This is a genomic window from Coleofasciculus sp. D1-CHI-01 (genome assembly GCF_040218875.1).
Lineage (GTDB): Bacteria > Cyanobacteriota > Cyanobacteriia > Cyanobacteriales > Coleofasciculaceae > Coleofasciculus.
The window spans coordinates 1-48955 of the sequence record NZ_JAVJQP010000096.1 but is presented as its reverse complement, the minus strand read 5'-3'; the positions used below and the strand labels follow the sequence as shown (position 1 = coordinate 48955).

Here is a 48955-nt window from a genome sequence, read left to right as displayed (position 1 = left end):
TGGAGACCAAACCCCTACAACTCCCTCCCATCTCCCTCATCTCCCTCATCTCCCTCATCTCCCTCATCTCCCTCATCTCCCTCATCTCCCTCCTCTCCCTCATCTCCCTCATCTCCCTCATCTCCCTCATCTCCCTCATCTCCCTCATCTCCCTCATCTCCCTCATCTCCCAATCTTCCCTTGTGCGTCAGGTCGGTTATTATGATAAATTTTTTAACATACGTTTTAAGATTTGCTGCATCAACTTAATGAAAGCCAGCGATGATCGAACCAGCTAACGAGCAAACCTTGGCCGAACTTGCGCCAAGTCGTTATGAATGCCGCTCTTGCGGCTACGTTTACGAGCCAAATAAGGGAGATAGTAACCGTAATATCGCCGCCGGGACGCCCTTTGAAGAGCTACCCAGCGACTGGCGTTGTCCAGTATGCAGTGCGAAAAAGCCCCAATTTCAGGATATTGGTGCCAGTGGTGCCCCCTCTGGGTTTCAAGAGAACCTCAGCTATGGCTTTGGGGTGAACCGTTTGACCCCAGGTCAAAAAAATGTCTTGATTTTTGGAGCCTTACTGCTAGGCGTTATCTTCTTTATAAGTTTATACGGACTGCGCTAAACCGAGGAGGCAATTCCTTAATACACCAATGTCTCAGTTACGCCAAACGACAGCATGTTGCCAATGAGCGATTTCATGAAAACCTTGAAACGAATCTTAATAGTCTTCGCGATCGCCTGCTTGTGTGTTAGTTGTAAGTATGCCGAACCCTTGGGCTATAACCCTTGGGAATTGGTTGCCTTACCCACCCAAGAAACGCTACGGGATATTGGGTTTACCGATAACCCAAGTCATGGATGGCTTGTTGGCAGCAATTCCACCCTCCTGGAAACCACCGATGGTGGCGAAACCTGGCAGGAGAAAGTCCTTGATGTTGGGGATGAGAATAAATATCGTTTCACATCCGTGAGTTTTGCAGATGACGAAGGCTGGATTGTGGGCGAGCCTTCAATTATGCTGCATACCACTGATGGGGGTGTTTCCTGGGTACGTATCCCCTTAAGTGAGAAGTTACCCGGAGATCCCAACACGATTTTGGCACTGGGTCCCCAATCAGCGGAGATGACAACCACAATTGGCGCAATTTACCATACCCAGGATGGAGGTAAAACCTGGAAAGCCCAGGTCGAAGAAGCCGTGGGTGTCCTTCGCAATATTTCCCGTTCCAACGATGGCAAATATGTCGCGGTTTCAGCTAGGGGGAACTTTTATTCAACCTGGGAACCCGGTCAAAGTGCCTGGGAACAGCATGAACGTAGTAGTTCTAAGCGTCTGCAAAATATGGGATTCACTGAAGACGGACGTCTCTGGGGATTAGCACGAGGAGGAATGCTGCAATTTAGTGGTAGCGAAGATTTAGAGGCTTGGGAAGAGCCAATTTATCCCGAATTTTCCACCAGTTGGGGATTACTGGATTTAGCCTACCGAACTCCCGATGAAGTGTGGCTTGCCGGAGGGAGTGGCAATTTGCTTTGTAGTTTTGACGGTGGCAAAACTTGGCTCAAAGATCGCGAAGTAGAAGATGTGCCATCCAACTTTTACAAAGTTGTCTTTATCACGCCAAAACAGGGATTTGTTATTGGTCAAGCAGGTGTTTTGCTCAAGTATGAACCCCCAGCAAAAACAACGGCTTGATCGCTCATAAATCTGTGGTTGCCATCTCGGCTTGATTATGGCGGTAAAGCCAGAAAGAACATGACCGCTGGTTCGTTAGGTTACGCCCTACGGTAAAAGATAAGCCAAGTTATGTTGTACGAGTAAAAAATAACTGCCTGTGGAAGACGGGCGGCTGCCTGTGGACGCTGAGTAAGACCATCACCAGATTGAGTTCTGGACTTTCTGCTCTCTTAGGAATTAGAAAGTGCCCAACGTGGCATCGGCGAATGAGACGGGAAATCCCAAAGACGAATAAGACCGTCCTTGTTTAGCTAAGTTGGAAATCCCAAATAAGAGCGAAGCAAGTTGGGGTACTTCACAATAGTAAGGTCGAGTGAATTATAACTGTTACTGGGAAGGAGGAATCATTTATGTCAGGAACTACTGGTGAGCGTCCATTCGGCGATATTGTTACCAGCATTCGTTATTGGGTCATTCACAGCATCACAATTCCGGCTCTGTTTATTGCGGGTTGGCTATTTGTCAGCACAGGTCTAGCGTATGATGTGTTTGGCACACCCCGTCCAAACGAGTATTTCACGCAACCGCAGCAGGAAGTTCCGATTGTGAGCGATCGCTACGAGGCGAAAAAGCAAATCGATCAATTTACCAAAAAGTAAAGTAAAATTTGGAGATTTCTGTAAAAGATCATGACTAATACTCCCAATCAACCCGTTTCCTATCCAATTTTTACCGTTAGATGGCTAGCGGTTCATACGCTAGCGGTTCCCACCGTCTTTTTCCTCGGCGCGATCGCCGCCATGCAATTTGTTCAACGATAGGAGATAAAATCCATGCCAGAACGTTCTCCCAATCCGAATAACCAGCCAGTTGAACTGAACCGGACCTCTCTGTTTCTCGGTCTATTGTTGGTTTTTGTTTTGGGCATTCTCTTTTCCAGTTATTTCTTTAATTAACTCAACTCAATCATTCGTTAGCTTGAACTAGGAGGTATTCGTCGTGTCTGGAAGTGGAAAAATTCCGTTGTGGGTTGTCGCCACAATTGCTGGAACAGGTGTTCTAGTCGTTGTTGGTCTTTTCTTCTATGGTGCCTACGCAGGCGTTGGTTCTGGGATGTAGGATAGATCGCTGTCCTCAGTTGAACTGAATATCTGAGAATTGACACCGCCAGTTTTGTGGAGACTGGCGGTATTTTATGCTGATTCGTCATTTGTCATTCGTCATTCGTCATTCGTCATTCGTCATTTGTCTTTGGTTCAAAACTCTCTTTCTCCCTCTGCTCCCCCTACTCCCCCAGCTCCCCCAGCTTCCTCTGCTCCCCCTACTCCCCCAGCTCCCCCAGCTTCCTCTGCTCCCCCTACTCCCCCAGCTCCCCCAGCTTCCTCTGCTCCCCCTACTCCCCCAGCTCCCCCAGCTCCCCCAGCTTCCTCTGCTCCCCCTACTCCCCCAGCTCCCCCAGCTCCCCCAGCTCCCCCAGCTCCCCCAGCTCCCTCATCGCCTCGGTACTGGAATTGGTGGGAAATCACCACTTTTATGTGATCATTTCTGGATAATTGACACTTTTGGCTCAAAAATGTAAAAATATATACAGAAATATTTTGATAAAGCTATCTGAATTCAGGGATCTATCCTAAGTCAGATGCGTTCTTAGTCCAATTAGAGCAAGGAGCTCATTTCCCCCAAGCAGAGATTCGCTGGTGGTGGAAATCAATCGGAGGCGTAAACCATGAAACTTCATTATCGAGGAGTCAACTACGATTCAGAGCCATCAATGGCAGACGTAACCGAAGGTGAGACGGGTGGCACATACCGGGGTCACACTTGGAAAATTCACAAGCCGAAGCTGCACCGGAGACATCCAGGGTCAGTTGGACGCCAAGGGTCAACGGAACTAACCTATCGGGGTGTCACGTATCGGCGCAGCTAAGATGCTTAGAGTCTAGACATCACTCAATTCAAATCACTTTTTTTAAAGACTTAAGGGAGACAAGACAGATGAAACGTTGTTATCGGGGTGTTCATTACAATGAAACACCATCCACATTAGACGTAAACGAAGGCGAGATTGGCGGCACCTATCGGGGTCAAAATTGGCGATTTCATTATCTCAGACATATTCCCGAACCCCCACCTACCCATGATTTGAAGTGGCGGGGTGCTGGATATCACCCAGGTGAACCCCGTGTTGTTAAGTCTACCCAGGTCGAGACACCGATGACGATGGTCGGAACTCGTTCTTGGTTTCTGAAGAATTCGCGCCAAAAAGCCTTCCAGCAAACCAGCATTACTCATCTGGAAAATATCTGTCAGTCCTTGGAACGTCGCTTAGATGTGGCGAGGGCAAAAGGAGATCAAACCTTAGTGCGTCAGCTTGAGAAAGAATCCGAGCAAATGACTTGTCCTTTGAGATAATAATTTCGTAGAGACGTTCCGGCGGAACGTCTCTATCACAGTTGGTTTGTCCTGTTGGCAATAAGGTTAGGACAGGTTTAATGACCCAAACAACAACCTACCAGTAATCAACCTTCTGCCCTAGAGCCTTTTGCTATATATCAAGCTCAGGGTTGACTCAGTGAATCGTCACTGTGGAGCTTAAATTTTATTTCATGGAGAGTTGAAGAATCAACAGAACCCGGTTGTGGAAAAATTAAAACAGACTGATCTCCGAGTTTGCCAGTCGCTAGCTTGAGTGTGATGTCAGCGTCTACCACTCTCAAATTTTTTATGCCACGGAAGGCTTGGAACGTTCGGTCAAGCAGAGCTGAACCTTCCTCTGGAGTCAGGGGTTGTAGTGGAGTTTCTTTTACCTGTGCAGACAAGCGTTGAACTTGAGATTGAAGCTGAGTATTAAGTTCTTTTAACTGAGCAACTTGAGGCTGTAGATCCTGTATTTGTTGCTGAGCTACCTTTATTTCTGTCTCGGCTTTTTGCTGAGCTTGAACCGCCTCTTGGGTTTTCTGTTTAAGTAGATTAATCTCTTTTTCAAGAGCTTCGATGGTTTCACTGGATAGCCGATTTTCTTTGATTAACCCCTCGATTTGCTGTTGAGCCTCCTTGATCGTTAGTGCTTCAACCATAATTTTGTACTACTCTCAATTTATGTTAATATAGTTTTCAATGGAAGAATGGGGGTACAAACTTTAAGTAGAAACAAAACACCAAAGCTTATAATTGTACCCCAATTCTGGAGATTTGTACATAGCTCAACTGAGCTAGTCAGGAACCCCATAGAAGACAGCTAGGGGCTTGATTCAAGCCCATACCTGACCAGCCTAAGTCCGTAAGAGGACTACATGACTATTCACTATCGGAAATCTGGATACTGCGAAGAGTTTGACCTCTGGGTTCCTTGACATCTACAATCCACCGTCGTGCTGCACCGACGTAGGTGGGTTCGACTTGCAGTTCGCCAAAGACGTCCTGCAAGCGAGTGATATCGGGACGAGAAAGAACCTGCTCGCGAATGTCTGACGGTTTCCGCACGGGTGGACGGATTTCCTCATTAGGGACTGCCACTAAGCGAGCGCGTAACCCAGATAGAACACCAGGATTAAGATCCGCTAGTCTTGCCTCTCCCGCACTCACAGGTCGAATATTAACTCCAGAACCGTCTTCGTCGAAGACCATTTTTAAGTCAATCTCCGTTTCGCTGATGGCGATACCTGTTTGCAACCCTTCAAGACCAACAGGATGCTCCAGTACCTCAGCATTGATCTGAGATTGAGCTTGGATCATCGACTTGCCGAACTCACTAAGAAAGGCATCAATACGCATCTTATCGTTCGCCATCAGACACCCCCTCCCTCGCGTTGATCTTCCACGGTGATTATCGGTTGTAAACGAGCGGGTACAGGTACTGGCACTAATTTAGCCGTCAATTTTGTGTGTACGCTAACGTCCCGATTCAAACGTCGTTCTGTTCTTAAGGATTGAGTCGCCGCAAACAGAGACTTGCGTTTGTTGGTATTGCCAGATTGAGTGACATTCTCCACCACTTTCAAATCCATGGCTACCTCTGCTGTTGCTTCAGAAAAGGCAAGGAACGTCGGCAATATCCCCAAATCGAGTAAGCTCACCCTGACAGGTTCAGCTTGTTGAAATTCTACCGTCCCATCTTCTCGGATAATCTGCCGAATACTGGGGACAATATCAACTTGAGTTTGTGCTAACTCCTGAACAACTTGGGCGGATGATAGATCAAGCCTCGCCTGTCCTTCGGCAATTGCTTCTGCAAGTTGAGTAAGGACTTCCGCTAATGACGCACCCGCCAGTTCCTGAATTGGCTCATTTGGATCTTTGGGTGTGAGATCGAATGCCATTATGCACCTCCATCAGGACGATTATCTACCACTGTCAATACAGGTGCAATCCGTTCGGGTGGGGGGACGGGGGCGAGGCGAGTAAACAAGCGACTTGTCCCCTGGACTTCCTTGCCAAATTTGCGGTTATGAGAGACATCAACCCTTACCGATGAACTCCATAAGGCAAAGCCAACTTTTGCCTTAGCGGATACGTTAACATTAGTCTGCCGACTGGTTGTCGTTTTAATGTCCATTGAAACCTCAATAGTGGCTTCAGAGAACTGGTAAAATGTCGGCAATAGACCAATTTGTAAAAGTGAGACATCAATAGGAGGTGATTGGGTAAAGCTGACTGTGCCATCCTCAGCAATAGTCTGAGTAACACCAAGCACAACCGGAACTTCTGTTTCTGCCAATAACTGTGCCGTGTTAACTGAATTCTCGTCTAAGGTAGCTTGGGCGGTGGCAATACCCATTGCTAGCTTGGCTACCATTTCGGGAAGTGGCACATCGAGAAGTTCTTGTCCAACGCTGGGCATGATTTATTCCTCTTCTAAAACTAGAACGTTAGTTTGACCTTAGTTAGAAGATGAACCCTGTGAGTTTTCTAAAGGCTGTGAAAAGGCGGTAAAACGCTGAGGATCTAAGGTGATACCTCCAACGAAAGCAATTTCACGAAGCTTGCGTAATTCCATAGCCTGATGGAACATAAGTTGGGCAATTACCCATACTCTGCCATCAATTAAAATTTGTCCTCCCTGGGAGGAGATGAGAGCTGGAAGATTGACTTGGGGATAAGCCGATTTTACCAAAAATGTTTGGTGTTGATTCGACTGGGGAAGCTGTAGGTTAATCTTAGCCCCAAAACTGTTGGCTACTTTGTCAATCATTTGTGTATCTTCACTCTCACTCTGCTGTTAGTCTGAAAAAATCACACTGGCAGTCAAACTCCCAAAGCTTTTCAACCTCAGGATAGGATGGGAGAGAATCGCCTTAGCTGCACCGATCATTTGCATCGAGTGATACTTTGCACAGGCATATATGGCTGATTTCAAGCAAGTTAATAACTTGAGTCAACTCAAGACTCTTAGATCATTAAAAAGCGCTTGGCTGATCATTATGCAGAATATAAATTTTGTAAGCTGAGTTAGCTGAGCTGTATTTATGCACTTTTACATCCCTTTGTCTTGATGGAATCAGCATAGTTCATTATTAAAAGGAATGTCAATCAAGTATTAATACCTATCTTTTTTCGAGCAGTATTAATACTTATCCTATCACCGAAAGAATAAAAAACCAAGTCAATGGAGCAGAACTGTTTGCAATCGTTCTAAGGTGCGCTGATTCTCCTCAGGAGAACCTACAGTAATCCGTAATCCGCCACCTGTATTTCGGATTACTGTACCTTGGACTTTCATTTGTTGAATAATCTGGCTTAAGCTATTTTGTTCCAGTTGGCGAGGGCGAATATAAATAAAATTGGCAGCACTCGACCAAACCTGTAAGCCGGGATGCTCTGATAATGTAGCTAATAATTTATCGCGTTCGGCAATAATTTGGGGAATCGCGGCTAAGAGTTGATCGCGGTGAGTCAGGGCGACAAGGGCGGCGGCTTGGGAAAAGCTGGGTAAATTATAAGGTAAGCGCATTTTTTCTAATGCGGCAATTAATTCTGGGTGGGCGATACAGTACCCTACCCGATGGGCGGCTAAGCGAAAGGCTTTGGAAAAGGTTCGCAGAATTGCCCAGTTGGGATGTTTGGATAATTCTTTAACAACTGAGGTGCGGCTAAATTCAAAGTATGCCTCATCAATCACCACCAATATATCATCGGGTAAACTCCGCAACCATTTGAGTTCAGCCGCCGTGAGTGCATTTCCAGTCGGAGAGTTGGGGTGAACCACGAAAACGACACGGATAGGGGGATGTTGAGATTGGGCGATCGCACGTTGGGCTTCGGCTAGATTAATCTCAAAGTTATCCGGACAACGCTCAACTGTTACCACCGGAATTCCTAGGGTTTGCGCCAGAATCCCGTACATGGAAAACGTGGGATTAGCGACGAGAATTGAACCTTCTCCCCGTAAACAGGTGGCAATTAATAGAGAACGAATCAGTTCATCTGAACCGTTACCGACTGAGATTTGGCTAGAGGTTACGGGTGTTTCTAGAGAAGCCGATTCAGTCACATAGTTCGCGATCGCGTCTTTGAGGGCTTGATGAGAACCATCGGGATAGCGGTTCGCCTCAATCTCCTGTTGATATGTCCATGTCAGCTTTTCTTTTAACTCAACGGGCAAATCATCAGGACTTTCATTTGCATCCACGCGATCGAGGGATGTGATTGGTTTACCCGAATCTCCCCCTGGATGAGGAGTGTAAGCCGTAAATTGAGCCAAATCTGACCGGATGAACCCCAACATATTAGTTACCTATTTCTAGTGATACTTGTTTGCCCATTCCCTGTTCCCTGTTTCCTGTTCCCTTTGCCCTCGCCAACGTAATAATGGTAACTTCTGGCGGACAAAATAGGCGTCCAGGTGCGTAAGTTCCTAAACCCCGATTCACATACATACGATTTGCACCAATCTGATGCATTCCTTGACCCCATTCCCAATGATCGACCACTCGATAACATTCTCTCAGGAAGGGAATCCATTTGTGCAGGGGTCGAGGGACATATCGCCGCAGAATCGGTAGCAATAAGGCGATCGGTCCAAATCCGGGAATTACCACTTGACCCCCATGGGTATGACCCGATAGTTGTAAATCAATGCGCCATTCCTGCAAGGGTTCAGCCGTGTCTGGGTTATGAGATAAGACGATACGGGGTATTTGAGGATCGATTTGGTTCATCACCGGGGCGGGATTGAACTCACGCGACCAAAAATCCGCTAATCCCACCAAGGCTAATTCTTTCCCTAAAGGATAGACAATTTCATTCCATAAAACACCCACGCCAATCCGGGTTAGCGCCTCAGTGACTGTGGTTTTGGCTTGGTGATGATAAATATCGTGGTTTCCCAGTACCGCATAGACTCCAGCACGACTTTCCAGATATTTTAATCGCCGTACCAGTTGATGAATCGGTTCTGGCTGATAGGTGATGTAGTCTCCGGTTAACAGCACTAAATCCGGTTCAGCCTGATTACTGACTTGAATTGCCTCAGCTAACATCGCTTCCGACAGCCGAAAACCATCATAATGTAAATCGGTAAGCTGTACCAATTTGGTTCCTTGTAACGACGGCGGCAAATCGGCGATCGCAACCGTTATCCGCTCAACCCTTAATCGTCCTGAAAATACCCACGCCATAGTATTGGTTGTAATGAATCTGGCACGACTGATCCCAGATTAGCTTAGCGCTAAACTGGATGGATTCCTTGTGATCCCCTATACTCAGGTTACTCCGTCGATTCCGAAAACTGATCGGCTATTAGGGCTGAATGACATTGCGCCAACGGTTTTCTAGCAATGTCGGATAATCCAACTTGCTGCAATACAGATTGCCAATTTGATGCTAGAGTAGAATCCTCAGGCTCAGAACAACGCAACTGGACTAGACTGTCAAGAGTTTCATACCAAATCCCATGATTGGCATATATAGCAGGCTTCGCCTCAGGTGTAGCTCTGTCTAATTCCTGATTAATTCGGGAATTTGGCGTAACTCTGTGTATCCACCCCGCGACATAAGTGCTGTCACTGCGGTCATACTGATCAAAAATGATACTGAAATACCAGAAATAGGGTCTGCCCACCTCTAAGGGGGGTAAATTTGGAGCATTGGCTAGATCAACAGCAACAATGCTATCACTCGCTTGTAGTGGTATTTCTTTTTCATAAATGATAGTTTTTAAGTTTTGATCGTAGAAACTAAACTCAGCCTTCACATTTTGTAAACTTACGTCCGGAATATAAAAATATAATGTTGGATATTCATCGAGAGTTTTGCCAAATGTAGATTGAGGGATTAACGCCATTAACGGAATCGGCGGGCGGTATCCTTGGCAACGAGTTGCGGCATAGTCTTCAATCCTATTTCCTGGTGTAATGTCTAATTGATTTAAGACTTCTTTGTCAGGAGTCTTCAGGGTAATTTGTTCCTTGGCATAGCCACACTTTACCAAATCTTTAATTTGAGTTTCATTATTAAAATTTGTGACAAGCAAAGACTCGGCTTGTGCTGGCTGTGAAATCGTTAATCCAATTAGAGTTATCCATGAGCTTAAACAAGCTAGCATCCAAATTTTATGACAAATCATAGTATTCGCGATCGCGTTCTGCATGACTATAAATTCAGTATAGCTTTCCCGGTGATTGGTCATTAGGACTAGACTTGGTCTAGATGTCCACAGGACGAATTAAAAAGAATGGAATTGACTGGTTATTCTATTGGTATTTTCTTAATGTTTACTTTATAAAGTAGTGATGAGGTGTGTCGGTCTCAGTTTTGGATCAGCAGCCACTTAGTAGGAAACTGATCTGTTTCTTGATACTATACAAGAATGTTGAGACTTGGTAGATTTATGCCCCGAATGCGTCGAACTGTTACGCTGATTGGACTGGCTGTGTTGACGATGCTGTTCGCGATCGCTTGTCAGAGGGGTGGGAGTGCAATTAAGGTCGGATCGAAAGATTTTACTGAGCAATTTATTTTAGGAGAAATGTATGCTTTGGTACTGGAAAACCAAGGTTTTGATGTCGAACGGAAGCTAAATTTAGGCGGAACACCCGTGGCGCAAGCGGGTTTGGAAAGTGGTCAAATTGATTTATATCCAGAGTATACGGGGACGGCTTTGTTGACTGTGTTAAATCGTCCTGTCAGTAGTGATTCGCAGCAGGTTTATCAAACAGTGGCGGATAGTTATCAGGAGAAATATAATTTGGTTTGGCTAGAACCTGCACCGATGAATAATACGCAAGCTTTGGTCATGACGCCAGAGGGGGCGAAAGACTATACTATTAAAACAATTTCCGATATGGTTGCTCAGGCAAGTCAATTAACTCTGATTGGTCCACCAGAATTTGAGGTGCGTGAGGATGGATTACCGGGGTTAAAACAAGTTTATGGGGACTTTCAGCTTGAAACATTTATTCCGGCTGATCCAGGATTAAGATATCAAGCCTTAAGCGAAGGTCAAGCCGATGTCGCTGTGGCATTTGGTACTGATGGTGAAATCAGCGCGTTTAATTTGGTTGTATTAGAGGATAATCAAAACTTTTTTCCGCCTTATCAAGTTGCACCAGTGGTGCGTCAAGAAACACTGGACAAGCATCCAGAAATCCGAGACGCGCTGAATCAGCTAGCGCCCAAGTTAACGAATGAAACGATGCGACGACTGAATTATGAAGTGAGTGGCAAAAAGCGCGAACCGGCTGAGGTGGCTAGAGAGTTTCTGATCCAAGAAGGCTTTTTAGAATGATTGAGGTTGTGCCATATAGTGGCACACCTAATTGGATGAATTTTGTAGGGGCGCAAGGCTTGCGCCCAGAAAACTGTCCTGGGAAGGAATTACCATGAGGACAAGTTTGACATTAAGGTTTAAATGCAGAACAGCTTATTCCTTACAGTGAACTGGAATCGAGACTCTGGGCTTCACCTTGAGTCTTTGGCAAATGTAAACCACATTCTTGCTTAATTCCCCGGAAGCGGGTGTCGCGTTCATGCTGATCTTCTGTAGTCACTGGGCGGCTTGAGTGCCAATCGCCTACAGTTGCATAGCCGAGTTCACGCAAGGGGTGATAGGGCAGATTGTGTTTCGTGATGTACTCATGGACATCTTGGCTACTCCAGTGCAGAATAGGTAATACCTTGTAAATCCCAGACTGAATATCTATTGGACGCAATGTCTGACGGTGATGTGTCTGTTGAGCCCGCAATCCCGCTAGCCATGCTGTTGCTTTTAAGTCTTTTAATGCCCGTTGCATGGGTTCGACTTTACGCATATAGTCGTATAAATTCAGCGCTTCGGGATCATCTTTTGTCCAGAGTCTGCCATAAAGGGCTTCCATACGGGCTGGACTAATGGGCGACTGATAGACGTGTAGATTCAGATTTAATTGTTCGGTTAACTTTTCAGCAAATCTGTAGGTTTTTGGGGGTAGATACCCTGTATCGACCCAAATTACGGAAATGTCAGGCACGATGCGAGTGACTAAGTGCAGCATCAGCGCTGATTGGATGCCGAAGCTCGTACTCATCACCAAACCATCGCCAAAGGTTTCGGCTGCCCATTTAACCATTGAGGTAGCATCGGCATCGACGAGTTGTCGATTGACCCCCTCTAGATCCAGTTGAGTTTTCTGTGCGATCGCACTTACCATTTCCCTAAACTCCCAGTCTTCCTACCCGTCTTGTGGTTGTTTCCAGTTCCGTGATTTATAGTATACCGATTTAATCTACGGTAACTTGGTCGGTTTACTGTACTTTTACACCACATTGAACTGTACCACGCCTAATTGTCTACGACAATGCAATTGGAGACAATTAAGTGACATAAAATTAAGTTTTGTATCATTTTAGGGAGAGCGATCGCTTTTATCTGAAGACTCTCTGAGTAAACGATAAAATCTTATCTCTTGTCAAGAGTGTATGGGCTTAGTCAGGTTGCGAATTCGAGAGTTTGCACAAGAAAAAGGATGGACGATCAAAGAAGTCTCTGATCGCTCTGGGTTAGTTTACAGCACAGTTAGACATTATGCCCGTTCACCAGGACTGGCTATGATAGACTATACGGCTATTCATAAGTTGGCTCGCACTTTTGATGTGATGGTTGAGGATTTGGTTGAGATTTTAGAGGAGTAGAATTAAGCAAATCGTAATCATTTCTGATATTACTGAATAGCTGACTGGAATCTTGCACTGAACCTTTAATCGTTCTCTACACCTGTATGTTTTCGGGTTTCAGTTGTGTTTTAGGTAGTGAGCAAGATAGGTAGTGAACAAGATAGGTAGCGAGCAAGATGCTCAATGTAGCGAGCAAGATGCTCAATGTAGCGAGCAAGATGCTCAATGTAGCGAGCAAGATGCTCGCACTACTACGGCAAGGATCTCGCAATTCTTGACATTATGGTTTAAATGCCGAACAGCTTAGCTTCCCTGACTAAGGGCGCACGTCGGTGCGCCCCTACAGTCTCCGATATACTGTGTCAAAATTAACCTAAGTTTTGAGAATGGCAAACCATGGTTTGGGCGACAGGGGATGCGCTTTATAACGGTAAGTACATCTTAGAGAGACAACTGGGACAAGGGCGTTTGGGGATTACCTATCTGGTAAAGGATGGAGATGATTGTCGCTGGGTGATCAAAACCTTGAATGATGCACTCCTCAATTCCCTCACCCCAAAAGAACAAAACCGACTGGAAAGTAAGTTTTGCCAGGAAGCGGTAAAACTCAGAGGGTGTAATCATCCTCATATTGTCAAAGTCCGAGATCTTTTTAAAGAGGGGAAACGGTAGTGCATTGTCATGGATTATGTGGATGGGATGAGTTTAGCCTACCGCGCCCAGAAAATGCTCCCCGAAGCCGAAGCCCTCAATTATATTCAGCAAATTGGTGAGGCGCTGATTGAGGTGCATGGGAATGGTTTGATTCATCGGGATGTGAAACCGGGTAATATTATTGTCCATGTTCGTGATGGAAAAGCGGAAGCGGTTTTAATTGATTTCGATTTAGCGCTGGAGTTTGACTGTGAGGTGACTTCAGTACGGACAAAAGAAGCCTCAGACGGGTTTGCGCCAATGGAACTCTATTCCCGACTGGCTGAGAAACCGGGAGAATATACGGATGTTTATTCGTTGGCGGCGACATTGTATGAACTGTTAACGGGACAAAAACCTGTGAGTGCGATTAAGCGCAAGCTAGATCGAGAGCGTTTAGTCCCACCAAAAGAGTATAACGATTAGATTAGCGATCGCACAAATCGGCTGATTCTCCAGGGTATGGGATTAGAACCGAAGCAGCGCCCCCAGTCGATGCGAGAATGGTTAGATTCCCTGGGGTTGATTAGTGAAGCCTCTCCCCCTGCACCTACGCCACCGCCTGCTAAGAGAGGATTAACCTTAGAGCAAAAACTTGCGATCGCGGGATTGATTGTAGCGGTGCTAAGTGTAATTGTGGCATTCTTGGGACCCTTGTCAGACTGGATGGATCGATTAAAACCTCAGTCATCCCCGTCTCCTACTCCATCATCGACGATTTCGCCATAGACAATTCTAGAATTATCTTAAAATAGCCATGGTTTGGGCAACAGGGCAACAATTACAAGGCGGTAAATATGTGATTCAAGGAGTTCTGGGACAAGGTGGTTTCGGGATCACTTATAAGGCGCGGCACGTATCCCTCAATCATGATGTTGTGATTAAAACGCCTAACGAGTATCTGCAATACGAGCCAGATTATCACAAGTATGTGGCTCGATTTATAGAAGAAGCACAGATATTAGCCCGACTATCCAGAGATCCGCATCCCTCTATTGTCGGAGTGCATGACTTGTTCCAAGAAGGAGCAATTTACTGCTTAGTGATGAATTTTGTGGAGGGGAAAAATTTGTTTGAGTTAGTTAGGCGCAGAGGAGCGATACCCGAAACTGAAGCGGTGAGATATATTCGCCAAATTGGGGAAGCTTTGGCTGTAGTGCATCAGGTGGGGTTGACTCATCGAGATGCTCATCCAGGAAATATTCTATTGCGGCAAAATCGCAGAGCGGTTTTAATTGATTTTGGTATTGCTAAGGAACTGATTCCCTCGACATACACGTCAACAGGAGCAGTTGGTAATAAGGGATTTGCGCCTTATGAGCAGTTACACCGGGGAAGTCGGGAGCCAAATGTCGATGTTTATTGTTTAGCGGCAACGCTGTATTATACACTGACAGGTCAATGTCCTACTAAGGGATTGGATCGCAAGCTTTATCAGGAACCCTTGATTCCACCTCGGCGAATTGTTCCAGGGATTAGTACGCAGGTGAATCAGGCAATTCTCAAAGGGATGGCGTTGGAGCCAAAAAAACGTCCACAGTCGATGCAGGCTTGGTTGAAGTTGCTGGAAGATCCAAGAGTAGTAACTCCGCCTCCAGCACCTTCAGTTCACAGGCAAGAGGTTGTTCGTCCTTCAACTATTTATACTTCTAGGCAACCTTTTAGAACAGCAAGCACTCGAAAAGCCAGAACTATTCCATGGGTTAGGCTAACGGTAATAGCAGGATGCTACCTAGTGATAGGCTTTTTCTTGGTTAAGGTTGGGGCTGGGACTATGGCTGTGGCTGGGGCTGGGGCTGTGGCTGGGGTGATGGCTGTGGTTTTCGCTGTGACTGGGGCTGTGGCTGGGGCTGTGGCTGGGCCTTGGGCTGCGGTTATGGTTGGGGCTGTGACTGGGGCTGGTGGGGCTTTGCTTGTGGCTTTGGATGGGGCTATGACTAGGCCTTGGGCTGCGGTTATGCTTGGGGCTTTGCTTGGGGTTGGGGCTGGTGTGGCTGTAGCTGCGGGTGAGGGTGAGGATGGGACTGGGGCTTGGGCGGCTTGCACTGGGGCTGGGGCTATGGCTGGGACTGTGGCTGGGGCTATGGCTGCGGTTATGGCTGCGGTTATGCTTGGGGCTTTGCTTGGGGCTGGGGCTGGGGCTGGGGCTATGGCTGCGGCTGGAGACAAGTTACAAGAATCCTTCAGCAAGTTTCACACCTTTCTAATTTTGCTGGGAACATCTTGGTTAGGACTTGGATTAGGATGGCTTTTGGGTTCGATATTCTAGTGAGAAACTCAGCCGTTAAGACTAAGATACAGTTAGAGCTGTTATCCCCAGGTTCCGATGAGTTCTACAGCTAACCCACCAACCTTTCCAAAAACCCTACCTGACCATACTCAATTACCAGAATCTGATGGTACATTTGGGAACAACTTTCAGGAGCATCCCCAAAGCATTCTTTTAACTGATTCCATCACATCTGTACTGCAACAATATCATCCAGATGGGCAATATTGTATTGGTCAAGATTGCGGGATTTACTGGCGTTTGACTGACCCACCGGAAAAAGGAGCCGAAGCACCGGACTGGTTTTATGTCCCCAATGTACCGCCTACGTTAAATGGTCAAATACGGCGGTCTTATGTATTGTGGCAAGAATTAATTCCACCCCTGATTGTTTCTGATGTTTCGTAGCATTTCACCCTCATCCCCTAACCCCTTCTCCCACCCCCCTCGTTCCCCCCTACAAGAGGGGGGATGACAGAGGATGCTTCGCTTTTGTTTCATGGGAGAAGGGGAACCGGAGTAATTAATGATAAAAAATGTAGTCAGATAAACCTTGGATATACAGCGTCTTTTACAGTGCTTTTCACGTTTATGAAATACAAAATTGTATCGGCTTGCTTTTGGGCGCAATCATTGTTTGTATGTAGTCTATAGGACTTACGCAAAGACTCTATGTGTAGGGTGTGTTAGCGAAGCGTAACGCACCTTTGCCCCTGTAAGTTCGTGAGTTACAGTATTTTTCCCTAATCAATTAGTATCACTATGTAGGTGTACTTCATTTACCTGAAATCTGCTGTAACACCTTTCTTGCTCCCCTCTACCCTGAGTGGGAGAGGGGCTGGGGGTGAGGGGTTTCAGCCTTAAATTGATACCAATAAGCATTGCAGTGTCCCTACAATACGTGGATTAAGCTAGACCTATCGTTGAAATTCCAAGACAAGAAGAAAATGTATTATATTAGACCGTGGTTATACGTTGGTAACTATAGAGACAGTCTAAATTATGACTTACTCCAGCATCACCAAATTGGTGCAATGTTACACCTGGCTGAAAATGTACAACAGCCTAATATTGTCTCCCGTTATATTTCCGTTGAAGATGGTCAACCGCTGCCTTTTGAACAGCTAAAAACAGGTGTTGATTTTGTTCGCCAGGAAAAAGCCAAGAGTCAAACTGTGCTAATTGTTTGTGGTGCAGGGATAAGTCGTTCCAGTTTATTTGCTGTAGCCACCTTAAAAGAAGAAGAAAATCTGAGTTTGCTGGATGCATTTCGACAAGTCCAGATGAAACATCCACAGGCAAATCCCCATCCAAACCTGTGGAAATCATTATGTGAGTATTACAATGAAACTATTTCGTACAAGACCATTTTGAAACTGATTTTGCAAGCCAAGTAAAACCTAATTCCCTAGCCCCCTTCCCTTTTCGATCCCCCTTCCGTCCCCCTTCAAAAAGGGGAGACCAAAGGATGCTTCGCTTTTTTTGCACGGGAGAAGGGGAACCGGAGTAATTAATAATAAAAAATGTAGCCAGATAAACCTTGGATATACAGCATCTTGTAAGTTCGTGAGTTACAGTATTTTTCCCTAATCAATTAGTATCACTATGTAGGTGTACTTCATTTACCTGCAATTTGCTGTAACACCTTTCTTGCTCCCCTCTCCCCTGAGTGGGAGAGGGGCTGGGGGTGAGGGGTTTACTGATTTAAAATGGTACAAGATATTAATAGGTTTTAGCACTGAGCCGATTTAATTCAGAACTGTTGTTTTTGAACTCAAGCCACCATGCAACCCAATCACTCCACTCGCAAATACAAACGACGCCGCGTTCTGCGTTTAGCCGCACTCGCTGCGGGGACATCAATTCTACCTACAGCTTGCAGAACCGAGAATTCCACCTCGCCAACACCTGATGCAGCCGTTGATGCAACCGTTCCCACCACCACAGCCACCCCTATCGCCCAGTCTCCATCGGGTAATGTGAGTAAAGTGGTTTTGGTGCGTACTGATGACCGAGTGGCTGGAACTCAAAAAGCACTGGATTTGCTACAACCGGAAGGACTTTCCGATCGCACTGTATTCCTTAAGCCTAACTATAACACCGGAGATCCGGCTCCAGCCGCCACGGATACTCAACTCCTAGAGAAGCTGGTGCAAGAGTTACAGACTGCTGGAAGCCAAGGAATTACGATAGGCGATCGCTCCGGAATGGCAAATACTCGTCAAGCCATGGAACAAAAACAGGTGTTTCAATTAGCAGATCGCTATGGCTTGGAAACAATTGTTTTTGATGAGATGGATGCCGATCAATGGCAGTATATTTCTGCCGAGGGAACCCATTGGCAAAAAGGGTTTGCCTTTGCTCGTCCAATTTTAGATGCAGGCGCAATTGTGAATACCTGTTGCTTGAAAACTCATCGTTTTGGCGGTCATTTTACCCTATCGCTGAAAAATTCAGTGGGAATGGTTGCCAAATATGTGCCTGGGGATTCGTTTAATTATATGCAGGATTTACATTCTTCCCCTCACCAACGAGTCATGATTGCTGAGATTAACCAAGCCTACAAACCAGCGCTGATTCTATTAGATGGGGTAGACGCTTTTGTCAATGGGGGACCCGCGTCTGGAAAGAAGGTAAAAGCCGAGGTAATGCTGGCGGGAACCGATCGCGTAGCCGTTGATGCTGTCGCCATTGCCATCTTGCGATCGCTTGGCACCACTGACGCTGTTTCTGAGGGTTCAATTTGGCAGTTAGAGCAAATTCAACGAGCCGTAGAACTCGGATTGGGGGCTAGCAGTGCTGAACAAATTGAACTGGTAACGGCGGATAGCGCTAGCCAAACCATGGCTGATCAAATCCGTCAACTCTTAACGATTTAGCATTCACAACAATCTTCGCCTATTATCAGAAACTTGTGCAGCCGGACAACTTAGAGTTCTAGGATGATGCCTCTCCCCACCACAAGACTTATTCAGCAGCCCCTAATTAATGCTATTGACATGAAAAACCCAATCTTTCGAGTTACTCTATACAGCCTTGTTTTTACGTTTTTAACTATTGCGCCCAGCAACGGTGTTACTGAAGCCAGAAACGATTTAGGGTTTGGATGTTCAAGGTCTCGAACAAACTCCAGCCTAACTACAGCACAATCGAGTAATCAGGGTAACCAGAATAGTCTAGAAGTGATTCTAGATGACAATATCCAAGTCGAAAAAGTGGCGGGAGACTTTCGGTTTACAGAAGGACCCATCTGGCATCCAAACGGCTTCTTACTCTTTAGTGATATTCCGGCTAATACTATCTATCAATGGACACCGAATCAAAAAACAGAGATATTTCGTCGTCCTTCGGGCAACGCTAATGCTAATACTCTAGACCAGGAAGGGCGTTTGATCAGTGCTGAACATAGTAATCACCGCCTATCCCGTACTGAACAAGATGGCACAATTGTTACGCTGGTAAATCAGTTCCAGGGAAAGCGACTCAACAGTCCCAATGATCTAGTCGTCAAATCGGATGGAAGTATCTACTTTACTGACCCCCCCTATGGCATTAAATCTGAGCAAGAGGAACTGGGATTCTATGGTGTCTATCGGTTGACACCGGATGGGAAATTGACGTTGTTAGTGAAAGATTTTGTGGGTCCGAATGGCATTGCCCTTTCACCGGATGAGGAAAAACTATATGTGAATGATTCGGAAAAAGGTCACATTCGTGTCTTCGATGTGAAATCCGATGGTACTTTGGAAAATGGGCAGCTATTTGCCGAATTAAAAGACCCTAGTACAAAGGGTGTACCCGATGGCATGAAGGTAGACCAAGAAGGGAATGTTTACAGTACTGGACCAGGAGGCGTATGGATTTTCTCACCCTCAGGTAATCTATTAGGCAGGATTGAAGTTCCTGAACTTGCTACCAATCTAGCTTGGGGTGATGACGATTACAAAACTCTCTACATTACTACCAGTAATAGCCTTTACCGTATCCGCCTCAAAATTCCAGGCGTGCCACCAGGCAAAATATAGGGTGGCGAATCAACTTAGGATTTGGTGCTGAGAGCCAAATAGCCAGCTAGCAAAGGCACATTACATCATGTTAGGTTGTGTTGAGAGTCTATCCTACCTGTTAGCACAAAAACCTAGATGATATGCACCTAACTCAAACTTATACCAAACAGAGCAGAAAGCACTAAATCCAGATTGCTAGGAATGGCGTATGTATTGATATCTTTGTGAACTATTTTTTCTTGACGCTGAAAAATACCAAATTTCCAGGTGTCCCCTTATTCAAGGGTCTGGTTTTCCTCTAGTTGAGCTAGAGTTAGCGCTGCGTCAAAAGTGACGCCACCAATATTGTTCTAGCTGGTAGGCTTGGCGCAGGTGTTGTAAGGCGGCTGTTGAGAGCAATCCTTTCACCAGAGCAACAAATTGTCCCCACGCTAGCAATTGCGACTCACTCTTGGCTCGGTTGAACTGATATCTATAGAATATTGTCCAAAACTCTGGGGCAATTTGAGATTTCCAGCGCTTGCGCCAGCGAACCATGTCTTGAGGGGTAGGGGGTTCGGCTTCCAGGATGGGTGGAAAGTCGGCATAGCTGACAAATCGGCTCAAACCTTTACCGTGAATGTAAACGATATGTTGCCAGCATTCAATGCGATAAATCTCGTCAGGAGAGCGGTTAAACAGCAAGGCGACTGTCTCGACGGTGACAAATCGTGCCAAGGGGTGAGGGGTGGAGGATTTGTAATTGAGTTTTGAGGCTTCAAAAGTGGGCGTTTTTGTGGTATGTGTTGATAACATAGTAATTGATTCCCATGCAATGGTAAGTCATTCCCTTGTAGTGGGGTGTTTGGGCGATCGCTCCGCAGTTTTCCAGGCTAGAGGGCGATCGCTTTTTCCGGTAAACTTATTAAATGACGGTATGCAACCACTTGTCAAGTATGGGGCGAGTCAGGCTTAGAGTTCGAGAATTTTCACAAGAGAAGGGTTGGACACTCAAGGAAGTATCTGAGCGTTCCGGCGTCATTTACAGCACCGTGAGACATTATGCTCGTTGTCCTGGAATGTCAAAGATTGACTTTATTTCTGTTCAGAAGCTAGCTCGCACCTTTGATGTGATGGTTGAGGATATGGTTGAGATTGTGGAAGAGTAGACGTAAGCCAAGCGCCATAATTAAAGCAACGCTATAACCAGTTAAGATAGTCAAGATAACGAATCATAAGTTAACCTTAGAAATTTATGAATTAATTAAACGTTACAATTAACAGTATTTAGCCACAGCCCAGTAAGACTATGACAACGCAGCGAGTAACAATTGAGCTACCTGAACCCGTCTTCCGCCAATTAGCTCGCATTGCTCAAGCAACGCAACAGTCGGTGGAAGTGTTAGCGGCTCAAAGCGTGGTGAGTAACCTGCCTCCTTCTGTAGAAAACGCTCCTCTAGAATTACAGCCAGAATTGTTAAAAATGCAAACTTTTAGTATAGAGGAGTTGCTCGCGATCGCGGGTTACAAAACCTTAGTTCCTACCAATTTGGAAAAAGCTTCAAACTTAGCCGTTGCCAACCTCTACTGGTATTTCTACGTCAGAGATGAATCAGAAGAAGAGACAGAACAAAATGTCAAAACTACGTGACATTTGTCATTTCTGTCCCTTTTTCTTCCGCTACTTCTACAGAAAATGTTTCTGGCAACTGATATTGATTACACAAAGCCCAGATTACATGGCGATCATTTTTTCCTTCAACCAATAGCTGATGAGGTTTTGGTTTTTTTGGCATCAGCGCACCTCAATACTTTGACGCACAGCAACACCCAATTTTTCAGAATCATATTCAACTGGACGTATATCTTCACCCTTACGACTCAATCGAAACAATTTGCCCACTGATGGATCATCTAATTCATCCAACGCTTCTTGAAACGCACAAATGCAGTCCCAACTATGAGTTGTCGCAAAAACTTGTATGTTTAATTCATGAGCGACTTTTAGTATAAATCTCCACATATCAGTTTGAGCTTCATAATATAGACCCGTTTCAATTTCGTCTATCAGCAATACACCATTTTCAACTGTCACGGCTGCCATTGCTAAGTTTAAAATGCGTCGCATTCCTTCCCCCATGCTACTGAGAGGAATTGGATATTCTTCTTGACTACGCTTACACAAAATGCCACTGTTGAAGTTTGGCTTGTTTGTAAAACTAATTCGTTCTATATTTTTATCTAATATTTTCAAGGCGTTTATTACCTGATCTTCTTTTGGTGTGAGCGTAATATCATTCCACATATCAGATATATTCTGATTGTTTAAATTATTAGTTGGGATAAACAAATTTTTATTTATGAATTTGTCTTCTAGCTTCGATGAACCAGAATATTGATTGGAAAATCTAGAAAATGCCAGCAATCTATACTCGATTAAATCATCCGAATATACAGGAACATTATATGTTACTTCTTTTGAGTTTAATCGAACAAGCAATTCAAAGGGAGTTATAAGTTTACCGGTCTCTGCTTTTTTTGTAATGATTTCAACTTGTAAGTTATTATCTTGGGTTGAACTAAAACGGATTGTTGAATTTAAGCTCGGTGCATGACCGTAAAATAGATGGCTAATTTGATAGTAAGATGAAGGATGTGGGGGTTCACCGGGTCGGCTAAAAATGGAGCGCTCAATCAGTTCACCTCGGTTATAGAGTAAATATCCTAAACACTGAGGATTACCTTGATTAACGAATAGATACACAGCTTCCAGTAATGTGGTTTTTCCACAATTATTCATACCCACGAGTAAATTAACTCGCGCTAACCCGTCGATATGAAAGTTATTGAAGCAGCGATAATTTTGTATAGTGAGATCACGTAACATAAACTCTTAGCTAAAGGAGCAGTGATTATTTCTTATCTTAGAGGCTAATCGTCACTGTGGTCATAGCTGGGTGATGATGAGCGATCGCACGTTAATCTGTCATTGTCTCGTTCTCCTGAGTTGAGCCAGATTCAGTCGTCAAAAGTGACGCCACCAATATTGTTCTAGCTGGTAGGCTTGGCGCAGGTGTTGTAAGGCGGCTGTTGAGAGTAATCCTTTCACCAGAGCAACAAATTGTCCCCAGGCTAGCAATTGTGACTCACTCGTCGCTCGGTTGAACTGATATCTATAGAATATTGTCCAAAACTCAGGGGCAATTTGAGATTTCCAGCGCTTGCGCCAACGCACCATATCTTGAGGGGTAGGAGGTTCGGCTTCTAGGATGGGTGGAAAGTCGGCATAGCTGACAAATCGGCTCAACCCTTTACCATGAACATAAACGATATGCTGCCAGCATTCAATGCGATAAATCTCGTCAGGAGAGCGGTTAAACAGCAAGGCGACGGTTTCAACGGTGACGAATCGTGCTAGAGGGTGACGGGTAGATGACTTGTAATTTAGTTTTGAGGCTTCAAAGGTGGGCGTTTTTGTGGTATGTGTTGATAACATAGTAATTGATTCCCATGCAATGGTAAGTCATTCCCTTGTAGTGGGGTGGAAAGGGCGATCGCTCTTAAGTTTGCGAGACTGGGAGAGCGATCGCTTTTTCCGATTCTCTCATTAAACGATGCAACTGCATCACTTGTCAAGGATGGGGTTAGTTAGGCTAAAGATTCGAGAACTTGCACAAGAGAAGGGATGGACGTTGAAGGAAGTGTCCGATCGTTCCGGAGTCATTTACAGTACGGTGAGAAGTTATGCCCGTCGTCCTGGAATGTCAATGGTCGATTATACTGCCCTCTATAAGTTGGCTCGAACCTTTGATGTGATGATTGAGGACTTGGTTGAGATTTTGGAGGAGTAGTGGCTCAACTTTCCCCAAGCTAGCAATCGTGATTCAGTTGTAGATCCGTTGACAAGGATGGGCGTTTTTGGGATAAGTGTTGATAACATAAAAGATATTTCCCATTCAATTGGGACATTGGCGCGATCGCTCTTAGGTTTGCTAGACTCGGGGAGCGATCGCTTTATATATCAGAATTATCATAAGGTGTAATTGCACCGATAGTCAAGTATGGGTTTAGTCAGGCTGAAAATTCGTGAATTGGCGGCGGAGAAAGGCTGGACGCTCAAGGAGGTTGCTGACCGTTCTGGCGTGATGTACAACACGGTCAAAAGCTATGCTCGCCGTTCTGAGTTGTCAATGGTAGACTTTACCGCGATTTATAAGTTGGCTCGAACCTTTGATGTGATGATTGAGGATGTGGTTGAGATTTTGGAGGAGTAACACCAATTGGCTTTAAATGTGACACAGAAGGAAAAAGTGGATTTGTAGGGGCGGGCACTTGAATAAAATTGGTCATAATTTTGAACATTAAAGCCCAGTTCACGACATTTATCAATTAGGTCATTTCTCGATTCATCAGACAACCAGCGCATTTTCAAGATATTTATAATTACCTGATAAAATTTGTCAATTGTATCCTTTTGTTCCCAGTCCATAGACCTGTAGTAATCTTCGACAAGGGATCGACGTGGATAACTAGAAGAATAATCTTGTCTTTGAAAATCTCCTTGCACAAAGATTTCATCTATCTGTTTTAAAACAAAATTATCTACACAAAATTCTCTGACTTCAATACTTAAAGCTTTCAGAAGTGGATTCATGCCTTATCCAGAAAATTTACCAGGACTTACGCAGCTACTACCACAATGGCAAAGGTGCGTTACGCTACCCTTCGGGAACGCTTCGCGAACGCTAACACACCCTACAGAGACTTTGCTTAAGTCCTATTTACCTAATGCTACAAAAATCCCCCACCCGAAGGCAGGGGATTTATTTAATTACCTACAAGGCTTCAGATCGTTAACCGAACTTACCCGCAGTCGAGGCAATCACAAACGCCGCGTAGGTTAAAACATACCCCACCGTAAAGTGAGCTAAACCAACCACACGAGCTTGAACGATGGACAGAGCAACCGGCTTGTCCTTCCAACGAACCAAGTTCGCCAGAGGCGTGCGCTCGTGCGCCCAAACCAACGTTTCAATCAGTTCTTGCCAGTAACCACGCCAGCTAATCAGGAACATGAAGCCAGTCGCCCAGATTAGGTGTCCTAAGAGGAACATCCAAGCCCAAACCGACAGGTTATTGGTTCCAAACGGGTTGTACCCGTTAATTAGCTGAGAGGAGTTCAGCCAGAGGTAGTCGCGTAGCCAACCCATCAGATAGGTTGAGTTCTGATTAAATGTAGCTACGTTGCCTTGCCAGATGCCCAGATGCTTCCAGTGCCAGTAGAAGGTTACCCAACCAATGGTATTCAGCATCCAGAACATTGCTAGATAGAAAGCATCCCAAGCGGAGATATCGCATGTGCCGCCACGACCGGGACCATCGCAGGGGAAGCTGTAGCCGAAGTCTTTTTTATCGGGCATCAGCTTAGAACCACGGGCATCCAACGCACCTTTGACCAGAATCAAAGTGGTGGTATGCAGACCGAGTGCGATCGCGTGGTGAACTAAGAAGTCACCAGGACCAATGGTCAGGAACAAGGAGTTACCGCCATCGTTAATCGCATCTAACCAACCAGGTAACCAAACGTTCCCGTAGTTGGGCCAAGCCGTGGTCGCAATGCTATCTGGATTAGATAGCAGCGCATCGAACCCATAGAGCAGCTTACCGTGAGCCGCTTGAATCCATTGAGCGAAAACTGGCTCAATTAGAATTTGCTTCTCAGGAGTTCCAAATGCCACAACGACATCGTTGTGAACATAGAGACCTAAGGTGTGGAATCCGAGGAACAAGGAAACCCAGCTCAAGTGAGAGATGATCGCTTCTTTGTGATCCAATACCCGTGCCAACACATTGTTCTTATTCGCTTCCGGGTCGTAGTCTCGCACCAGGAAGATTGCTCCGTGGGCGAAAGCACCAACCATTAAGAAGCCCGCAATGTATTGGTGGTGAGTGTACAACGCTGCCTGCGTGGTGTAATCCCGCGCCATAAATGCATAAGGCGGCAAGGAATACATGTGTTGCGCCACCAGCGAGGTCACTACCCCTAAGCAAGCCAAGTGCCAGCCTAACTGGAAGTGCAGCGAGTTGTTATAGGTGTCGTAGATTCCTTTGTGACCTTCACCCAAAATGCCACCAAACGGGGTTCCCGGTGGGGGATTGTGCGCTGCCATGATGTCTTTCATGCTGTGGCCAATACCGAAGTTTGTCCGGTACATGTGACCCGCAATGATAAACAATACAGCGATCGCTAGATGGTGATGAGCAATGTCACTCAGCCACAGGGATTCAGTCTGAGGATGGAACCCACCTAAGAAGGTAAGAATCGCAGAGCCAGCACCTTCGGACGTACCAAAGATATGGTTTGCTGTATCTGGATTCTGGGCATAAACTCCCCAGTTCCCCGTGAAAAACGGAGCTAAACCCGCTGGGTGTGGCTTGACGGACAGGAAGTTATCCCAACCCACATGCTGTCCCCGAGCTTCGGGAATCGCAACGTGAACCAGGTGACCTGTCCAAGCTAAGGAACTCACCCCAAACAAACCCGCTAAGTGGTGGTTTAGGCGAGACTCAGCATTTTTAAACCAAGCCAAGCTGGGACGGAACTTGGGTTGTAAGTGCAGCCAACCTGCAAACAGGAAGACGGCGGATAGCACCAGGAGGAACAATGCCCCTTGATACAGATCCCCATTTGTCCGCATCCCTACGGTGTACCACCAGTGATACACCCCAGAATAAGCAATATCAACAGGGTTAGACGCACCGGCTTGGGTAAAGGCATCAACAGCCGGTTGACCGAATTGAGGGTCCCAAATCGCGTGGGCGATCGGACGGACGTTGAGCGGATCTTTAATCCACTGTTCAAAGTTGCCTTGCCAGGCGACGTGGAACAGACTGCCAGAGGTCCACAGGAAAATGATTGCAAGATGACCAAAGTGAGAGGCGAAAATCTTCTGATAAAGATTTTCCTCCGTCATGCCATCATGGCTCTCAAAGTCATGGGCGGTGGCAATTCCGTACCAGATTCGACGTGTTGTCGGATCTTGAGCGAGATCCTGGCTAAATTTCGGAAATTTTGTTGCCATCTGTCTTTCGTTAGGAAATCCTACAGAGACTTATGCTTTTGCTGCTCGTTTTTTGCTGCTCGTTTTCTGTCTTTTTTGACCCCCTGGAACCGAAGTTCCAGTTTGGGATGGGGTCGAGACAGGCAAGACCTGGTGTCTTGCTTTATAGTGGTATCGATTCAAACAGTCGTCACCCGACTGCTAGGATTCGTGCCAGGAAGAATGCCCAAGTGGTGACAATTCCTCCTAGGAGGTAGTGGGCTACCCCCACAGCCCGACCCTGAACAATGCTCAGAGCGCGAGGCTGAATCGCTGGCGCCACTTTCAATTTATTATGCGCCCAGACAATGGATTCGATCAGCTCTTGCCAGTAGCCGCGACCACTGAACAGGAACATCAAACTGAATGCCCAGACAAAGTGAGCGCCTAAGAACAGGATGCCATAGGCTGACAACGCTGTGCCGTAGGAGTTAATCACCTGAGAGGCTTGCGCCCACAGGAAGTCACGCAACCAACCGTTAATCGTAATTGCGCTGGCGGCAAAGTTACCGCCCGTGATATGAGACACGGTACCGTCGGACGCCACCGTTCCCCAAACATCGGACTGCATCTTCCAGCTAAAGTGGAAAATCACAATCGAGATGCAGTTATACATCCAGAACAGACCGAGGAAGACGTGATCCCAAGCTGATACTTGGCAAGTACCACCCCGACCTGGACCATCGCAGGGGAAGCGGAAACCCAGGGATGATTTGTCCGGAATCAAACGAGAGTTCCGGGCATATAGCACACCTTTGAGCAGAATCAGTGCGGTGACATGAATCTGGAAGGCGTGAATATGGTGGATCATAAAGTCCGCCGTTCCCAAGGTGATGGGCATCATTGCCACTTTGCCACCGACCGCGACCATGCCACCGCCAAAGGCGTAGCTGACGGGTTCTAGGGCATTAGGAGCGGTTCCGCCGGGAGCCAGGGTATGCAAATGTTGCACCCACTGGGCAAAAATCGGTTGGAGTTGAATCCCCGTATCCGAGAACATATCTTGAGGACGACCAAAAGCCCGCATCGTGTCGTTGTGAACGTACAGACCGAAGCTATGGAAGCCCAGGAAGATACAAACCCAGTTCAGGTGAGAAATAATCGCATCGCGGTGACGAAGTACCCGATCTAACAGGTTATCCACATGAATATTGGGATCGTAGTCCCGCACCATGAAGATTGCCGCGTGAGCAGCACCCCCAACGATACAGAAGGCACCAATCCACATGTGGTGGGTGAAGATGGACAATTGCGTACCATAATCGGTGGCTAAGTACGGATACGGAGGCATCGCGTACATGTGATGCGCCACGATAATGGTCAGCGAACCGAGCAGCGCTAAGTTCCAGGACAGTTGAGCATGCCAGGAGGTGGTGAAGATCTCATACATCCCTTTGTGGCCTTGACCAGTGAAGGGACCTTTATGAGCTTCCAGAACTTCCTTAAAGCTATGACCAATTCCCCAGTTCGTCCGGTAGAAGTGACCTGCGATGATAAACAGAACCGCGATCGCTAAGTGGTGATGCGCGGTGTCTGAGAGCCACAATCCACCTGTGGTTGGGTTTAACCCACCTTTAAAGGTAAGGAAGTCAGAATACGCCCCCCAGTTCAGGGTGAAGAACGGCTTCAACCCTTGCTCGAAACTGGGATACAACTCTGCCATTAAGCTCTTATTCAGGATGAACTCATGGGGGAGAGGAATATCCTCAGGAGCTACCCCAGCATCCAGTAGCTTGTTGATCGGCAAAGAGACGTGAATCTGGTGACCCGCCCAACCTAATGAGCCACAACCTAACAATCCAGCTAAGTGGTGGTTCATTGTGGACTCTACATTCTGGAACCATTCCAACTTTGGCGCCCGCTTGTGGTAGTGGAACCAGCCAGCAAACAGCATTAGGGCTGCCATGACTAGACCACCAATGGCGGTGCAGTACAGTTGGAATTCATTAGTGATTCCAGATGCACGCCAGATTTGGAAGAATCCTGACGTGATTTGAATGCCGTGGAACCCGCCACCGACATCCGCATTTAAAATGTCTTGACCCACGATGGGCCAGACAACTTGAGCACTTGGCTTAATATGAATTGGATCAGTAAGCCAAGCTTCGTAGTTGGAAAACCGAGCGCCATGGAAATACATGCCGCTCAACCAGACAAAAATAACCGCTAGGTGACCGAAGTGAGCGCTAAAGATTTTGCGCGATACATCTTCTAGGTCACTGGTATGACTATCGAAATCATGAGCGTTCGCGTGAAGGTTCCAAATCCAAGTGGTGGTTTTTGGTCCCTTGGCTAGGGTACGGTCGAAATGTCCCGGTTTAGACCACTTCTCAAATGAAGTAGGAACGGGATCTTTATCAACTGTTACCTTTGCCTTCGTGTCCCGCTCAGGAGGGCTGATTGTCATCAGGAGTCTCCTCTCTATACAAGGAACGAGAAATATCCAAAAGGAAGTTTGCTTTTTTATCAATTTAGCGGAAAGTACCGCTTTTGGCGTAACTTTCCTGGAAAAATGATATCCCCTTTCAAATTCAGGGGATGCTCTTTTGATGATGATAGGTCTGCTAGAGGCAGTCTTGGGCTGCACTTAACAAAAATTCAAATTTCAGCAAATCAAGGTCTACTTTGGGTTTTGATTTGAGCAAACTCCCAAAAAAGTCAAGAGTGTGATCGATAAAATTTACAAAACTAAACAATAGATGGGTTTAATCTCAGATTGGTCATTTGTCCTACTCGCTTCCCGATAAGCAAGCTACGGCATTTGTCATTCTGTCGATGCACAAACCTATTTACCCTACTCCCCCAGCTCCCCCAGCTCTCCCAGCTCCCCTGCCCCTCCAGAGGAGCCATTGTTCGCTATAGTTCCTAATGAGCAGAATTAGTTGAGGAGATGGTGTGTTGGCTAAGAATCTCTGGTGGAAAACAGTAAGAGCAATTTGTTCAGTCGTACTGGTAGTAGTACTGATGGTGGGACTGGTGGCATGTGGCAATCGCACCGAAACCTTACCCCCCATTGAAGAGGATGCCCCACCGCCAACCAAACCAGTGGCACAACTCTCAGAAGTCGCCCCACCCCCAGTGATTCAGCAATTGAACCGCCGCTTAGAAAGCTATCAGCCTCAAGTCACCATCTTGAGTCCCACTCCGGATCAGATTCTCCAAGACACCACCGTCTCCGTAAAATTCCAGGTGCAGGACTTACCCCTGTTCAAAAACCCAGAATTAAACATGGGTCCTCATCTCAACGTAATTCTTGACAATCAGTCTAATATTCCGGTTTACAACGTCGATAAACCCCTAATCCTGGAAGACTTATCCCCCGGAACCCACACCCTACGAGTTTTCGCCGCTCGTCCTTGGCATGAAAGCTTTAAAAATGAAGGAGCCTACGCTCAAACCACATTTCACGTATTTACCAAAACTGACGATAATAATCCGGTAGCCAACCTACCGCTTTTAACCTACAACCATCCCCTAGGCAGCTATGGTGCTGAACCCATCTTGCTCGACTACTACCTGACAAATGCTCCCCTGCACCTTGTCGCCCAAGAAAACCCAGAAGACGAGATTGTCGATTGGCAAATTCGCGTCACCATCAATGGTGAAAGTTTTACCCTTGATCGCTGGCAGCCCGTTTATCTCAACGGTTTTAAACCCGGTAAAAACTGGGTGCAGGTAGAGTTTCTGGATGAGCAAGGAAATCCGGTTAAAAACGCCTACAATAACACAGCGCGGCTCGTTCGTTATCAGCCAGGGGGCAATGATACCCTATCCCAGTTAATGCGGAACGAGCTTTCTATTGAAGTTGCCCGTAGCATTATCGATTCCAACTATAAAGTTCAAGCCACACCAACACCCACGCCAGAAGTAATCCCGACACCCGCACCTGAACCGACTCCATCGCCTACAGTCGAGCCAACACCGATACCTTCCGTGTCTCCCACTCCTGTTGAAGAAGAACCAACGGTTGAACCAGAGATACCCGAAGAAATTCCCACCCCTGAACCCGAAACACCTGTTCAAGAAAAACCAATACCTGAAACCAAAACAGGGGAAGACTCTCCCACAGTCGTAGAACCTGCTACGCCCGATGAAACCTTCCCCTCAGCCAAAGACTTGGAAACTCCTGAAGCCACACCCACAGACAAATCCCCCACCCGTGGCTTTTTCAATCGCTTCTATCAAACCATCCGGGAACGATTCCAAAAACCCAAAGTGTCTCCTACCCCATCCCCTGAACAACCAGAAGAACTAGAAGCACCGTCACCTGAACCTGAGGTTTTGCCAGAGGAAACCGAGTCGCCGCAAGAACCGCAAGCAGACACAGAACCTGTCACTCCAGCCCAAGAAACTCCTGAGGAAGCTTTGGATATCGTGACTGAGGAAACCGAATCTCAGCCAAAACCTGAAGCATCTACACCCCTCAATAAAACCCAAACATCGCCAGAGGAACCGCAAGCAGAGACAAAACCAGTAACTCCAGACCAAAAAACTCCTGAGGAAGCCTCAGATATCGTGACTGAGGAAACCAAATCTCAGTCAGAACCCGAAGCATCTACACCCCTCGATAAAACCAAAACATCGCCACAGGAACCGCAAGCAGACACAGAACCTGTCACTCCAGACCAAAAAACTCCTGATAAAACATCGGATATCGTGACTGAGGAAACCAAATCTCAGCCAGAACCCGAAGCATCTACATCCTTGGATAAAACTCGAACATCCCCAGAGGAACCGCAAGCAGAAACAGAACCTGTAACTTCAGCCCCAAAAACTCCCCCACAGCCATCTGAAGTGATTCCAGAGGACACGAAATCGAACCCAGAGACAACCCAAACTGTCCCAGAAGAGGCGACAGAAAAATCAGTAACTCCCGATAAACCATTACCGCCGGAATCCCCTGAATCGGAAGAAGACACGCCAACTCCCTCGCCAACACCAACAATTAAGCCTGTGGTTCCTGACGCTGACTTGCCACCAACCTTACCCGAACTGATTGAAAAATAATGCAAATAACTGGCTTCCCCATGGAACAAAAAGCGAAGTATCCTTTGGCTTCCCCGTGCAAAAAAGTGAAGCATCCTCTAGCTTCCCCATGGAACAAAAAGCTCCCGCATCCTCTAGCTTCCCCATGGAACAAAAGCGAAGCATCCTCTGGCTTCCCCCTTTTGAAGGGGGACGGGAGGGGGATCTGTAAGGCGATAGGTAGATCATATCTGTTGCGAATACTGGGAAAAACGGTACTAAGGTGAACGGTGGGTTAGGATCTCAGCAGTAAGCAATCAACAATCACTGAGAATCGCATGACATCACGGGTTCGAGCGCCAGAACTTCCCCAAGACGGCATCTGGTTCAATACTAATCACCCGCTTTCGATGAGGAGTTTAAAAGGGCGAGTGGTGATTCTCGACTATTTATTGCTGACTCGGGTCATCATCGGATTGTGGTGAGTACGTTGGCAGGTGAGGTATTAAATATTATTGGTACAGGTGAACCAGGATTAACTGATGGAACGTTTGCCGAAGCCCAATTTTTTACGCCTCAAGGTATCACACTAGATCCCAAAAACCAACGTCTTTACGTAGCGGATACGCAAAATCATTGCCTGCGATGCATTCATCTTGAAACTAAGCAAGTTGAAACCATTGCGGGTACTGGAGAGCAAAGTCGCCAGATTCAACCCCATAGTGGTTTAGGGTTACAAACAGCATTGAATTCACCGTGGGATATCGAAAAAATTGATAATCGCCTGCTGATTGCCATGGCGGGTTCCCATCAGATCTGGGAAATGCAGCTTGAAACGGGTGAGATTGGCACATACACGGGGACAGGTGCAGAAGCTTGCTTAGATGGGTCACTTAATGAAGCCGCCTTTGCTCAACCCAGTGGGATTACCAGCGATGGACGAGAACTTTACGTGGCTGATAGTGAAGTCAGTTCGATTCGGGGAGTGGGTCTAATTAATAATTTACCCGTGCGGACAATTTGTGGCAGTGGTGAACTGTTTGAGTTTGGCGATAAAGATGGTCACAAGTCAGAGGTACGACTCCAGCACTGTTTAGGGGTGGAATATACGCAAAATTACCTCTGGGTAGCGGATACTTATAATCACAAAATTAAGCGCGTCGATCCGACTACAGGAAGTTGTCAGACTTTGTTAGGGAACGGAAAAGCGGGACACCGTGACGGTCAGAGTCATGAAGCGGAGTTTGCTGAACCTTCTGGAGTCAGTGCGATCGCGGCTCGTCTCTACATCGCTGATACGAATAATCATGCCATCCGTTGTGTTGATTTGGGTACGTTAGAGGTGACCACTTTAAACTTGAGCGGGTATTAGGGCTGTTGCTTTTTTACTTAACTTTTTGTTCACCATTTATCTAGGATTACTGTATAGATAATGACACTCTCTACGGAAAAAAACTCCCCAACCATTCCACCAACTGAAGCAGAAGCGAATATTGCTCAAGCGAGTTATCAACTATTAGCATCTTATGTTCAAAACAACGGAAAACCTATCACTATTCAAGTGATGCAAGAAGATGCTACAAGCAAGACTGTGACGATTCCCGCCGCCGCCTTTCATCTGTTAGTTGAGACATTGACACAGATGAGTCAAGGACATGCAGTCAAGGTAACTGCTATTAGAAAAGAACTGGAACTCTATGAGGCGGCTGATATTCTAGGTGTTTCTCGCACTCAGGTTTTGAGTTTGCTGAAATCAGGAGAAATTCCTTACTGGAGAGAGGGAACAGTTTATCGAATGCGTTATCAAGATGTGATGGACTATAAAAATCGCAATGATGCCGAACAGCTTACACCTAATTTATCTTAACTCGGCAGAGGTCTGTGCTGCTGATCAAACGACAACGTAGGACGCTTAAAAATTCACCTAAGTCACCTGATGAGTATCTGGAAAAGCTTATTAATCAAGGATTATCACAGTCTGTTAATCAGTTGAGGGAGATATGTAAAGATTGCAATTTACGTCGAGAGGGATTAAATTGCAATTTAAGATATGACTTATTTTCTTGTCATCTGTGAATCACACTGAAACCAGACAACTAGGCTTCTTTTCCCTGGCGGCTTTGCTAGTATCGGCACATTATGGTTTGGGATTTGTTCTCGGAACCGCCGAAAAAGCCTTAACCTTGGGTTGGGCGGGTAGCCTCTATCCAATTTCTATTGCCCTAGGAACCCTGATACTCCTGGCATTTGCCAGATTCTATTGGCGCTCAATTGAACCAATCTGGACATTACTGGGAAACCGCTATGGACATCCCGTCAAAGTGCTGGTGGGAATGATGTCCTGGTTATCGCTAGTTGGGATTTTTGCGGTGCAAATTATTGCTGGCGCGTTTATCCTCAAAGTCTTGGATTTACCCGTACATCCCAGTATGCTAGCCTTAGCCGTGATCTTTATGCTTTCTTCTCTACTCCCGATTGAGAAAGCAAGTTGGCTATTCCGGGGATTATTGGGATTCAATATCCTGGCATTATTGTACGCGATCGCGAAACTGCACGCTGTTCCCCTCTATTTGCACGCCCCGGTGGATTTTATCCCCGCACTTCACCAGATGAGTCTTCCTTCTTTACTCGGCATTTCCTTATCGACAGTATTGTTGGTGTTAATTGATATGAAATATCACCAATTTGTCGTGCAAGCTAAGGATTTACGTAGCCTCTATCTCGGCTGTGTCTTGGCGGCTATCTTATTTCTGTTTCTGGCATTATTACCGTCTGCTGTAGTTATTGCTACCAAAAATGCCGAAATTTTGCCAGCCAATATTGATGGCAAAGAAATAATTCCTTGGATTTTACTATGGCTGGGTGGAGGCGCTAATCACTTGGGGGGACAGTTGTTGATTTTATCGTTAATTGTACCCGCTTTAGGAGTTGGGAGTAGTATTTTGCGGGTGCAGACGAAGGTGGTTTTAGATTTTGAGTTGATTCCCGATTCTCAACTGAATCGGCTACTCGTTGCCATTATCAATACAGGATTGGGACTAGCTGTCGCGTTAAAGGGTGGTTCAATTATCAGTCTCATTGTCTTGTTTTATGCTGTATATGTGGCAACTGTTTGGGTTCCCTTTGCCGCTTACCTCGTCGCTGAAACCGGACGCTTTACGTTTGCCGCCAGTAGTGTGCGATTGGCATTAATTATTAGTGGTGTATCGGCTGTGGCAATGCTAATATTGAGCTTGATTAAACCGGATGCTGCCTTTTTTAACAGTGCCGAGTTAAGTATTATCATGTTGGGCATTGGGTTTGGGTGTTTGGGGTTAGGCTTAGGTGAGATAATTGAGAAGTATTTGCCTATTTCTCCCATCAAAGAAGAATTGTAAGTCATTTGTCATTTATCATTTGTCATCCGTCATTTGTCATCCGTTTTGATGCATCCCCGCCAGAAAGATGTAGTAGCGTGGCTCATCTAGTTGGATGGATTAGGCTTGTGTGCATAAATTTTAGGGGCGTGTAGGGGCGCAAGGCTTGCGCCCAATTTAGTAAATGTTACCGTAGTTGTACGATGCCAATTCATAAAATTACTCTCCCACCTTTGCCAAAGCCCTATTCATCACCGCATCAGACAAATACATTCCCGTTAGCCTTAACGTTTCCAAAAATCTCAGCACTCAGTACCCGCAACAACTCAAGATACCCAGCCTTACTCAAAAAAATCAGTGGCGAAGTATTAACTACCGTCAAGCTAGGCACACTCTAACTCCTGATCCAAATCATCAAAATATACCCGAAAAACATCAATTTTATGCCGAGCCAAAACTTCCAGAAAATCCCGACGATTTAACCCAGCTATCTGCGCCGCTTTCTCCTGAGACACTTCCCCCTGCTGATACCAAAAAATCGCCGCTGCCAAACGCATCTCCTCCCCAAACTCCTGGGGAGACTTACGCCGTGCCGACAATATTTACTCAGAAAAATTTAGAATAATTTGAACCATTTTATTGGACTCTTGGTATTTTTCATTCTCCCCTTATTGTAGAGTAGTGATGCACCCGACAGGATTAGCGATCGCCTGCGGTAGGTTTCGGGACTGCGATGTAGGATGGGAATTACACTACAATAACCCTGATATCCAATGGTTGAAGTCAAAATGGAAGTTTTTCAACTGACAATTACTGTCAATGCCTCCGGTCATTTAGTCCTTGATATTCCTACACAACTTTCTCCAGGACTCGTAAATATTGTGCTGGTACTCAGTTCATCTGTTGCATCGAAAGTGCAAAACCAGAACTATGATTTTTCGGATTTGTCAGGGCGACTGAATTGGCGAGGAGATGCAGCAGCCATAAAAAGGGCTTTACGAGATGAGTGGTAATCGTTATATACGGAATAAAAAATGGAGCAAGTTTGGTAACGACTGATCGGGAGTTCTCAAAAGTTACGCAGTTGACAGTGACTACTTGGTAGTGAGTCATTGCTGGATCTAAAACTTGATCTAGGTTACTCAATTGCTCGATCAGTTGCCAATTAATGGAGGCGAGTAGGGTGGGCAAATGGATATAATTTGTGATGAAATTGTTAAATTAACGTAATTTGCCCACCCTACCAGATCAGGCGATCCCACTATAGTAAAACCTATGCTATGCCCATATTTAGGAAAATATGGGTCAATTCCTAAAAAAATTAGGCTCATTATTAATTTTTTCGATGATTATATTTCTAAAACTATCAATTTGTTCACTATTGCTAAACACACGTTTAGGAATCAGAAAGAAAATTTTTTTGGATACGTAAAGATTAAACACATTATCTGCTTCTATGAAATAATCAAAGCCTTTCCATTGATATTGAGCTGTTGCATCTGCTGAAGTAACTTGAATGGTGTTTTCATCTAGCTCAACAGTTAAACATTGATGCATCCGGGGATCGTTTTTATAATTACCTGAGATTTGCCAACGATATAATCTCTTGGAAATAAGCGGACTTGTGATAATAGCCAACCAAAACATAAAAATTGAAAAAGCAATAGCAAAAAAATTAATAGAAAATCCATAAAATAATGCAATGATAATCGCAAAAATAGTGGTAGACCATGAAGAATTGAACAACCAGGGATTCCTGGCTTTACCGTCAGCCTCCATAGCTTCTATGTATTCATTGAGGGTAAGCCGATACTCCAGTCTCATCATTTCCTCCTAAGATGCAGATCATCAATAATCTTGACGCTCCGCCGCCATTTCTCGTTTAACATCCTGCACCAAATTTACTATCTTATCTCGTGAATCATATCCTGCCTCAATTAAAGCCTGTTTAAACTGCTGTTGAAAGTCATGTAACGGCACCAGTTCTAGCTGGGAATACTCGCGCATCCCCAATAAATCCTCGAAAGCCTCTAATCCCAACAATACAGCTTTTGCCTGTCCATCTGTTGTTAATATAATTAGTTCACGCTCAGAATTGACACGCTTGACCAGTTCAGAAAGTTGAGATGTTGTGTCTGTAATTTTTACCAAAGTCATCTGCTTATCGTGTATTTTCTCCAGTTTATCCAGTGATCCACACCCTTTTTGTTTGAATAGGAGTAGGATTGCTGTACCCAGTAACAATCAGAGCCGAGGTCAGTTATTCAGATAAACCTAGCTCAGTTAACAACCTTTGGCGGTTGTTGATTGCCAATTTGTAGTTAGGATCAATTTCTAAGGCTTTGTTATAGGAAACAAGTGCTTCTTCATACCTTTCTAACTTCTCTAGCGCAAAACCTCGACCATTCCAAGCGTAAGGATATTCTGGATCAATATCTAAGGCTTTATCATGAGAAGCCACTGCTTCTTTGTACCTTTTTAATTTACGTAGGGTAAGACCTCGGTTAGACCAAGCCTTAACATATTCTGGATCAATTTCTAGGGCTTTGTCATAAGAAGCCAGTGCTTCTTCATACCTGTTCAACCACTGTAGTGTATCACCTCGGTTCTTCCAAGCGTAAGGATATCCTGGTGCTGGATCAATGTCTAAAGTTTTGTTATAAGAAGTTAGTGCTTCTTCGTACCTTTTTAAGTTCGCTAGCGCAAGACCTCGATTATGCCAAGTGTTAGCATATTCCGGATCAATATCTAAGGCATTATCATAAGAAGCCAGTGCTTCTTTGTATCTTTTTAAGTTCCTTAGTGTATCACCTCGTTTCCTCCAAGTGTAAGGATGTCCTGGTTCAGCAATGTCTAAAGCTTTGTTATAAGAAGCTAGTGCTTCTTCGTACCTTTTTAAGTTCCTTAGTGTATCACCTCGACCAATCCAAACGTAAGTATATTCTGGATCAATATCTAAGGCATTATCATAAGAAGCCAGTGCTTCTTCATACCGTTCTAATTTGTCTAGCGTAAAACCTAGGCTATGCCAAGTTTCAACATTTTCCGAATCAATGTCCAATGCTTTTTTATAAGAATCGAGCGCCTCTTCGTACCTTTTTGCAGCATACAAATCATTACCTTCATTTAACCAATAATAATGACCTTTATCGAAAATTGCTGTGCCAATTGCAATAGCTACAATGGCTAAAAATATTGCACAACCAGAAATATAGAAGTATTTACGTTTTATAGTTATATTGGCAGACGAGAAGAATTGACAATCATTATTAATCTTTTTAACAACTATATTTCTAAAAATATCAAGTTTTTCGCTATTTATAAAGGCTCGTTTTGGAATAATATGATAAGTTATTTTAGATGTGTAAAAATTAAACACATTATCTGCTTCTATGAAATGATAAAAACCTTCCCATTTAATTTTTGATATTGAATTGTCTGAAGCGAATTTAATTGTGTTTTCATCAAGATCAACAGTTAAACACTCATTCAGGCGGGGGTCGTTTTTAAAATGACCTGAGAGTTGCCAACGATAGAATCTCTTAAAAATAGGCGGACTTATGAAAATAGCCCCCAAAAACATATAAATTGAAAAAGTAATATCAAAAAACATAGAGATTAATGCACTGATAATCCCACAAATAGTGGCGCACCATAAAAGTGACGATTTGAACAACCAGGGATTCCTTACTTTACCGTCAGCCTCCATAGCTGCTAGGTAATCATTGAGGGTAAGCCGATACTCCAGTCGCATCTTTTCCTCCTATGATGCAGATCATCAATGCTGTCATAGAAATATATTAAACGAAGTTAACTGTGAAATGTACTACGGATAAATTTGTACCCTTGAGGGAGTCCAATCGGAATTATTTTGTAAAGGTTGATACATAATGCCACCTCAGTTGCCTACCAACGCTGATCCGTTCTCAATTTCTGCGTCAGTTTTCGGGGAATAAGTCTTTCTGAGAAAGATTTTGCATTATCCTACAAGAAAAAGGCGATCGCGCCTCTAAAGCGACATCAAACTTTACTTAATGCTGCGAGGGAAAAGAGAATGGTCAAGTTGACCCATGTCAAGGGCACGATACTATCGTGCCCCTACCCAATCTCTTATCTTTAGTTTATGGTAGGGACACGGCATTGCCGTGTCCTCTTCTGTGCAGCATTATCCTCCCGCATCCCCAATAAATCCTCGAAAGCCTCTAATCCCAAAATTTTTACAAAAATCATTTACTTATCGTGTATTTTCTCCATTGTATAAACTTGCTCAAATACCACAATAAATAAAAACCATACAACTAAGTTTTGAGTCCTTGTGCAAAAGCATCGATCGCTTCAACTTGGTCAGAAATAAAAACACATTGTTCTAGTAACGCTATATCTAATTCTGGTAATAATTCGCTGGTTACAACTTGTTCATATCCATAGTTATCCTCAAATATAGATAGTGTTGCTTCTCGTAAATGATAGAGTTTTAGTCGATTTGTTTTCCATAGCCATACCTCAGTCACGCCCAAACGTCGGTAGATATCCAGCTTGTCAATACTGCCACTGGTAATAATGACTTCCACCGCTAAATCTGGTATATCTTTCTCCTCTCCAATGCAGTAACATTCATCCGGTTCAGCGCCCACTTTTTTCAATTGCTTCTTGACTCGGGGACTCCCCATTGGCGTGTGTTTGATTCGCTTTTTTATCAAATAAAACTCTATCAGTGTAGCCAGACGTTTTTTAAGTTTTTCATGTCTAAAAGACGGTGACACAATTTCTAATACTCCATCCGAATAGGTGATGTGGTAATGAGAGTTGTTTTCCAGTTTGGCTAGTAGGGCTTCGTATTGATTCCAGCTTACCTCACTCGTCGTGAATATCTCCTCTGGATCATCAATTTGAGCAATTTCTGGCTCGTTAATCAGTTCTTGGAGACTATTGAGCATTCTTTTTTGTCCTATTGATTCAAGTTGCATTTGGCTGCGATCGCGCCATTGTGATTCAGCTATTTAAGCTTAATTATAAGCGTTATAATCTCCCTCTCTTCCCATCTCCCCCTCTCCCAAAACATCCTAGTAGAGACGTTGCATGCAACGTCTCTACAATATTGATTGCCAAAACGAACGATCTACTTGACCCCAGACACTTTCTTCGGCTTATACGTGGAAGCAACGTGCAATTCTTTTAACTGCTTCTCTCCCACCTGAGCAGGTGCTTCGGTTAACAAACAACTGGCTTGCTGCGTCTTGGGAAACGCAATCACATCCCGAATTGATTCTTCCCCGGCTAACAACATAACCAACCGATCTAAGCCATAGGCAATTCCGCCATGAGGAGGGGCGCCATAATCAAAGGCTTCCAGTAAGAAACCAAACTTATTTTGAGCCTCTTCTGGCGATAATCCGATCGCGTCGAATACTCGTCTCTGAATATCAGGTTGGTACATCCGCAAACTGCCACCGCCGACTTCATAGCCGTTATACACTAAGTCATACGCTTGCGCCCTTGCCGTTTTCAGATCATCGATATCATCGGGGTGAGGCGCGGTAAAGGGGTGATGAATTGCCTCTAAGCGCTTCTCATCCGCATTCCATTCAAACATCGGGTAATCTGTCACCCAAAGTAAATTAATTTTTGTCGGGTTAATCAGTCCCAACTCTTGACCCAATACCTGGCGCAGGCGATCCAAGGTTTTATTCACCACATCGGTAGCACCCGCACCAAACAGGAGTAAATGACCGGGTTTAGCCCCCGTCATCTCCAGCAGTTTCTGTTTCTGTTCCTCAGTGAGATTGTCTTTAATCGCCCCAATCGTATCGATTTCCCAGTTGTCTCGCACCCGAATATAAGCTAAACCTTTAGCACCTGCTGCGGCGGCTTCGTTAAATAAGTCCCCACTCTTACCGGGTTTAATTCGCACATTGGAGATTTTGTCGTTACCGCCAGGAATCGGTAATACTTTTACTTTACCCCCAGTCGCCACTGCACCGGAAAAGACTTTAAATCCTGAGTCTTTGAGTAATTCCGATACATCCACCAGTTCTAAGCCAAAGCGGGTATCGGGTTTATCTGTACCGTAGCGTTCCATGACTTCGGCGTAGGTAAAACGGGGGAAAGGGCGGGGAATGTCTATCCCTTTTACTGTTTTAAAGATATGACAAACCAAGCCTTCATTAAGCTGGAGAATCTCATCCTGGGACATAAAACTCATTTCCATGTCCAACTGGGTAAACTCTGGCTGACGATCTGCCCTTAAATCTTCATCCCGGAAGCAACGGGCAATCTGATAGTAACGGTCTAATCCAGCGACCATCAACAATTGCTTGAATAATTGCGGGGATTGTGGTAAAGCATACCATTGTCCTGGATTCACGCGAGCAGGTACCAAATAGTCTCTCGCCCCTTCCGGTGTCGAACGGGTTAACATTGGGGTTTCCACCTCAATGAAGCGTTGTTCATCTTCTAAATACCGACGCATCGCCTTAATCACCTCATGGCGCAATTCTATATTTTGGCGCATGCGATCGCGGCGAATATCCAGATACCGATATTTGAGCCGCAAGTCTTCCCGCACGGCTTCGGCGTCGGCGGTAGATACCTGAAACGGTAACTGCTTCCGCACCGTATTCAACGGGTTAATCTGATCCGCATACACTTCCACTTCACCCGTGGATAAGTTCGGGTTGAGCGACTCATCGGGACGCCGACTCACACGCCCGGTAATTTGTACCACATACTCATTTCGCACGGCTTCTGCATTCGGATAAGAATCCGGCGTGCGCTGAGGATCACTAACAATCTGCACAATACCCGTGCGATCGCGCAAATCTAAAAATATCACCCCCCCGTGGTCACGTCGCCGATCTACCCAACCACAGAGGGTAACGGTTTCACCAACATGGTTACTTCGCAATTCGCCGCAATAATGAGTCCGCATAACCGATGAAAAAATAAGTGCTTTGACAGGAAGGAACGTCTAAGGTAGCAAAATGAGAAAGCTTTGCCCATTATCCTGCATTAGGCGGTCATTGTCTTTGTCTCCCTACCAACTTCATCGTCTCTGGATAGAGGAAGATGGCGATCGCACCACAGATCCTAAGCAAACTCTACCGATCGGAGGGCGATCCCTGTTTGTAAAGTTTGGTAAACCTAGGAGTAGAGATATTTTGTTGTATTAGAGGAAAGAAACTATATGGCTTCTACTCAACCGACTGGTGTAAACCCAGCCCGCTCTGAGGAGACAAAGAACGTAACCCAATCATTTGAGGGTTTGAGTACGGATGACAAACTAGCGTTACTTTACTACATCTACGAAAAAATGGGCGATTCGATCACACCAGCGGCACCCACGGCGGCTGATGCGGAAATCTCCCCCCAACTGCTACGAGACTTCTACAACCTGTCGGATGATCAGCAGTTAGCCGCGATGCGAGAAATCGTCAATCGTGAAGATACCCAAGTATCACGGGCGTATGGGGCATTGAGTGAAAATAATCAATTATTAGTCTGGTACGCTTGGGCGCAAGGAATGGGTGATACGGTTGTCGATATGCCCTTAAACTACAAAGCTCAGTCAGAGGTGAATTCGATTCTATCCCAAATCGAAAAGCTAGATTTCGAGGGGCAAATCTCTCTACTGCGCCAAGTTGCTGGTGATATGGGTTACAGTATCGTTGAACCCGTTCCTAGCCAGGAAGAAACCGGAAAAACCCCTAGTTTATAGGGTTTTCCAGGGAGTGGGAAGTTTTGAGTTTTGAGGGAAGTAGGGGCGGGTTTAGGGACTTTATGCTTGGCTATTGATGGTAACGTTTCTACAAAACCCGCCCTGACGTAGGGGCGGGTTTAGGGACTTTATATGTGGCTATTGATGGTAACGTTTCTACAAAACCCGCCCTGACTGACTCAGTGTTGACTTTTGAGTTATAACTGTCGCCCTAAAGGTGAGGGTGAATGGTGCTGATTTAAGGCTAGTGGACAGTACCACCCTATGGTATATCAAGGGTTTCGGCGAGTCAAAACTGCAAATTTTCAGTACCATTTAGGTTAGGACAGTTTTTCTTCCCCAGCTTCCTCATCTCCCCCAGCTCCCCCAACTCCCTCATCTCCCCCACTTCCCCTAATCCGAAAACGTCCGTGATAAGTTCGATTGTGAGATAGAGTTGGATACTTGGATAATGGATGGATTTAGTGGTATTCATACCCTTTAACCGTCTCACCAAATCCAACCCGGACTTATCGAGGATGATGACAATGACCATTAACACAGCGAAGATTGAGAGCATCTTACAAAATTTTGTCACTGGCACCAGTGAGGTTCAGGGAGCAGCTTTGGTGTCTCCAGACGGGCTACCCTTAGCTTCAAGCTTACCCAATGAGATGGATGAAGAACGAGTTTCCGCCATGTCAGCCGCAATGCTGTCGTTGGGAGAGCGGATTGGCTCAGAATTGTCCCGAGGCTTTCTTGATCGCATCTACGTCGAAGGCGATCGCGGCTACGGCATTTTGACCAATTGCGGCGAATATGCTGTATTACTGGTTTTAGCTAGCAAAGCGGCGAAACAAGGTGTACTGCTGCTGGAAATTAAGCGTGTGATTCCAGAGTTGAAGGCGGCGCTTGATCCAATCCGGAAAATATCTGGAGCCTATGATACTCAATCACAGGTCGCTGAATAATTCATGACCACGACAAGAACCCCAATTGCTCTCCTACCTCTATCATGGCTGTGACGAGGTGGGATACTCTCTTACACTGCCGAAGAGTGAGTTTGCCCAGAATGCAGTGTGGGCTTGAGTTTAAGCTCACATACAGGATAGAGATTTAATCCCTATAGCTCTATCAAGTCGGTACGGTACGCTAAAGCGCTGCTCACAGATAAGTCTTGAACTTGAAAGAATCCTGAGAACCGACACCCAATCTTGAATCAGGCAGTGTAAACTTGTCCTGACTGTTGCTTTGGCGCTCTGACTGATGTTGCCAAGGTTAGGATAACACGATTACTATAGATCATAAAGATATTTATGATTTATCTAAGATAAGTAACAAAAAATTGATTATTCTTCAATTGGAATTGTAAACCTAAGACAATAAGTCTAGAGTTTGCCTATTTTTTGACAATTTTTTAGCAAGTAGTGAACAAGTAATGGCAATTACAAGCTGTTTGTCGGAGTTTTCTCTCCCTGAACTATTTCAATTTCTGGATCAAGGCAGCAAAACCGGATTGCTGACCTTGCGATTCCTGACAGAAAATCAGGAGAAACGAGTACGCCATGTACTATTACATCAAGGTCGCATTGTCGCTGTGACCAATCGATTGGATCATCAGTGCTTGCTCGCCATGATTGTCCAACGAGGCTGGATTAGCCCAGAAGTGTTGCGAGAGCAGGTGAACCGTTGTCCTGCGAATATTCCGATTGGTTTATATTTAAAGACTCAATCGTTTCTCCAGCCGGAACAACTCAGACTGTTGTTCCACGCTCAAGTTCTACGGCAAGTCTGTGGTTTGTTTCGGCTGAGAGAGGCTCGATTTAAATTTGATACTAAAGCGACTTTGCCCACGACGGAAATGACTGGCTTAAGCCTCAGCGCCACCGAAGCCACTTTAATGGGTTTACGAGTGTTAAGAGACTGGGTATTATTAGCAAACAAACTGCCAGAACCAACCTCCGCTCTGTCGAGGGTAGTGATTGGCAAGCGTCATCTGCGCTTGGATTCGGTGGAAGGGCAAGTTTGGCAGCGATCAAATGGCTCGATTTCTCTGAATACAATGGCAACTCAGCTCAAACAACCCATAGAAATAATTCAACAAACGGCATTCCGACTGATTAGCGTGGGTTTAGTCCAAGAAGTCCCAATGATGACGGCGGCGTCTCGTTCTAAAGCAATGGCAGAAGATGTCTTAGAGCCTGTAGCTGCTGGAACTAATCACGGCAGTAAAGAGGAGAATGGTTCTGAGGTTAGTCCTTCCTTTATGCAAAACTTGCTGGGTTTCTTGAGGAGCAGCAAGTAACGGTGGAAATTATGCGTCTAGTTGTTACGGGTACAGTGGGTGCTGGCAAGTCTACCTTCATTCGCTCAGTTAGCGAGATTGCCGTAGTTGATACGGATCGAATCTCAACCGATCAAACTACTGAGATTAAGAAAAAAACAACCGTAGCGATGGACTTTGGACGCTTACAATTTGCCCCAGAAATGGCATTGCATCTCTATGGTACACCCGGACAAGCTCGCTTCGATTTTATGTGGGATATCTTGATTCGCAAAGCCCATGCTTATATTCTTTTGGTGGATGCTCATCGACCTAGCGATTTTCGCTCAGCCCGTAAGCTGCTGGCGTTTATGAAGCAGAGGGTAGATATTCCCATGCTAATTGGCTTGACCCATAGGGATTGTGAAGGCGCTTGGTCTGAAGAAAATGTGGCGATCGCTCTAGGGTTTGTGGATGAAAAAACTCGTCCACCTTTCGTCAGCTTAAATGCGAATGAAAAAGATTCTGTTATTGATACTCTAATTGTCTTAATTGAACATTATTTAAATTGTGTTGTTAAAACCTAAGAGGTTAGGCATTTTTAATTCTTTTAAATAAATAAATTTTATAAGAAACTAAATTTAAATCACTATATTTAATTATTGCCAACGCCAGAAGCAACAGAAGGCAGATCCCATTTTTGTCAATCATTATGGATTGTGTGAGCATTTTGTTCATATCTAGAAGTAAGCTAGCCAGATGTTTATGCTTCATGTAGGCTTCGGCGTCCTTGCTACTTGGACTAACGTGACAGGATCATGCTGAAAAAATTAAGACTATCGGCTAATATGAATAATTGTTAAGCTATAATCTTATTAAGAAAATATAAAATTCAGCTAACTTCCTTTAAAGCTTCAACACGTCCTGCCTGATTGAAGTCTGCGCTGATGTTCTTAAAACTGTCCTTTTAAAACTATGGCTATTACAGGTTACTTATCTGATTTGTCTGTTCCCGAACTGTTTCATTTGATTGAACAAGGCAAAAAAACCGGGTTACTCACATTACGCACCAGATCAACCAGCCCATCCATTCCCTATTATGTATGGGTTCACCAAGGTCGTATTGTCGCGACGGCTAATCGCTTGGATGGTCAAGGTTTAATCGCCCTGATTGAGCAATGCCAGTGGGTGAGCGATCGCGTAGTAGCCAAGTTAGTCCAATGGTGCTGTCCGACAGGAAAACCTCTGGGATTGTGTCTCAAAAATCACGGTGTTTTACAAACCGAACATCTCAAGCAGTTATTCCAAGTTCAGGTTTTACAGCAAATCGGGACTCTGTTCCAACTCAAAGATGCTCAATTTAAATTGGAGCAGAATGCACCCCTACCTGGGCGAGAAATGACGGGGTTGAGCATACCCGCCACCGAAGCCACATTAATGGGATTACGGGTGCTGCCAAACTGGGATACCTTAGCTGATAAATTACCTGATCCCAATAGCGGTTTAATCAGTACAAAGACAGGTCAACTTCGTTACCGATTAGATCCAGTCGAATGGCAGATCTGGGAGTACACTAAAGGGACAGTTTCGCTGAAAATGATTGCCAGGGAACTACGACTTCCGATAGAAAAAGTTCAGCAAATTGCTTTTGCCCTGATTACAGTCGGTTTAGCCGAAGAAGTGCCGTTATTCATGGGAAATCTACCCACTCAATCCGTTGAACCCTTACCCGCGCAATTGACGGAAGAATCGGGCACTAAAACGCTCAGTCAATCTTTCGTACAAAACGTTATGAGTTTTTTGCGGAACAGTAAAGCCAAACCAATATCAATTGGAACTTAATGGCGGGTTTGTCGGGGCGGGTTTCACAACTATCCTTTCGGTTTTAACTAGATTTGACTAAACCCGCCCTCCGGATTTAGGCTGACGGCGCTGTTGCTACTTTTACCATTTCCTCTGGCGTCAAATACGAATGAATGACTTCACCATCTCGAAACCACACAATACGCTTCGTCAAACGAGCGACATCCGGTTCGTGAGTCACCATCACCACTGTAATTCCCTCCTCATTGAGTTGGCTAAATAACCCAATTACTTCAGCCGTGGTATGAGAATCCAGCGCCCCGGTTGGTTCATCTGCTAAAAGTAATACGGGTTGATTGACGATCGCGCGGGCAATGGCTACTCGTTGCTGTTGTCCACCAGACAGTTGATTGGGCTTATTCAACTGGCGGTTTTCCAACCCTACTCGCTTTAAAGCACTCATGGCGCGATCGCGGCGTTCTTGGGGGGAAATTCCAGCATACACCATGGGCAACATCACATTTTCCAAGGCGGTGAGTTGGGGTAGCAGGTGAAACTGCTGAAACACAAAGCCAATCTTGACATTGCGAATCCCAGCTAATTGAGTATCATCAAGATGAGAAACATCCACACCATCTAGGTAATAGCGTCCAGACGTGGGTTGATCAAGACATCCGATAATATTCATGGCGGTTGATTTGCCCGAACCCGACGCCCCCATAATTGAGCAGTATTCACCTTTATCTATGGTTAGATTCACTTGGCTGAGGGCTTTGACTTCTGTATTACCCGTACCATAAACCTTAGAGATATTTTCTAGACGAATAATGATGGGTGGTTCAACTGACGTTGAATGAATCGACGATGGAAAATTGATAGAATCGTGCATAAAGCTCTACGGTTAATAAACAAGACAATTGTAGGGGCGGGTTTAGGAATTCAATTATGTCTTCACCGATAACTAAACAACAAAACCCGCCCTCCCCACTGATAACGGAACAACAAAAGCCTAAATAGTATTTTTGGTTTATAATCATAATATTTCATCTGTAGGGGCGGGTTTAGGAACTCAATTATGTCTTCACCGATAACTAAACAACAAAACCCGCCCTACCCAATGATAACGAAACAACAAAAGCCTAAATAGTATTTTTGGTTTATAATCATAATATTTCATCTGTAGGGGCGGGTTTAGGAACTCAATTATGTTTTCACCGATAACTAAACAACAAAACCCGCCCTACCCACTGATAACGGAACAACAAAAGCCTAAATAGTATTTTGGTTTATAATCATGATATTTCATCTGTAGGGGCGGGTTTAGGGACTCAATTATGTCTTCACCGATAACTAAACAACAAAACCCGCCCTACCCACTGATAACGAACAAAAGCCTAAATAGAATTTTGGTTTATAATCATAATATTTCATCTGTAGGGGCGGGTTTAGGAACTCAATTATGTTTTCACCGATAACTAAACAACAAAACCCGCCCTCCCCACTGATAACGGAACAACTATAGATAGACTGGGTAAATTCAATGCTGAAAAAACTGAGAGGTGGATTTTTAATGGGAATTGGCTATATGCTCTCCCCGTTGTCTTGGTGGAATGACTTATTTTTTAATATGCCCATTGCCTATCTTTTTGCCTATTCATTCAGTTGGATTTTTCCTGACCTGTTTTTACCGCTTACCGCTGTTGGTTACTGGCTCTCAAACATTCTCGGAATTTTGATGATGCATAGGGGAGCCACAGATATGTTTTTTGAGCAAAAGCAGCGGAATGCTAAAAAAGATTTACTTATTGGTTTGGGTACATCAACGGTTTACACCTTAGTTGTTTTAGCACTAATGTATTTCCATGTTCTCGAATCTCCCGTATTTTTAGTAAATCAGTAGAACGGTTTTGTTCATTTATCGGTGAGGTGGATCAGGTTTTGTTGTTCATTTATCGGTGAGGTAGGGCGGGTTTTGTTGTTCATTTATCGGTGAGGTAGGGCGGGTTTTGTTGTTCATTTATCGGTGAGGTAGGGCGGGTTTTGTTGTTCATTTATCGGTGAGAGATCGGAAGAG

Annotated in this window: 56 protein-coding genes and 2 pseudogenes; 34 read left to right on the top strand and 24 right to left on the bottom strand. The window is 45.1% G+C overall.

All coding sequences use genetic code 11. From position 1 onward, the window contains the following. Positions 1-14 precede the first annotated feature (14 nt). Complete coding sequence (locus tag RIB93_RS18030; protein ID WP_446374177.1) at positions 15-173, bottom strand: hypothetical protein; 159 nt, start codon at positions 171-173, stop codon at positions 15-17. An 88-nt stretch (positions 174-261) separates the two neighbouring features. Here RIB93_RS18030 and RIB93_RS18025 point away from each other — a divergent pair, with 88 nt between their 5' ends. From RIB93_RS18025 to RIB93_RS18000, 6 genes are all read left to right on the top strand, one after another. Further along, complete coding sequence (locus RIB93_RS18025; protein WP_446374175.1) at positions 262-609, top strand: rubredoxin; 348 nt, start codon at positions 262-264, stop codon at positions 607-609. A 63-nt stretch (positions 610-672) separates the two neighbouring features. Continuing rightward, entirely contained in the window at positions 673-1683 is a 1011-nt protein-coding gene (locus tag RIB93_RS18020; RefSeq protein ID WP_446374173.1) for a photosynthesis system II assembly factor Ycf48, read from the top strand. A gap of 392 nt (positions 1684-2075) precedes the next feature. Next, positions 2076-2324: a cytochrome b559 subunit alpha gene (psbE, locus tag RIB93_RS18015; protein WP_006106101.1), complete on the top strand. Its 249-nt coding sequence runs from the start codon at positions 2076-2078 to the stop codon at positions 2322-2324. A 30-nt stretch (positions 2325-2354) separates the two neighbouring features. Then, complete coding sequence (psbF, locus tag RIB93_RS18010) at positions 2355-2486, top strand: cytochrome b559 subunit beta (RefSeq protein ID WP_006106146.1); 132 nt, start codon at positions 2355-2357, stop codon at positions 2484-2486. A gap of 12 nt (positions 2487-2498) precedes the next feature. Next, a complete protein-coding gene (locus tag RIB93_RS18005; RefSeq protein ID WP_006106150.1) occupies positions 2499-2621 on the top strand; it encodes a photosystem II reaction center protein L in 123 nt (40 codons plus the stop codon). A gap of 43 nt (positions 2622-2664) precedes the next feature. Beyond that, entirely contained in the window at positions 2665-2784 is a 120-nt protein-coding gene (locus tag RIB93_RS18000; protein WP_446374171.1) for a photosystem II reaction center protein J, read from the top strand. 137 nt (positions 2785-2921) lie between these two features. Here the strand turns inward: RIB93_RS18000 and RIB93_RS17995 are convergent, their stop codons facing one another. Next, positions 2922-3191 (bottom strand): hypothetical protein, encoded by a 270-nt coding sequence (locus RIB93_RS17995; RefSeq protein WP_446374169.1) that lies wholly within the window; start codon positions 3189-3191, stop codon positions 2922-2924. 200 nt (positions 3192-3391) lie between these two features. Here RIB93_RS17995 and RIB93_RS17990 point away from each other — a divergent pair, with 200 nt between their 5' ends. Continuing rightward, complete coding sequence (locus RIB93_RS17990) at positions 3392-3592, top strand: DUF4278 domain-containing protein (protein ID WP_446374167.1); 201 nt, start codon at positions 3392-3394, stop codon at positions 3590-3592. 68 nt (positions 3593-3660) lie between these two features. Further along, a complete protein-coding gene (gene pirA / locus RIB93_RS17985) occupies positions 3661-4077 on the top strand; it encodes an arginine synthesis PII-interacting regulator PirA (protein WP_446374165.1) in 417 nt (138 codons plus the stop codon). Positions 4078-4223: 146 nt separating this feature from the next. Here the strand turns inward: pirA and RIB93_RS17980 are convergent, their stop codons facing one another. The 8 genes from RIB93_RS17980 to RIB93_RS17945 all read right to left on the bottom strand — a co-directional run bounded on the left by RIB93_RS17980 (position 4224) and on the right by RIB93_RS17945 (position 10291). Continuing rightward, positions 4224-4742, bottom strand: coding sequence for a hypothetical protein (locus tag RIB93_RS17980; protein ID WP_446374163.1), 519 nt, complete (start codon positions 4740-4742; stop codon positions 4224-4226). A 220-nt stretch (positions 4743-4962) separates the two neighbouring features. Further along, positions 4963-5454 (bottom strand): hypothetical protein, encoded by a 492-nt coding sequence (locus RIB93_RS17975; protein ID WP_446374162.1) that lies wholly within the window; start codon positions 5452-5454, stop codon positions 4963-4965. After that, a complete protein-coding gene (locus RIB93_RS17970) occupies positions 5454-5984 on the bottom strand; it encodes a hypothetical protein (protein WP_446351698.1) in 531 nt (176 codons plus the stop codon). The genes RIB93_RS17975 and RIB93_RS17970 overlap by 1 nt, the downstream gene beginning before the upstream one ends. Continuing rightward, positions 5984-6505, bottom strand: coding sequence for a hypothetical protein (locus tag RIB93_RS17965; protein WP_446374160.1), 522 nt, complete (start codon positions 6503-6505; stop codon positions 5984-5986). Before RIB93_RS17965 ends, RIB93_RS17970 begins: the two co-directional genes overlap by 1 nt. 39 nt (positions 6506-6544) lie before the next feature. Beyond that, the gene (locus RIB93_RS17960) at positions 6545-6856 is read right to left on the bottom strand and encodes a hypothetical protein (RefSeq protein WP_446374158.1); all 312 of its coding nucleotides are present in this window, start codon (positions 6854-6856) and stop codon (positions 6545-6547) included. 411 nt (positions 6857-7267) lie between these two features. After that, the gene (locus RIB93_RS17955; RefSeq protein ID WP_446374156.1) at positions 7268-8389 is read right to left on the bottom strand and encodes a histidinol-phosphate transaminase; all 1122 of its coding nucleotides are present in this window, start codon (positions 8387-8389) and stop codon (positions 7268-7270) included. Between the two features lies 1 nt (position 8390). After that, positions 8391-9281 carry a metallophosphoesterase gene (locus tag RIB93_RS17950; protein ID WP_446374154.1) on the bottom strand — a complete coding sequence of 297 codons (891 nt, stop codon included), beginning with the start codon at positions 9279-9281 and terminating at the stop codon, positions 8391-8393. 89 nt (positions 9282-9370) lie between these two features. Next, complete coding sequence (locus tag RIB93_RS17945) at positions 9371-10291, bottom strand: DUF928 domain-containing protein (RefSeq protein ID WP_446374152.1); 921 nt, start codon at positions 10289-10291, stop codon at positions 9371-9373. A 201-nt stretch (positions 10292-10492) separates the two neighbouring features. Between RIB93_RS17945 and RIB93_RS17940 the strand changes: the two genes are divergently transcribed. Next, a complete protein-coding gene (locus tag RIB93_RS17940; protein WP_446374150.1) occupies positions 10493-11389 on the top strand; it encodes a glycine betaine ABC transporter substrate-binding protein in 897 nt (298 codons plus the stop codon). A gap of 142 nt (positions 11390-11531) precedes the next feature. Here the strand turns inward: RIB93_RS17940 and RIB93_RS17935 are convergent, their stop codons facing one another. Then, positions 11532-12290 (bottom strand): phosphoadenylyl-sulfate reductase, encoded by a 759-nt coding sequence (locus tag RIB93_RS17935; RefSeq protein ID WP_446374148.1) that lies wholly within the window; start codon positions 12288-12290, stop codon positions 11532-11534. Between the two features lie 268 nt (positions 12291-12558). Between RIB93_RS17935 and RIB93_RS17930 the strand changes: the two genes are divergently transcribed. The 9 genes and pseudogenes from RIB93_RS17930 (at position 12559) to RIB93_RS17890 (ending at position 19740) form a co-directional block, all read left to right on the top strand. Beyond that, on the top strand, positions 12559-12771 hold the full coding sequence (locus tag RIB93_RS17930; RefSeq protein WP_446336892.1) for a helix-turn-helix domain-containing protein: 213 nt from the start codon (positions 12559-12561) through the stop codon (positions 12769-12771). A gap of 378 nt (positions 12772-13149) precedes the next feature. After that, on the top strand, positions 13150-13425 hold the full coding sequence (locus RIB93_RS17925) for a hypothetical protein (protein ID WP_446374146.1): 276 nt from the start codon (positions 13150-13152) through the stop codon (positions 13423-13425). Between the two features lie 9 nt (positions 13426-13434). Continuing rightward, entirely contained in the window at positions 13435-13872 is a 438-nt protein-coding gene (locus tag RIB93_RS17920; protein WP_446374144.1) for a serine/threonine protein kinase, read from the top strand. A 36-nt stretch (positions 13873-13908) separates the two neighbouring features. Further along, positions 13909-14175: a hypothetical protein gene (locus RIB93_RS17915; RefSeq protein WP_446374142.1), complete on the top strand. Its 267-nt coding sequence runs from the start codon at positions 13909-13911 to the stop codon at positions 14173-14175. Between the two features lie 28 nt (positions 14176-14203). Continuing rightward, positions 14204-15715 carry a serine/threonine protein kinase gene (locus tag RIB93_RS17910; RefSeq protein WP_446374140.1) on the top strand — a complete coding sequence of 504 codons (1512 nt, stop codon included), beginning with the start codon at positions 14204-14206 and terminating at the stop codon, positions 15713-15715. Positions 15716-15772: 57 nt separating this feature from the next. Next, positions 15773-16108: pseudogene (locus RIB93_RS17905) on the top strand (Uma2 family endonuclease); the annotation flags it as partial. Between the two features lie 554 nt (positions 16109-16662). Continuing rightward, a complete protein-coding gene (locus RIB93_RS17900) occupies positions 16663-17112 on the top strand; it encodes a dual specificity protein phosphatase family protein (protein ID WP_446374138.1) in 450 nt (149 codons plus the stop codon). A 387-nt stretch (positions 17113-17499) separates the two neighbouring features. Continuing rightward, positions 17500-18594, top strand: coding sequence for a DUF362 domain-containing protein (locus RIB93_RS17895; RefSeq protein ID WP_446374136.1), 1095 nt, complete (start codon positions 17500-17502; stop codon positions 18592-18594). 120 nt (positions 18595-18714) lie between these two features. Then, positions 18715-19740 carry an SMP-30/gluconolactonase/LRE family protein gene (locus tag RIB93_RS17890; protein ID WP_446374135.1) on the top strand — a complete coding sequence of 342 codons (1026 nt, stop codon included), beginning with the start codon at positions 18715-18717 and terminating at the stop codon, positions 19738-19740. Between the two features lie 306 nt (positions 19741-20046). Here the strand turns inward: RIB93_RS17890 and RIB93_RS17885 are convergent, their stop codons facing one another. Further along, on the bottom strand, positions 20047-20517 hold the full coding sequence (locus tag RIB93_RS17885; protein ID WP_446374133.1) for a hypothetical protein: 471 nt from the start codon (positions 20515-20517) through the stop codon (positions 20047-20049). A gap of 140 nt (positions 20518-20657) precedes the next feature. On the opposite strand from RIB93_RS17885, the gene RIB93_RS17880 reads away from it, so the two are divergent. Next, positions 20658-20870 (top strand): helix-turn-helix domain-containing protein, encoded by a 213-nt coding sequence (locus RIB93_RS17880; RefSeq protein WP_446374181.1) that lies wholly within the window; start codon positions 20658-20660, stop codon positions 20868-20870. Between the two features lie 140 nt (positions 20871-21010). Next, entirely contained in the window at positions 21011-21352 is a 342-nt protein-coding gene (locus tag RIB93_RS17875) for a hypothetical protein (protein ID WP_446374131.1), read from the top strand. On the opposite strand, the gene RIB93_RS17870 is transcribed toward RIB93_RS17875, so the two are convergent. The 3 genes from RIB93_RS17870 to RIB93_RS17860 form a co-directional block, all read right to left on the bottom strand. Then, positions 21345-21497 (bottom strand): DUF3226 domain-containing protein, encoded by a 153-nt coding sequence (locus RIB93_RS17870; protein ID WP_446374129.1) that lies wholly within the window; start codon positions 21495-21497, stop codon positions 21345-21347. The genes RIB93_RS17875 and RIB93_RS17870 overlap by 8 nt on opposite strands. After that, positions 21497-22588, bottom strand: coding sequence for an AAA family ATPase (locus tag RIB93_RS17865; protein WP_446374127.1), 1092 nt, complete (start codon positions 22586-22588; stop codon positions 21497-21499). Before RIB93_RS17865 ends, RIB93_RS17870 begins: the two co-directional genes overlap by 1 nt. Positions 22589-22726: 138 nt before the next feature. Beyond that, a complete protein-coding gene (locus RIB93_RS17860) occupies positions 22727-23197 on the bottom strand; it encodes a hypothetical protein (protein ID WP_446374126.1) in 471 nt (156 codons plus the stop codon). Between the two features lie 142 nt (positions 23198-23339). Here RIB93_RS17860 and RIB93_RS17855 point away from each other — a divergent pair, with 142 nt between their 5' ends. Together RIB93_RS17855 and RIB93_RS17850 are read left to right on the top strand one after the other, a co-directional pair. After that, the gene (locus RIB93_RS17855; RefSeq protein ID WP_446340786.1) at positions 23340-23552 is read left to right on the top strand and encodes a helix-turn-helix domain-containing protein; all 213 of its coding nucleotides are present in this window, start codon (positions 23340-23342) and stop codon (positions 23550-23552) included. 210 nt (positions 23553-23762) lie between these two features. Continuing rightward, positions 23763-23975: a helix-turn-helix domain-containing protein gene (locus tag RIB93_RS17850; RefSeq protein WP_446342930.1), complete on the top strand. Its 213-nt coding sequence runs from the start codon at positions 23763-23765 to the stop codon at positions 23973-23975. A 579-nt stretch (positions 23976-24554) separates the two neighbouring features. On the opposite strand, the gene psaB is transcribed toward RIB93_RS17850, so the two are convergent. Both psaB and psaA read right to left on the bottom strand, forming a co-directional pair. Continuing rightward, positions 24555-26783 (bottom strand): photosystem I core protein PsaB, encoded by a 2229-nt coding sequence (psaB, locus tag RIB93_RS17845; protein WP_446374124.1) that lies wholly within the window; start codon positions 26781-26783, stop codon positions 24555-24557. Positions 26784-26952: 169 nt separating this feature from the next. Beyond that, entirely contained in the window at positions 26953-29208 is a 2256-nt protein-coding gene (psaA, locus tag RIB93_RS17840; RefSeq protein ID WP_446374122.1) for a photosystem I core protein PsaA, read from the bottom strand. A 491-nt stretch (positions 29209-29699) separates the two neighbouring features. Here psaA and RIB93_RS17835 point away from each other — a divergent pair, with 491 nt between their 5' ends. From RIB93_RS17835 to RIB93_RS17815, 5 genes and pseudogenes are all read left to right on the top strand, one after another. Next, the gene (locus RIB93_RS17835; RefSeq protein ID WP_446374120.1) at positions 29700-31808 is read left to right on the top strand and encodes a hypothetical protein; all 2109 of its coding nucleotides are present in this window, start codon (positions 29700-29702) and stop codon (positions 31806-31808) included. Positions 31809-32104: 296 nt separating this feature from the next. After that, the gene (locus RIB93_RS17830; RefSeq protein ID WP_446374118.1) at positions 32105-32251 is read left to right on the top strand and encodes a hypothetical protein; all 147 of its coding nucleotides are present in this window, start codon (positions 32105-32107) and stop codon (positions 32249-32251) included. Then, positions 32212-33138: pseudogene (locus RIB93_RS17825) on the top strand (NHL repeat-containing protein); the annotation flags it as partial. The gene RIB93_RS17830 and the pseudogene RIB93_RS17825, both read left to right, overlap by 40 nt. A gap of 60 nt (positions 33139-33198) precedes the next feature. Then, entirely contained in the window at positions 33199-33633 is a 435-nt protein-coding gene (locus RIB93_RS17820) for a helix-turn-helix domain-containing protein (protein WP_446374116.1), read from the top strand. 205 nt (positions 33634-33838) lie between these two features. Beyond that, complete coding sequence (locus RIB93_RS17815) at positions 33839-35143, top strand: hypothetical protein (RefSeq protein WP_446374114.1); 1305 nt, start codon at positions 33839-33841, stop codon at positions 35141-35143. Between the two features lie 362 nt (positions 35144-35505). On the opposite strand, the gene RIB93_RS17810 is transcribed toward RIB93_RS17815, so the two are convergent. Next, positions 35506-35724: a UPF0175 family protein gene (locus RIB93_RS17810; RefSeq protein ID WP_446374179.1), complete on the bottom strand. Its 219-nt coding sequence runs from the start codon at positions 35722-35724 to the stop codon at positions 35506-35508. Positions 35725-35895: 171 nt separating this feature from the next. Here RIB93_RS17810 and RIB93_RS17805 point away from each other — a divergent pair, with 171 nt between their 5' ends. Further along, positions 35896-36135 carry a hypothetical protein gene (locus tag RIB93_RS17805; RefSeq protein ID WP_446374112.1) on the top strand — a complete coding sequence of 80 codons (240 nt, stop codon included), beginning with the start codon at positions 35896-35898 and terminating at the stop codon, positions 36133-36135. A gap of 292 nt (positions 36136-36427) precedes the next feature. Here the strand turns inward: RIB93_RS17805 and RIB93_RS17800 are convergent, their stop codons facing one another. The 5 genes from RIB93_RS17800 to aspS all read right to left on the bottom strand — a co-directional run bounded on the left by RIB93_RS17800 (position 36428) and on the right by aspS (position 42050). After that, a complete protein-coding gene (locus RIB93_RS17800) occupies positions 36428-36949 on the bottom strand; it encodes a YcxB family protein (RefSeq protein ID WP_446374110.1) in 522 nt (173 codons plus the stop codon). A 21-nt stretch (positions 36950-36970) separates the two neighbouring features. Then, positions 36971-37279 carry a type II toxin-antitoxin system Phd/YefM family antitoxin gene (locus RIB93_RS17795; protein ID WP_446374108.1) on the bottom strand — a complete coding sequence of 103 codons (309 nt, stop codon included), beginning with the start codon at positions 37277-37279 and terminating at the stop codon, positions 36971-36973. 103 nt (positions 37280-37382) lie between these two features. Then, positions 37383-38876 carry a tetratricopeptide repeat protein gene (locus tag RIB93_RS17790; protein ID WP_446374107.1) on the bottom strand — a complete coding sequence of 498 codons (1494 nt, stop codon included), beginning with the start codon at positions 38874-38876 and terminating at the stop codon, positions 37383-37385. A gap of 544 nt (positions 38877-39420) precedes the next feature. Continuing rightward, a complete protein-coding gene (locus RIB93_RS17785) occupies positions 39421-40059 on the bottom strand; it encodes a Uma2 family endonuclease (protein ID WP_446374105.1) in 639 nt (212 codons plus the stop codon). Positions 40060-40241: 182 nt separating this feature from the next. Then, positions 40242-42050 (bottom strand): aspartate--tRNA ligase, encoded by a 1809-nt coding sequence (aspS, locus tag RIB93_RS17780; protein WP_446374103.1) that lies wholly within the window; start codon positions 42048-42050, stop codon positions 40242-40244. Positions 42051-42305: 255 nt separating this feature from the next. On the opposite strand from aspS, the gene RIB93_RS17775 reads away from it, so the two are divergent. From RIB93_RS17775 to RIB93_RS17755, 5 genes are all read left to right on the top strand, one after another. After that, positions 42306-42836 carry an orange carotenoid protein N-terminal domain-containing protein gene (locus tag RIB93_RS17775; RefSeq protein ID WP_446374101.1) on the top strand — a complete coding sequence of 177 codons (531 nt, stop codon included), beginning with the start codon at positions 42306-42308 and terminating at the stop codon, positions 42834-42836. A gap of 527 nt (positions 42837-43363) precedes the next feature. Next, the gene (locus RIB93_RS17770) at positions 43364-43786 is read left to right on the top strand and encodes a roadblock/LC7 domain-containing protein (protein ID WP_446374099.1); all 423 of its coding nucleotides are present in this window, start codon (positions 43364-43366) and stop codon (positions 43784-43786) included. Positions 43787-44253: 467 nt separating this feature from the next. Further along, positions 44254-45120, top strand: a complete 867-nt coding sequence (locus tag RIB93_RS17765) for a DUF4388 domain-containing protein (protein ID WP_446374098.1) — start codon at positions 44254-44256, stop codon at positions 45118-45120. Between the two features lie 11 nt (positions 45121-45131). After that, positions 45132-45665 (top strand): GTP-binding protein, encoded by a 534-nt coding sequence (locus tag RIB93_RS17760; RefSeq protein WP_446374096.1) that lies wholly within the window; start codon positions 45132-45134, stop codon positions 45663-45665. 388 nt (positions 45666-46053) lie between these two features. After that, a complete protein-coding gene (locus RIB93_RS17755) occupies positions 46054-46920 on the top strand; it encodes a DUF4388 domain-containing protein (protein WP_446374094.1) in 867 nt (288 codons plus the stop codon). 76 nt (positions 46921-46996) lie between these two features. On the opposite strand, the gene RIB93_RS17750 is transcribed toward RIB93_RS17755, so the two are convergent. Then, positions 46997-47770, bottom strand: a complete 774-nt coding sequence (locus RIB93_RS17750) for an ABC transporter ATP-binding protein (protein ID WP_446374092.1) — start codon at positions 47768-47770, stop codon at positions 46997-46999. Positions 47771-48421: 651 nt separating this feature from the next. On the opposite strand from RIB93_RS17750, the gene RIB93_RS17745 reads away from it, so the two are divergent. Next, positions 48422-48781, top strand: coding sequence for a hypothetical protein (locus RIB93_RS17745; RefSeq protein WP_446374090.1), 360 nt, complete (start codon positions 48422-48424; stop codon positions 48779-48781). Positions 48782-48955 lie beyond the last annotated feature (174 nt).

Coding starts and splice junctions, on each gene's coding strand:
- aspS (WP_446374103.1), bottom strand. CDS start 42,050: ATGCGGACTCATTATTGCGGCGAATTGCGAAGTAACCATGTTGGTGAA.
- psbF (WP_006106146.1), top strand. CDS start 2,355: ATGACTAATACTCCCAATCAACCCGTTTCCTATCCAATTTTTACCGTT.
- RIB93_RS17980 (WP_446374163.1), bottom strand. CDS start 4,742: ATGGTTGAAGCACTAACGATCAAGGAGGCTCAACAGCAAATCGAGGGG.
- RIB93_RS17790 (WP_446374107.1), bottom strand. CDS start 38,876: ATGCGACTGGAGTATCGGCTTACCCTCAATGATTACCTAGCAGCTATG.
- RIB93_RS18025 (WP_446374175.1), top strand. CDS start 262: ATGATCGAACCAGCTAACGAGCAAACCTTGGCCGAACTTGCGCCAAGT.
- RIB93_RS17820 (WP_446374116.1), top strand. CDS start 33,199: ATGACACTCTCTACGGAAAAAAACTCCCCAACCATTCCACCAACTGAA.
- pirA (WP_446374165.1), top strand. CDS start 3,661: ATGAAACGTTGTTATCGGGGTGTTCATTACAATGAAACACCATCCACA.
- RIB93_RS17955 (WP_446374156.1), bottom strand. CDS start 8,389: ATGTTGGGGTTCATCCGGTCAGATTTGGCTCAATTTACGGCTTACACT.
- RIB93_RS17860 (WP_446374126.1), bottom strand. CDS start 23,197: ATGTTATCAACACATACCACAAAAACGCCCACCTTTGAAGCCTCAAAA.
- RIB93_RS17915 (WP_446374142.1), top strand. CDS start 13,909: ATGGGATTAGAACCGAAGCAGCGCCCCCAGTCGATGCGAGAATGGTTA.
- RIB93_RS17760 (WP_446374096.1), top strand. CDS start 45,132: ATGCGTCTAGTTGTTACGGGTACAGTGGGTGCTGGCAAGTCTACCTTC.
- RIB93_RS17880 (WP_446374181.1), top strand. CDS start 20,658: ATGGGGCGAGTCAGGCTTAGAGTTCGAGAATTTTCACAAGAGAAGGGT.
- RIB93_RS17755 (WP_446374094.1), top strand. CDS start 46,054: ATGGCTATTACAGGTTACTTATCTGATTTGTCTGTTCCCGAACTGTTT.
- RIB93_RS17945 (WP_446374152.1), bottom strand. CDS start 10,291: ATGACCAATCACCGGGAAAGCTATACTGAATTTATAGTCATGCAGAAC.
- RIB93_RS17930 (WP_446336892.1), top strand. CDS start 12,559: ATGGGCTTAGTCAGGTTGCGAATTCGAGAGTTTGCACAAGAAAAAGGA.
- RIB93_RS17965 (WP_446374160.1), bottom strand. CDS start 6,505: ATGCCCAGCGTTGGACAAGAACTTCTCGATGTGCCACTTCCCGAAATG.
- psaA (WP_446374122.1), bottom strand. CDS start 29,208: ATGACAATCAGCCCTCCTGAGCGGGACACGAAGGCAAAGGTAACAGTT.
- RIB93_RS17795 (WP_446374108.1), bottom strand. CDS start 37,279: ATGACTTTGGTAAAAATTACAGACACAACATCTCAACTTTCTGAACTG.
- RIB93_RS17890 (WP_446374135.1), top strand. CDS start 18,715: ATGAAAAACCCAATCTTTCGAGTTACTCTATACAGCCTTGTTTTTACG.
- RIB93_RS17970 (WP_446351698.1), bottom strand. CDS start 5,984: ATGGCATTCGATCTCACACCCAAAGATCCAAATGAGCCAATTCAGGAA.
- RIB93_RS17990 (WP_446374167.1), top strand. CDS start 3,392: ATGAAACTTCATTATCGAGGAGTCAACTACGATTCAGAGCCATCAATG.
- RIB93_RS18005 (WP_006106150.1), top strand. CDS start 2,499: ATGCCAGAACGTTCTCCCAATCCGAATAACCAGCCAGTTGAACTGAAC.
- RIB93_RS17800 (WP_446374110.1), bottom strand. CDS start 36,949: ATGATGAGACTGGAGTATCGGCTTACCCTCAATGAATACATAGAAGCT.
- RIB93_RS17765 (WP_446374098.1), top strand. CDS start 44,254: ATGGCAATTACAAGCTGTTTGTCGGAGTTTTCTCTCCCTGAACTATTT.
- RIB93_RS17750 (WP_446374092.1), bottom strand. CDS start 47,770: ATGCACGATTCTATCAATTTTCCATCGTCGATTCATTCAACGTCAGTT.
- RIB93_RS17830 (WP_446374118.1), top strand. CDS start 32,105: ATGACATCACGGGTTCGAGCGCCAGAACTTCCCCAAGACGGCATCTGG.
- RIB93_RS17745 (WP_446374090.1), top strand. CDS start 48,422: ATGCTGAAAAAACTGAGAGGTGGATTTTTAATGGGAATTGGCTATATG.
- RIB93_RS17805 (WP_446374112.1), top strand. CDS start 35,896: ATGGTTGAAGTCAAAATGGAAGTTTTTCAACTGACAATTACTGTCAAT.
- RIB93_RS17960 (WP_446374158.1), bottom strand. CDS start 6,856: ATGATTGACAAAGTAGCCAACAGTTTTGGGGCTAAGATTAACCTACAG.
- RIB93_RS17925 (WP_446374146.1), top strand. CDS start 13,150: ATGGTTTGGGCGACAGGGGATGCGCTTTATAACGGTAAGTACATCTTA.
- psaB (WP_446374124.1), bottom strand. CDS start 26,783: ATGGCAACAAAATTTCCGAAATTTAGCCAGGATCTCGCTCAAGATCCG.
- RIB93_RS17770 (WP_446374099.1), top strand. CDS start 43,364: ATGACCATTAACACAGCGAAGATTGAGAGCATCTTACAAAATTTTGTC.
- RIB93_RS17875 (WP_446374131.1), top strand. CDS start 21,011: ATGACAACGCAGCGAGTAACAATTGAGCTACCTGAACCCGTCTTCCGC.
- RIB93_RS17920 (WP_446374144.1), top strand. CDS start 13,435: ATGGATTATGTGGATGGGATGAGTTTAGCCTACCGCGCCCAGAAAATG.
- RIB93_RS17935 (WP_446374148.1), bottom strand. CDS start 12,290: ATGGTAAGTGCGATCGCACAGAAAACTCAACTGGATCTAGAGGGGGTC.
- RIB93_RS17900 (WP_446374138.1), top strand. CDS start 16,663: ATGTATTATATTAGACCGTGGTTATACGTTGGTAACTATAGAGACAGT.
- RIB93_RS17785 (WP_446374105.1), bottom strand. CDS start 40,059: ATGCTCAATAGTCTCCAAGAACTGATTAACGAGCCAGAAATTGCTCAA.
- psbE (WP_006106101.1), top strand. CDS start 2,076: ATGTCAGGAACTACTGGTGAGCGTCCATTCGGCGATATTGTTACCAGC.
- RIB93_RS17850 (WP_446342930.1), top strand. CDS start 23,763: ATGGGTTTAGTCAGGCTGAAAATTCGTGAATTGGCGGCGGAGAAAGGC.
- RIB93_RS17885 (WP_446374133.1), bottom strand. CDS start 20,517: ATGTTATCAACACATACCACAAAAACGCCCACTTTTGAAGCCTCAAAA.
- RIB93_RS17870 (WP_446374129.1), bottom strand. CDS start 21,497: ATGCCAAAAAAACCAAAACCTCATCAGCTATTGGTTGAAGGAAAAAAT.
- RIB93_RS18020 (WP_446374173.1), top strand. CDS start 673: ATGAGCGATTTCATGAAAACCTTGAAACGAATCTTAATAGTCTTCGCG.
- RIB93_RS17855 (WP_446340786.1), top strand. CDS start 23,340: ATGGGGTTAGTTAGGCTAAAGATTCGAGAACTTGCACAAGAGAAGGGA.
- RIB93_RS17950 (WP_446374154.1), bottom strand. CDS start 9,281: ATGGCGTGGGTATTTTCAGGACGATTAAGGGTTGAGCGGATAACGGTT.
- RIB93_RS17910 (WP_446374140.1), top strand. CDS start 14,204: ATGGTTTGGGCAACAGGGCAACAATTACAAGGCGGTAAATATGTGATT.
- RIB93_RS17940 (WP_446374150.1), top strand. CDS start 10,493: ATGCCCCGAATGCGTCGAACTGTTACGCTGATTGGACTGGCTGTGTTG.
- RIB93_RS17865 (WP_446374127.1), bottom strand. CDS start 22,588: ATGTTACGTGATCTCACTATACAAAATTATCGCTGCTTCAATAACTTT.
- RIB93_RS17895 (WP_446374136.1), top strand. CDS start 17,500: ATGCAACCCAATCACTCCACTCGCAAATACAAACGACGCCGCGTTCTG.
- RIB93_RS17775 (WP_446374101.1), top strand. CDS start 42,306: ATGGCTTCTACTCAACCGACTGGTGTAAACCCAGCCCGCTCTGAGGAG.
- RIB93_RS17975 (WP_446374162.1), bottom strand. CDS start 5,454: ATGGCGAACGATAAGATGCGTATTGATGCCTTTCTTAGTGAGTTCGGC.